Annotated in this window: 49 protein-coding genes, 1 tRNA gene and 1 riboswitch (1 of these 51 running past the window's edge); of the genes, 26 read left to right on the top strand and 24 right to left on the bottom strand. The window is 60.7% G+C overall.

Features of this window, described 5'->3' with window-relative positions; translation table 11 throughout:
• Both NW855_RS10530 and NW855_RS10525 read left to right on the top strand, forming a co-directional pair.
• On the top strand, positions 1-153 hold the end of the coding sequence (locus NW855_RS10530; RefSeq protein ID WP_228375314.1) for an alpha/beta fold hydrolase. 759 nt of this gene lie to the left of the window's left edge; 153 of the gene's 912 nt are visible here — the last part of the coding sequence; the start codon falls outside the window, past its left edge; the stop codon is at positions 151-153.
• A gap of 268 nt (positions 154-421) precedes the next feature.
• On the top strand, positions 422-1,225 hold the full coding sequence (locus tag NW855_RS10525) for an ABC transporter permease (RefSeq protein ID WP_206336834.1): 804 nt from the start codon (positions 422-424) through the stop codon (positions 1,223-1,225).
• Between the two features lie 4 nt (positions 1,226-1,229).
• On the opposite strand, the gene metH is transcribed toward NW855_RS10525, so the two are convergent.
• Positions 1,230-4,889, bottom strand: a complete 3,660-nt coding sequence (gene metH / locus NW855_RS10520; protein ID WP_099812841.1) for a methionine synthase — start codon at positions 4,887-4,889, stop codon at positions 1,230-1,232.
• 651 nt (positions 4,890-5,540) lie between these two features.
• On the opposite strand from metH, the gene rpoD reads away from it, so the two are divergent.
• The 3 genes from rpoD to cobS are packed head-to-tail and all read left to right on the top strand — an operon-like array spanning position 5,541 to position 7,972.
• On the top strand, positions 5,541-6,755 hold the full coding sequence (gene rpoD, locus NW855_RS10515; protein WP_414402858.1) for an RNA polymerase sigma factor RpoD: 1,215 nt from the start codon (positions 5,541-5,543) through the stop codon (positions 6,753-6,755).
• Positions 6,756-6,779: 24 nt separating this feature from the next.
• Positions 6,780-7,160, top strand: a complete 381-nt coding sequence (locus NW855_RS10510; protein WP_228375312.1) for a DUF4342 domain-containing protein — start codon at positions 6,780-6,782, stop codon at positions 7,158-7,160.
• A 32-nt stretch (positions 7,161-7,192) separates the two neighbouring features.
• Positions 7,193-7,972: an adenosylcobinamide-GDP ribazoletransferase gene (cobS, locus tag NW855_RS10505; protein WP_011431205.1), complete on the top strand. Its 780-nt coding sequence runs from the start codon at positions 7,193-7,195 to the stop codon at positions 7,970-7,972.
• A 47-nt stretch (positions 7,973-8,019) separates the two neighbouring features.
• On the opposite strand, the gene NW855_RS10500 is transcribed toward cobS, so the two are convergent.
• Positions 8,020-8,952: a bifunctional riboflavin kinase/FAD synthetase gene (locus NW855_RS10500; protein ID WP_011431204.1), complete on the bottom strand. Its 933-nt coding sequence runs from the start codon at positions 8,950-8,952 to the stop codon at positions 8,020-8,022.
• Positions 8,953-8,999: 47 nt separating this feature from the next.
• Entirely contained in the window at positions 9,000-9,485 is a 486-nt protein-coding gene (locus NW855_RS10495) for a CGLD27 family protein (RefSeq protein WP_414508734.1), read from the bottom strand.
• A gap of 133 nt (positions 9,486-9,618) precedes the next feature.
• Here NW855_RS10495 and NW855_RS10490 point away from each other — a divergent pair, with 133 nt between their 5' ends.
• The gene (locus tag NW855_RS10490) at positions 9,619-10,635 is read left to right on the top strand and encodes an adenylate/guanylate cyclase domain-containing protein (RefSeq protein ID WP_011431202.1); all 1,017 of its coding nucleotides are present in this window, start codon (positions 9,619-9,621) and stop codon (positions 10,633-10,635) included.
• Between the two features lie 161 nt (positions 10,636-10,796).
• Here the strand turns inward: NW855_RS10490 and NW855_RS10485 are convergent, their stop codons facing one another.
• Positions 10,797-11,909: an ATP-dependent 6-phosphofructokinase gene (locus NW855_RS10485; protein ID WP_099812844.1), complete on the bottom strand. Its 1,113-nt coding sequence runs from the start codon at positions 11,907-11,909 to the stop codon at positions 10,797-10,799.
• A 477-nt stretch (positions 11,910-12,386) separates the two neighbouring features.
• Here NW855_RS10485 and NW855_RS10480 point away from each other — a divergent pair, with 477 nt between their 5' ends.
• Positions 12,387-12,746, top strand: coding sequence for a pentapeptide repeat-containing protein (locus NW855_RS10480; RefSeq protein WP_011431201.1), 360 nt, complete (start codon positions 12,387-12,389; stop codon positions 12,744-12,746).
• A 101-nt stretch (positions 12,747-12,847) separates the two neighbouring features.
• On the opposite strand, the gene NW855_RS10475 is transcribed toward NW855_RS10480, so the two are convergent.
• Entirely contained in the window at positions 12,848-13,069 is a 222-nt protein-coding gene (locus NW855_RS10475; protein ID WP_011431200.1) for a hypothetical protein, read from the bottom strand.
• Positions 13,069-14,880, bottom strand: coding sequence for a S8 family serine peptidase (locus tag NW855_RS10470; protein WP_240527938.1), 1,812 nt, complete (start codon positions 14,878-14,880; stop codon positions 13,069-13,071). The genes NW855_RS10475 and NW855_RS10470 overlap by 1 nt, the downstream gene beginning before the upstream one ends.
• Before the next feature lie 414 nt (positions 14,881-15,294).
• Between NW855_RS10470 and NW855_RS10465 the strand changes: the two genes are divergently transcribed.
• The 3 genes from NW855_RS10465 to NW855_RS10455 all read left to right on the top strand — a co-directional run bounded on the left by NW855_RS10465 (position 15,295) and on the right by NW855_RS10455 (position 17,976).
• Positions 15,295-15,990 carry a TPM domain-containing protein gene (locus tag NW855_RS10465; RefSeq protein WP_011431197.1) on the top strand — a complete coding sequence of 232 codons (696 nt, stop codon included), beginning with the start codon at positions 15,295-15,297 and terminating at the stop codon, positions 15,988-15,990.
• A 162-nt stretch (positions 15,991-16,152) separates the two neighbouring features.
• Positions 16,153-16,225, top strand: a tRNA-Thr gene (locus tag NW855_RS10460).
• A gap of 131 nt (positions 16,226-16,356) precedes the next feature.
• The gene (locus NW855_RS10455) at positions 16,357-17,976 is read left to right on the top strand and encodes a DUF6930 domain-containing protein (protein WP_414508733.1); all 1,620 of its coding nucleotides are present in this window, start codon (positions 16,357-16,359) and stop codon (positions 17,974-17,976) included.
• 260 nt (positions 17,977-18,236) lie between these two features.
• On the opposite strand, the gene fni is transcribed toward NW855_RS10455, so the two are convergent.
• Positions 18,237-19,313, bottom strand: a complete 1,077-nt coding sequence (gene fni / locus NW855_RS10450; RefSeq protein WP_041438548.1) for a type 2 isopentenyl-diphosphate Delta-isomerase — start codon at positions 19,311-19,313, stop codon at positions 18,237-18,239.
• 67 nt (positions 19,314-19,380) lie between these two features.
• Between fni and NW855_RS10445 the strand changes: the two genes are divergently transcribed.
• A complete protein-coding gene (locus tag NW855_RS10445) occupies positions 19,381-20,190 on the top strand; it encodes a response regulator transcription factor (RefSeq protein ID WP_414508732.1) in 810 nt (269 codons plus the stop codon).
• Between the two features lie 492 nt (positions 20,191-20,682).
• Here NW855_RS10445 and NW855_RS10440 read toward each other — a convergent pair whose 3' ends face one another.
• Complete coding sequence (locus NW855_RS10440) at positions 20,683-22,833, bottom strand: NAD(P)H-quinone oxidoreductase subunit 5 (protein ID WP_099812848.1); 2,151 nt, start codon at positions 22,831-22,833, stop codon at positions 20,683-20,685.
• A gap of 372 nt (positions 22,834-23,205) precedes the next feature.
• Here NW855_RS10440 and NW855_RS10435 point away from each other — a divergent pair, with 372 nt between their 5' ends.
• The gene (locus tag NW855_RS10435; RefSeq protein WP_011431189.1) at positions 23,206-23,562 is read left to right on the top strand and encodes a single-stranded DNA-binding protein; all 357 of its coding nucleotides are present in this window, start codon (positions 23,206-23,208) and stop codon (positions 23,560-23,562) included.
• On the opposite strand, the gene NW855_RS10430 is transcribed toward NW855_RS10435, so the two are convergent.
• Positions 23,520-24,323, bottom strand: a complete 804-nt coding sequence (locus NW855_RS10430; RefSeq protein ID WP_414508731.1) for a cobalt-precorrin-6A reductase — start codon at positions 24,321-24,323, stop codon at positions 23,520-23,522. The two genes, NW855_RS10435 and NW855_RS10430, sit on opposite strands and share 43 nt — an antisense overlap.
• A 92-nt stretch (positions 24,324-24,415) precedes the next feature.
• On the opposite strand from NW855_RS10430, the gene NW855_RS10425 reads away from it, so the two are divergent.
• The 4 genes from NW855_RS10425 to NW855_RS10410 all read left to right on the top strand — a co-directional run bounded on the left by NW855_RS10425 (position 24,416) and on the right by NW855_RS10410 (position 28,596).
• The gene (locus NW855_RS10425; RefSeq protein WP_041438544.1) at positions 24,416-24,931 is read left to right on the top strand and encodes a bifunctional nuclease family protein; all 516 of its coding nucleotides are present in this window, start codon (positions 24,416-24,418) and stop codon (positions 24,929-24,931) included.
• Between the two features lie 725 nt (positions 24,932-25,656).
• The gene (ispG, locus tag NW855_RS10420; RefSeq protein WP_011431186.1) at positions 25,657-26,895 is read left to right on the top strand and encodes a (E)-4-hydroxy-3-methylbut-2-enyl-diphosphate synthase; all 1,239 of its coding nucleotides are present in this window, start codon (positions 25,657-25,659) and stop codon (positions 26,893-26,895) included.
• A gap of 78 nt (positions 26,896-26,973) precedes the next feature.
• Positions 26,974-28,284 (top strand): glutamate-1-semialdehyde 2,1-aminomutase, encoded by a 1,311-nt coding sequence (hemL, locus tag NW855_RS10415; RefSeq protein WP_011431185.1) that lies wholly within the window; start codon positions 26,974-26,976, stop codon positions 28,282-28,284.
• A 75-nt stretch (positions 28,285-28,359) separates the two neighbouring features.
• A complete protein-coding gene (locus NW855_RS10410) occupies positions 28,360-28,596 on the top strand; it encodes a hypothetical protein (RefSeq protein WP_011431184.1) in 237 nt (78 codons plus the stop codon).
• On the opposite strand, the gene NW855_RS10405 is transcribed toward NW855_RS10410, so the two are convergent.
• The 5 genes from NW855_RS10405 to NW855_RS10385 form a co-directional block, all read right to left on the bottom strand.
• Complete coding sequence (locus tag NW855_RS10405) at positions 28,593-29,993, bottom strand: ferredoxin:protochlorophyllide reductase (ATP-dependent) subunit N (RefSeq protein ID WP_011431183.1); 1,401 nt, start codon at positions 29,991-29,993, stop codon at positions 28,593-28,595. The two genes, NW855_RS10410 and NW855_RS10405, sit on opposite strands and share 4 nt — an antisense overlap.
• A gap of 29 nt (positions 29,994-30,022) precedes the next feature.
• Positions 30,023-31,000, bottom strand: a complete 978-nt coding sequence (locus NW855_RS10400; RefSeq protein WP_011431182.1) for a protochlorophyllide reductase — start codon at positions 30,998-31,000, stop codon at positions 30,023-30,025.
• A 158-nt stretch (positions 31,001-31,158) separates the two neighbouring features.
• Positions 31,159-31,995, bottom strand: a complete 837-nt coding sequence (gene bchL / locus NW855_RS10395; protein WP_041439195.1) for a ferredoxin:protochlorophyllide reductase (ATP-dependent) iron-sulfur ATP-binding protein — start codon at positions 31,993-31,995, stop codon at positions 31,159-31,161.
• A gap of 380 nt (positions 31,996-32,375) precedes the next feature.
• Positions 32,376-33,662, bottom strand: coding sequence for a recombinase family protein (locus NW855_RS10390; protein ID WP_011431180.1), 1,287 nt, complete (start codon positions 33,660-33,662; stop codon positions 32,376-32,378).
• A 126-nt stretch (positions 33,663-33,788) separates the two neighbouring features.
• Entirely contained in the window at positions 33,789-34,760 is a 972-nt protein-coding gene (locus tag NW855_RS10385; protein ID WP_011431178.1) for a 30S ribosomal protein S1, read from the bottom strand.
• 200 nt (positions 34,761-34,960) lie between these two features.
• On the opposite strand from NW855_RS10385, the gene obgE reads away from it, so the two are divergent.
• From obgE to NW855_RS10365, 4 genes are read left to right on the top strand one after another with little or no spacing between them, the layout of a single operon-like run.
• Positions 34,961-36,118, top strand: coding sequence for a GTPase ObgE (gene obgE / locus NW855_RS10380; protein ID WP_011431177.1), 1,158 nt, complete (start codon positions 34,961-34,963; stop codon positions 36,116-36,118).
• Positions 36,060-36,428, top strand: a complete 369-nt coding sequence (locus NW855_RS10375; RefSeq protein WP_228375305.1) for a hypothetical protein — start codon at positions 36,060-36,062, stop codon at positions 36,426-36,428. Before obgE ends, NW855_RS10375 begins: the two co-directional genes overlap by 59 nt.
• Before the next feature lie 21 nt (positions 36,429-36,449).
• Positions 36,450-37,157 carry an L-threonylcarbamoyladenylate synthase gene (locus NW855_RS10370; protein WP_011431175.1) on the top strand — a complete coding sequence of 236 codons (708 nt, stop codon included), beginning with the start codon at positions 36,450-36,452 and terminating at the stop codon, positions 37,155-37,157.
• A 55-nt stretch (positions 37,158-37,212) separates the two neighbouring features.
• On the top strand, positions 37,213-37,830 hold the full coding sequence (locus tag NW855_RS10365) for a PAP/fibrillin family protein (protein WP_414402788.1): 618 nt from the start codon (positions 37,213-37,215) through the stop codon (positions 37,828-37,830).
• Here the strand turns inward: NW855_RS10365 and NW855_RS10360 are convergent.
• From NW855_RS10360 to trpC, 6 genes are all read right to left on the bottom strand, one after another.
• On the bottom strand, positions 37,827-38,720 hold the full coding sequence (locus tag NW855_RS10360; protein WP_414402789.1) for a hypothetical protein: 894 nt from the start codon (positions 38,718-38,720) through the stop codon (positions 37,827-37,829). The two genes, NW855_RS10365 and NW855_RS10360, sit on opposite strands and share 4 nt — an antisense overlap.
• A gap of 111 nt (positions 38,721-38,831) precedes the next feature.
• On the bottom strand, positions 38,832-39,860 hold the full coding sequence (locus NW855_RS10355; protein WP_414508730.1) for a sirohydrochlorin chelatase: 1,029 nt from the start codon (positions 39,858-39,860) through the stop codon (positions 38,832-38,834).
• A gap of 29 nt (positions 39,861-39,889) precedes the next feature.
• Positions 39,890-40,026: riboswitch (cobalamin riboswitch) on the bottom strand.
• 128 nt (positions 40,027-40,154) lie between these two features.
• Positions 40,155-42,470 carry a heavy metal translocating P-type ATPase gene (locus tag NW855_RS10350; RefSeq protein ID WP_414508729.1) on the bottom strand — a complete coding sequence of 772 codons (2,316 nt, stop codon included), beginning with the start codon at positions 42,468-42,470 and terminating at the stop codon, positions 40,155-40,157.
• Positions 42,471-42,582: 112 nt separating this feature from the next.
• A complete protein-coding gene (locus tag NW855_RS10345; protein WP_099884728.1) occupies positions 42,583-42,777 on the bottom strand; it encodes a heavy-metal-associated domain-containing protein in 195 nt (64 codons plus the stop codon).
• 59 nt (positions 42,778-42,836) lie between these two features.
• On the bottom strand, positions 42,837-43,076 hold the full coding sequence (locus NW855_RS10340) for a DUF5340 domain-containing protein (RefSeq protein WP_041436722.1): 240 nt from the start codon (positions 43,074-43,076) through the stop codon (positions 42,837-42,839).
• Positions 43,077-43,139: 63 nt separating this feature from the next.
• Positions 43,140-44,060, bottom strand: coding sequence for an indole-3-glycerol phosphate synthase TrpC (trpC, locus tag NW855_RS10335; RefSeq protein WP_414508728.1), 921 nt, complete (start codon positions 44,058-44,060; stop codon positions 43,140-43,142).
• 263 nt (positions 44,061-44,323) lie between these two features.
• Between trpC and hmpF the strand changes: the two genes are divergently transcribed.
• From hmpF to NW855_RS10310, 5 genes are all read left to right on the top strand, one after another.
• Entirely contained in the window at positions 44,324-46,057 is a 1,734-nt protein-coding gene (gene hmpF / locus NW855_RS10330; RefSeq protein WP_414508727.1) for a pilus motility taxis protein HmpF, read from the top strand.
• A 482-nt stretch (positions 46,058-46,539) separates the two neighbouring features.
• Positions 46,540-47,631: a phosphate acyltransferase PlsX gene (plsX, locus tag NW855_RS10325; RefSeq protein WP_011431166.1), complete on the top strand. Its 1,092-nt coding sequence runs from the start codon at positions 46,540-46,542 to the stop codon at positions 47,629-47,631.
• 5 nt (positions 47,632-47,636) lie between these two features.
• On the top strand, positions 47,637-48,644 hold the full coding sequence (locus NW855_RS10320) for a beta-ketoacyl-ACP synthase III (protein WP_414402848.1): 1,008 nt from the start codon (positions 47,637-47,639) through the stop codon (positions 48,642-48,644).
• A 19-nt stretch (positions 48,645-48,663) separates the two neighbouring features.
• Complete coding sequence (fabD, locus tag NW855_RS10315; RefSeq protein WP_011431164.1) at positions 48,664-49,533, top strand: ACP S-malonyltransferase; 870 nt, start codon at positions 48,664-48,666, stop codon at positions 49,531-49,533.
• A 124-nt stretch (positions 49,534-49,657) separates the two neighbouring features.
• Positions 49,658-50,398, top strand: coding sequence for a hypothetical protein (locus NW855_RS10310; protein ID WP_011431163.1), 741 nt, complete (start codon positions 49,658-49,660; stop codon positions 50,396-50,398).
• Between the two features lie 4 nt (positions 50,399-50,402).
• On the opposite strand, the gene NW855_RS10305 is transcribed toward NW855_RS10310, so the two are convergent.
• Together NW855_RS10305 and NW855_RS10300 are read right to left on the bottom strand one after the other, a co-directional pair.
• Positions 50,403-52,559, bottom strand: a complete 2,157-nt coding sequence (locus tag NW855_RS10305) for a DEAD/DEAH box helicase (RefSeq protein WP_011431162.1) — start codon at positions 52,557-52,559, stop codon at positions 50,403-50,405.
• Positions 52,560-52,596: 37 nt separating this feature from the next.
• Positions 52,597-53,622, bottom strand: coding sequence for an ABC transporter permease (locus tag NW855_RS10300; protein ID WP_011431161.1), 1,026 nt, complete (start codon positions 53,620-53,622; stop codon positions 52,597-52,599).
• 198 nt (positions 53,623-53,820) lie between these two features.
• Here NW855_RS10300 and NW855_RS10295 point away from each other — a divergent pair, with 198 nt between their 5' ends.
• Positions 53,821-54,801, top strand: coding sequence for an NAD-dependent epimerase/dehydratase family protein (locus tag NW855_RS10295; RefSeq protein WP_414389557.1), 981 nt, complete (start codon positions 53,821-53,823; stop codon positions 54,799-54,801).
• Between the two features lie 61 nt (positions 54,802-54,862).
• On the opposite strand, the gene cobW is transcribed toward NW855_RS10295, so the two are convergent.
• Together cobW and psbC are read right to left on the bottom strand one after the other, a co-directional pair.
• Complete coding sequence (cobW, locus tag NW855_RS10290; RefSeq protein WP_011431159.1) at positions 54,863-55,921, bottom strand: cobalamin biosynthesis protein CobW; 1,059 nt, start codon at positions 55,919-55,921, stop codon at positions 54,863-54,865.
• 131 nt (positions 55,922-56,052) lie between these two features.
• Positions 56,053-57,402 (bottom strand): photosystem II reaction center protein CP43, encoded by a 1,350-nt coding sequence (gene psbC / locus NW855_RS10285; RefSeq protein WP_041438536.1) that lies wholly within the window; start codon positions 57,400-57,402, stop codon positions 56,053-56,055.
• Positions 57,403-57,671 lie beyond the last annotated feature (269 nt).

Below are 57,671 nucleotides of genomic sequence, written 5' to 3'. Positions count from 1 at the left end.
CTCTGGCATTGCCAAGCCTATGCGGAGGGGATCCCTGGAGCCCAGCTCAAGATCCTGCCCGGTGCTGGACACGCCATCCCCGCCCTGCATGCGGAGCAGGTGCTGCCCTTGATTCGAGAGTTTCTGGAGAGCTTGAGCCCAAAGCTGGACTAAGGGACGCCGACTCCTCCCTTTAGGCAAGGTGGCTTTCCCGGATTTAGACTAAGAAACCGCCCTCATGCCGAGCTTCTTAGGCCGGCAGACAGAGAACCCCCTCGGCATTTCGGCTGCCTCGGCCCCCCCGCCAAAGGGAGAGGGGAGCGGCAGGCAGCATACAGTTTTGCTACATCTTGCCATAGGCAGCGAGCTATAGACTTGGAGGGAGGTAGGCTGGCAGCGCGGCCGCTTTTTCCGGCAGATCCCTGGGAGGGCAGGAAGGGGAGTGGCGAAGATACCCATCTGGCTGCGGGGAGTGAGCTATGCCATCTATGGCTTTCTCTACCTGCCGATTTTGCTCATTGCTGTCTATTCCTTTAACCGCGCCCGCTTCGGGTTGGTGTGGACAGGCTTTACCTTCGATTGGTACTGGGCTCTCTTTCGCAATGCTGCGATCTGGCAGGCCACGCAAAATACCCTTGTCTTGGCTGGAGTCAGCACCCTGGTGAGCACGCTGCTGGGATCCCTTTTGGGCTATGGGCTGTACCGCTACCGCTTCCCCGGCCAGAAGGCTGTGCAGGGACTGCTGCTGTTGCCGGTGGTCGTCCCCGACATTGTGATGGCCATTACCCTGCTGTTGTTTTACCAGTTGGTGCGCGCCTACACCGGCTGGTTTGAGCTGGGCCTGGGGACGATGGTGATTGCCCACATCACCTTTCAGATTGCCTTTGTGGCCATCGTGGTGCGCAGCCGCCTGCAGCTTTTGGATCCGGCTTTGGAGGAAGCCGCCTACGACCTCTACGCCAACACCTGGCAGAAGCTGCGCTACGTCACACTGCCGCTGGCCATGCCAGGGATCCTGGCCGCGGCGCTGCTGGCCTTTACCCTCTCCATCGACGATTTTGTGATCTCCTTTTTCACCAGCGGGCCCGAAAGCCAGACCCTGCCCATTTTGATCTACAGCACGGCGCGGCGAGGGGTGACGCCGGAGATCAACGCCCTCTCCACCGTGATCGTCGCGATAACCTTGGTTGCCGTGATGGGCTTTCCCCTGCTCAGCCGCTCCTCTAGGGAGAGGGGCCGGGGGTGAGGGATCAAGTATTGAAATAGCGGGCCGCCGGGTGGTAGGCGACGATGGCGGTGGTGGACTGCTCAGGATCCAACTGGTCGCTTTCGTCCATCCTCAGGCCGATGCGCTCCGTCTGGAGCAGCTCCAACAAAACTCGCTGATCGGCGATGTTGGGGCAGGCGGGATAGCCGAAGCTGTAGCGGGAGCCGCGGTAGCCCTGGTGCAGGATCTGGCGGATGTCGGGGCTGTCCTCGCCGCCAAAGCCCAGCTCCCGCCGGATGCGGGCATGGCACCACTCCGCCAAGGCCTCTGCCAGGGTGACGGCCAGGCCGTGGAAATAGAGATAGTCGGTGTACTGGCCCTCGGCAAAGAGGTGCTGGGCGTAGGCCGTGGCCTCTGGCCCCACTGTAACTGCCTGCATGGGGAAGACGTCCACCAGGCCGGTGGAGCGGTCGGCGAAGAAGTCGGCAATGCAGAGGCGCTGGCCGCTCTTCTGGCGGGGGAAGGTGAAGCGGGCCAGCTCCCGCACCTGGGGAGAAAGCCGAGGGCGATCGACGGTGGGCAATTGCAAATAGGTGGTGGAGCCGGGCTCTAGAGCAAACAGCTCGGGGAAGCTGGCCGGGTCGAAGAGGATCACCGTATTCCCTTCCGCCTGCGCCGGGAAGTAGCCATAAACCACCTGCGGGCGCAGCAAGTCTTCGGTAACAATCCGCTCCTTCCAGCGCTCGATCACCGGCTCCACCTGGGTGGCGAGAAACTGGGCAAACTCCTCCGCCGACTGGTCGCGCGGCTTGCGGATCTGCCACTGGCCGGCCACCAGGGCCTGCTTGTCGATGTAGAAGAAGACCTCCGGCCAGGGGATCTGATCCGGCTCGAGAACTTGGGATCCCCAGAAGGGGGGGATGGGCCGCTCGGTATCGAGGGTAACCGCCTCGGAACGACGGGTGTCTGCCCCGCCGTCGCCAGCCGAGACAGCAGGGGCAGGAGCGGCGCCCACGGTCACCTCTGGAGCCGGCAAGGTGGGATCCCTTTCCTCCACGGCTGCCGCAGCTCTCCTCTGGCGGTTGTCAGAGCGGGATCCCAGCTCGAAGTTATCCAGAAAACCCAGCCGGTCATCCCAGCGCCCGGCCGCCTTGGCCTGCATCAGCCGATCCATAAAGTGCAGGTCGGCAAAGGCGTCGCGGCCGTAGATGACTTGGCCCTTGTAGGTCTGGCGGCAGTCTTCTTCCACAAAGCGGCGGGTGAGGGCCGCCCCTCCCAAGATCACCGGCACGGTAATGCCCCGCTCGTTAAACACCTCCAGATTCTCTTTCATAAAGGCGGTGGATTTCACCAACAGGCCGCTCATGGCAATGCAGTCGGGCTTGTACTTTTCGTAGGCCTCGATGATGTTTTCCACCGGCTGCTTGATGCCCAAATTGATGACCTTGTAGCCGTTGTTGGTGAGGATGATGTCCACCAGGTTTTTGCCGATGTCGTGGACATCCCCCTTGACGGTGGCGATCAAGAAGGTGCCTTTGCACACCTCCCCGCCTACTTTTTCCATGAAGGGCTCCAGGTATTTCACCGCCGCCTTCATGGTTTCTGCCGACTGCAGCACAAACGGCAGTTGCATTTTGCCGGCGCCAAAAAGCTCCCCCACCTCCTTCATGCCGTCTAGCAAAAAGGTGTTGATGATCTCCAGGGGGGGGTATTTCTGCAGCGCCTCTGCCAGGGTCTCCTCCAGGCCGATGCGCTCGCCGTCGATGATGTGCCGCCGCAGCCGCTCCTCCAAGGGCAGTTTGGCCAGGGATCCGGTCGCCCGCAGCTCCTGCCCGGAAACCCCCGCAAACAGCTCCGTCAGCCGCGCCAGGGGATCGTAGGTGCAGATGCCCTCAGCGTTGAACTGGCGCCGATCCCAGATCAGATCCCGGCACACCTGCTGCTGTTCTTCCGGGATCTTGCTCAGGGGCAGGATCTTGGCGGCGCTGACGATGGCGGCATCCAGGCCGGCCTGGCGGCACTCGTGCAAAAACACCGAGTTCAAGACCACGCGGGCTGCCGGCGAGAGCCCAAAGGAGATGTTGGAGATGCCCAAGAGAATGTGGGCCTCAGGAAAAGCCTGGCGGATGCGGCGGATGGCCTCCAGGGTAGCCGCCCCGTTGGCCCGGTCTTCCTCGATGCCGGTGGAGATGGGCAAAGCCAGCGGGTCAAAGAAAATCTCGTAGGGCGGGATCCCGTACTCAACGGCCTGGCGATAGGCCCGCTCGGCAATCTGGAACTTCTTCTCGGCGGTGCGGGCCATGCCCTCCTCGTCGATGGTGCCGATGACCACCCCCGCGCCGTAGGTCTTGGCCAGCTCCAGCACCTTGAAGAAGCGCTCTTCCCCATCCTCGTAGTTGGTGGAGTTGAGCAGGCACTTGCCCCCGGCCACCTTGAGGCCGGCCTCCATCTTCTGCCAGTCGGTGGAATCCAGCATCAGGGGAATGGGTATCTGGGTCACCAGCCGCGAGACCAGCTCCCGCATATCCCGCACCCCGTCCCGGCCCACATAGTCCACGTTGACATCCAAGATGTGGGATCCCTCCCGCACCTGCTCCCGCGCCAGGGCCACCAGGCCGTCCCAATCTTCGGCATTCAGCAGCTCCCGCATCTTCTTGGAGCCGCTGGCGTTGAGCCGCTCGCCGATGATCAAAAAAGAGTTCTCCTGCAGGTAGGGCTGAGGGGCATAGATGGAAGCGGCAGCCTGGATGCGCTCGACGGAGCGGCGTTTGGGCCGCAGCCCCCGCACAGCCTCCACCAAAGCGGCGATGTGATCCGGGCGGGTGCCGCAGCAGCCCCCCACCACCGCCACCCCCAGATCCCGCACAAAGTGCTCCAGGTGGAAGCGCAACTGCTCCGGCGTGAGCTTGTAGTGGGCCTTGCCGCCGATGTTTTCCGGCAGGCCGGCGTTGGGGATGCAGGAGATGGGAAAGGGAGAATGGCGGGAGAGGTAGCGGATGTGCTCAGCCATCTTGTCCGGCCCGGTGGCGCAGTTGAGGCCCAGCACATCGATGGGGTAGGGCTCCAGGATGGCCAGCGCCGCCCCGATCTCCGTGCCCACCAGCATCGTCCCCTGCACCTCAAAGGTCAGAGACACCACCAGCGGCAGGCGGATCCCGCGCCGGGCAAACTCCTGCTGCACGGCCACCAGCGCCGCCTTGGTCTGCAGGATATCTTGACAGGTCTCGATGATGAGGAGATCCACCCCCCCGTCGATCAGGCCCCGCACCTGCTCGGCGTAGCTGGCCCGCATCTCGTCAAAACCGATGTGCCCTAGGGTGGGCAGCTTGGTGGTGGGGCCGATGGAGCCGGCCACAAAGCGAGGCTTTTCCGGCGTCGAAAACTCCGCCGCCAGCCGCTTGGCCAGGCGCGCTGCCGCCACGTTCAGCTCGTAGGCTTTTTCCGCGATCCCGTACTCGGCCAAGACGATCGAGGTGGCGCCAAAAGTATCGGTCTCGATGACATCGGCCCCCACCTCCAGAAAGCCCCGGTGTACCCGCTCCACCGCCTCCGGCTTGCTCAGCACCAGGATCTCGTTGCAGCCTTCTAGCTCCGGCCCGCCAAAATCCGCTGCCGTCAGGTTCTGGGCTTGCAGAGAGGATCCCATTGCCCCGTCGAAGACGATCACACGTTCCTGGAGATGCTGCAGGAAGGGATGGGTCATAGGCGGTGCGGCGCTGGCAGGGATCCTTTCCTTTTAAGGTAGTCTGATTTAAGGTAGCATTGAGCCACTTCCCCGGACTAGGCCAACCCAGGGATCCCCTAGACCAGGATCTCAGAGCCGGGACGGGGTGGGGTGAAGTTAAGATTTTCTTCGTCTGCCCCGTTGCTGTTTCCCCAAGGGCGGGCTAATTTAGGGAAGACATTTTGGTGTGAACGGCTACAGTTGCCTGCAGGGATCTTCCTCAAGGTCGCTTGCTGGCGGCTGCAATGCGCTCTTCTCCTTATAGGTTGGGGTGATTGAGGTGCTGAATATCCTGCCCTCTCAGTAAGTGGCCTGGATTGTGCCAGGGGATAGGCAAAGCCAAAGACTTGCCTTTCGAGATCTCAGGAGGTTTTACCCATCAAAACGGGTTTTGCGCCAGTTCGGTTAAACCCTATGAGCGATATCTGCTTCGAGATTGGCCTGAGCGATCGGTTGCCTAGAAGCGGGCGAGCTTGCCCGGCGCAAGTGGGGTTTGGGTCTGCGGAACTTGACTCCCTCCATCTGGCGTCAGGGGCCGCAGCAAAGTTGGAACCTGCTTCCCTCATTTCAGGGCCTAGAACCCCTTAGTCTCCTCCAGTTGTCTGTGATTAAAGTTACGAGGAACTCAGCATGGCTCAAGCAAAGGAATTGGTGCAGTCTGGTCATACGGCTCTTCTCGAACCGGATCTGGAAAGTTCATCCTCCATCCCTCTGGATGCGGACAATGAGGTGGATCCCCTCGAGACGGAACTGGATGCCAGTGACACTGATGCTTTTGATGAGGATGATGAGGACGACGAAAAGTCCCTCGAGGAGGATGCCGATGCTGCTGCCGCCGCTGCCAAGGGCCGTTCCAAGCGCAAAGCGGCCAGCAAGAAAAAACCCTACACCGATGACTCCATCCGCGTCTATTTGCAGGAAATCGGGCGTATCCGCCTGTTGCGGGCAGATGAAGAAATTGAGCTAGCCCGCGAAATTGCCGACCTGCTGGAGCTAGAGCGGGCTCGCGAGGCCGTTTTCCAGCGTATGGGCCTCTGGTCCGACCCAGAGGAGGTACCGGAGACGCTGTGGGCAGAAGAAGTGAAGATGTCCCTGCCCGAATTCCGGCGGCGCTTGCATCGGGGGCGACGGGCCAAAGAAAAGATGGTGCAGTCCAATCTGCGGCTGGTGGTCTCCATTGCCAAGAAATACATGAACCGGGGCCTGTCGTTTCAGGATCTCATCCAAGAGGGATCCCTAGGTCTGATCCGGGCAGCGGAAAAGTTTGACCACGAGAAGGGCTACAAGTTTTCCACCTATGCCACTTGGTGGATTCGCCAGGCCATCACCCGCGCCATTGCCGACCAATCGCGCACCATTCGCCTGCCGGTTCACCTTTACGAGACCATCTCCCGCATCAAGAAGGTCACCAAGCAGCTTTCTCAGGAGCTGGGCCGCAGGCCGACCGAAGAGGAGATCGCCACCCGCATGGAGATTACCATCGAGAAGTTGCGCTTCATCGCCAAGTCGGCTCAGCTTCCCATCTCTCTGGAGACTCCCATCGGTAAAGAAGAGGATTCGCGGCTGGGCGACTTCATCGAGTCGGAAGGGGAAACCCCCGAGGAGCGGGTGGCCAAGGTTTTGCTCCGAGAGGATCTGGAAAGCGTGCTGGAAACTCTTACCCCCCGCGAGCGGGATGTGTTGAAGCTGCGCTACGGCCTAGACGATGGCCGCATGAAAACCCTGGAGGAGATCGGCCAGATCTTCAATGTGACCCGCGAGCGGATCCGGCAGATCGAGGCCAAGGCGCTGCGCAAGCTGCGCCACCCCAATCGCAACAGTGTGTTGAAAGAGTACATCCGCTAGGATCCGGTCTTAGGATGGACTCAGTTGCCGCTGCCAACCGACGTGTGGAGCCTCTTCAGCATGAACCCCAATGAGACGCCGGATCCCAACTTTCCTGAGAAGGCCGACATAGAGGCCAAGGATGTACCTCCGGCCCAGGTGGAGTACCACGTGGAGGAGTTTAAGATCAGCGGGGACGAGCTGTTGGCCAAAATTCGCGAGCTGATCGAGGAGGCCAATGTTCGCCGCATTCTGATCAAAAATGCCGAAGGGCAGACGCTGATCGAGATCCCTCTGGGCGTAGGCGTGGCGGCAGGGGTGTTGGGGGCGGCTCTGTTCCCGGTGTTGGCGGCTGTGGGAGCGATCGGGGCTCTGGTGGCCAAGCTGACCATTGTGGTGGAGCGAACCCTTCGGGATGATTCTTAGCTGATCAACGTTGTTTTGAGCGTCCTGAACAATTGCGGCGCTTCTGGGCAGCCCTGACCTTCTACACTGCCTTGCCTTTGGGGCGGGCGGGCGGGCTACAGTTTGAGGGCATTGCCGCCTGGCTGCCGGCGGTGGGCCTGCTGTTGGGCGGGATCCTCACCCTGGCGGCGCTTTTGCTGCAGATTTTCCCGCCGCCGGTGCGAGCAGCTTTGCTCGTGGCTCTGTGGGTGCTGTTAACCGGCGGGCTGCACCTGGATGGGGTGGCTGACACTGCCGATGGGTTGGCGGTCAACGTCCCCAAAAGCTTTGCCGACGCGGAACGGCCAGCCGTCAACGGGCTATCCCGCCGCCTGCAGGTGATGAGGGACAGCCACACCGGGGCCTATGGGGTGCTCGCCTTGGTGCTGGTGTTGCTGCTGAAATTTGCTGCCCTGAGCAGCCTGCAGGTCTGGCCTCTCTTGCTCTTGGTGCCGGCCTGGGGGCGCTGGGGCCAGTTGCTCGCCATTGTCCTATACCCCTATCTGCGCGACCAGGGATCCGCCCGCTTCCTCAAAGACTCCACTTCCCTGCCGGGATCCCTGTGGCCGGGCACGCTGCTGTTGCTGGCCATCAGCGGGGGGGTGGGCTGGGCCGGGCTCCTGGCTTGGCGGCCTTTGCTGCTTTGGACGCTGGGATCCGCCCTGGGAGCCCTGGCCGTGGGCTATTGGCTCTACCGCCAGTTGGGAGGGCACACAGGGGACACCTACGGAGCTACGGTGGAATGGTCGGAAGCGATAGCCTTGTTGTGGGGATCCCTGCTTGGCCCGTCCTAGCCCCCCTCTCCTTTTGGGATTGGGAGAGGGGCCGAGGGGGAGGGCCTCTAGACTAGGCCAACTTGCTCGGCCAAGCCCAATTGTTGGCGGGCCGTTTGGCAATCCTGCCGGATCTGCTGGATTAAGTCTGCCACACTGGGAAACCGCCGCTCTGGGCGGATAAAGCCTTGCAGCGCCACCTGCACCTCTTGCCCGTAGAGATCGCCTGTCCAATCCAGCAGATGCACCTCAACGGTGTGCTGCAGCCCGGCAAACGTGGGCCGATGGCCAATGTTCATCACCCCAGGCAGGGCTGCCGCCTCAGCAGGCACATTCACCCAAACGCTGTACACCCCGTCGCGGGGCAAAAACTTCTCCGGCGGCAGGCGCAGATTGGCGGTGGGAAAACCCAGCTCTCGGCCTCGCCGATCCCCTGGCACCACCTCTCCGATCAGCCGGTAGGGACGGCCCAAGAGCTCCGTTGCCGCCGCCACCTCCCCCGTAGCCAGGGCAGCGCGAATGCGAGAGCTGCTCACCCGCTCCCCCTTCAGTTGCGCCTCCGGGATCACCTCCACCGGAATGCAGCGCTCGGATCCCCAAGCCTGGAGAGTTTGGGCATTGCCCGAGCGACGGTGGCCAAAGCAGAAATCCCAGCCGACGCTGAGATGGCGAACGCGCAAGCCCTGTTCCAGTACTGTTTGGATAAACTCTTGGGGCGGCTGGCGGGCAAAGGCAGGAGTGAAGGGGAGCAACACCACCTGCTCAAAACCCATCTGCGCCAGCAAAGCCAGCTTTTCGGCAGGGGGAGTGAGCAACAGTTGCCTGCGCCCCGTCAATACTTCTTGGGGGTGAGGATGAAAGGTGAGAACCGTGCGCACCCCCTGCAGGGAGTCGCGAATGGGCTGCAGCACTTTCTGATGGCCCAGGTGCAAGCCATCGAAGTTCCCGATGGCAACGGCGGTGGGTCGCAAGGTTTGAGCCAGGTCAGAAGTTACGTGCACCGCTTGGGATCCCGAACAACAGCTGATTAACCACCGCCCGACAATCTCTACCAGAGGGGCCAAAGCAAAGCCATCAGCCCGCTCAGGCCGGCCACAGCCCACAAGCTACGTCGCAGGCGCTGCAACACAGGGTCGATTTGATAGTGGACGATCAGCCGATGCTGCGCCAGCTCCTCGTCCGATTTCGCGTAGATCGCCCCATCGTACCAGCCACTTTCTTCATAGGGGATCCGCGCCTGCACCAAGCGCCGCCGCACATAGGCCCATCCCAAGTAGAGGTGGAGCAACACCAGGCTGAGCAAGGCATTGGCCCCCAGCACAGACCCAGAGACGAAGTGGCCCCAATCCCCGGCAAAGCTGACCCAGACCAGCGGCGAAACCGCCAGCACGACCACCCCCCAAACAGCGAAGATTCGCTTGAGATAGGGGATCCACTCCAAAGCGGGCCAGGAAAAAGGAAAAGACTCCCTCAGCTCTGCATACTGCCGCAGCGGCTGTTGCTCAGCAGGAATGGGATGGGAGGGATCCACCATATGGCCTTAATGTATCTACACAAAATGATACTGGCAGGCCCAGCCCCCCGCCAAGCCCAGCCCAGCCGCAGTTCAACCGAGGAGAAGAGGAGTATCGTATTAGAGTGTGGTCGCATCTACCTCTCGTTCTACCATGAGCGTCCCAGGCGAACCTGCCGCCACCACCGCCCCCTATGTGATCCTGAGAGAGCCGGACGGCAGCCAGAGGAAGTACATTCTCGCCGGAGCGACCGCTTGGACGCTGGGCCGCGATGAAGACAACGCCATCGTCCTGACCGATCCCAGCGTTTCCCGCCAACATGCCCTGCTGCAATACCTGGACAACAACAGCATCTATCTCATCGATCTGGGCAGCCGCAACGGCTCGTTCGTCAACAATCGCCGCGTCAGCATTCCCACCCTGCTGCAAGATGGAGATCACCTCACCCTCGGACAATCCCAGCTCGAGTTCCACAGCGGATCCCTGGCCAGCCCAGAACCCAGTCCTGCGGCCAAACTGTCGGACACCCTGGTTTTGCAAACCCGCTGGCTGATCTCGGTGGCCGTGGTGGATGTGCGCGGCTACGGACAACTGACCCAGCAACTGGACGAGCGCCTCCTCTCCCAGGTGATGGGCGATTGGTTCCGGCGCGGCGGAGATATCATTCAGCAGTACGGCGGCACTGTCGATAAGTACATCGGCGACGCGATCATGGCCGTCTGGTTTCATGCGCCCCAGGCCAATGAGGATCCCTTACAAGCTGAACAAGTGGGGATCGAGCTCGACGTGAAGTCGGTTTTGCGGGCCATGGTGAAGCTGTTTCAGATGACCGAGCAACTGAACGGCGAGTTTCCGCTGCCTTCTCCCCTGCGCCTGGGGGCGGGCGTCAACACCGGCTCGGCCATTGTGCGGCAGGTGGGCAACAACACCCGCCAGGAATACACCGCCCTGGGCGATACGGTCAATTTGGCCTTTCGCATCGAGAGTGTTACCCGCACCCTCAACGCCGACTTGGCCATCAGCCACGACACCTATACCTGCTTGGCGCAACAACTGGGACAGGCAGCTACCTGCTTTGCGCAGCAGGCGGTTCAGCTCAAGGGATATACCCACCCGCACCAGGTGTACTACTGCGATGTGGGGGCTCTGCAGGCCGTTCTCGGCACCTAGACCCCGCATCCCGATAGCTGGGGACGGCTCGCCGGGCCATGGGATCCCGCTGTTCTTCCAGAACCTTCTGCCGCTCTGTCGGCCGATGGGAGGGCAAGGCCCTTTCGACCGCACAAGAGCCCGACTCCTGACTGGGGTGAATCGGTGGTGGCAGAGCTTGATCAGGGGGAAAACCTGCGCAAAAGCTGCGGATCCACCTCGCCCACATAGGTATTCAGCCCGATAGCCGTGGCGATCAAAGCCCCATCCACCTCCACCCGCCGGTACTGGGCGATGGCCTCTGCCAGGGGCACATCCACCACGCGCCGATTTTGCCAGGCCACCATGCGGTCGTATTTGCCCTGGGCGATCAAGTCCACAGCCGCCACCCCAAAAGCTGCCCCCAGCAGACGATCCAAAGGAGAAGGGGTGCCTCCCCGCTGCAGATGGCCCAAAACCATCACCCGCGTCTCGATGCCGGTGCGCAGCGCGATCTCGTTGCCGATGTAATAGCCAATACCGCCGTAGAGAGACTGCCCCAGGCTGTTGGTGTAGGTCACCGGCTCTCCCGACTCGGTGCGAACAGCCTCCGCCACCACCACAATGCTGAAATTGTTGCCCCGCTCTTTGCGGTCGAGGATTCTTTTGCAGACGTTTTCCAGCTTGTAGGGGATCTCCGGGATCAGGATCACATGCGCCCCCCCGGCGATGCCAGCGCTGAGGGCAATGTGACCGGCATCCCGCCCCATCACCTCCATGACCATGACGCGGCTGTGGCTGATGGCCGTGTAGGTGAGCTGATCCAGAGCCTGCACCGCCACGCTCAGAGCCGTATTGAATCCCACGGAATACTCGGTGGCGCCGACATCGTTGTCGATGGTCTTAGGGATCCCGACAAAGTTCCAATCCCCCTGCAAAGCTAGCTGCCGGAGAATGGCCAGGCTGCCATCTCCCCCCACCCCAATGAGCGCATCCAACCCCAGCCGGTGGTAACCCGTGATCACCTCTGCCGAGCGATCCACCAAGCTGCCATCGGGCATGGGATAGGCGAAGGGGTTGCCCCTGTTCACCGTACCCAGAATGGTGCCGCCATAGCGCAAAATGCCCGAAACCCGCTTCACGTCCAGCAGCTCCGCTTCCACCGGTCGCGCCATCAGACCTGCGGTCGCGTTTTTGATGCCGTAAACCTCCATGTCATAGTCGCGGGCCCGCCGCACCACCGCCCGGATGACGGCGTTGAGGCCGCCACAATCGCCACCGCTGGTGAGGATCCCAATTCGCTTCCGTTTCGGCATGGTGCTCTAGGATGAACAGTTTGAACAAAAAAATTAAGAACTTCTTCGCTCCGCAGTTTCGAGCCGACTAGACTCTACTCCTGCAAGTGGCTTACAGCGGGCCCTGGGCCCTAGCAAGCTGTAGCCATGGGGCGCTTGACCAACCGCAGAGAAGGGAAGGCGACGGCTGGATTGATTATGTCCAGCCCTTGGGACCAAGATGCCTAGCAGAGTTTGCAGTGGGCGAGCGGCTCCGCAGACAAGACCAATTGTTCAGCATCCTTCACAACAAAGAATTAAGAAATATTGCTTGGCAAAGCTAAGTTTGGAGCAGTTTCCGCTATCTCTGAGGATAGATCTTGTAGGCAAGACTTGGGGGGAACAACTTGCCAAAAAACCAAAATTATTTGTTAAGCAACTTTGATCAAAACCCATTCAGGCCAATAAGGGTAGAGATGATGGAGATATAAGGATCGGGTCTGAGTTGGGAGAAGCATTATGACTCAAACCATTGCCCAATGTGGGCTGCGGGGGGCCTCAGAGCTGCTCAGCCGTTACCGGCAAGGAGAGCGTCACTTTCCCCAATCTTGTCTGGAGTACGCCTTCTTGCGGGGGGTCGATCTGCGCCGGGCCGACCTGCGCGGGTCTGACTTGCATGGGGCCAACCTGCGCTATGCCAACCTGCGCGGCAGCAATCTGGCCAATGCCGACTTGCGCTGTGCCGATCTGCGCTATGCCGACCTGGAGGGAGCCTGTTTGGAGGGAGCCAATTTAAGCGGAGCCCAGTACAACCACAACACCTGCTTCCCCGCCGGTTTCGATCCGGTAACGGCAGGGATGCAACGGTTCGAGTTTTAGTCAAGCTTTCAATCAAGGCGGGTGCTGCCTTGCAGCCGCAGCAAGCTCTCTAAAAAAATCGGGATCCCCAGGCGGGGATCCCAGGCTGTTTATCGGGTTAGCTAGGGCTGCGTCCGGAAGCTCTTCACCTCCAAGACCGGCCCCACCTGAGCCACCGTCACCATATCTTCTTTGAGCTGTCCCTGGATGGTGACTTCCAACCCCTCTTGTAAGAGCTCTTTGGGGGCGCGGAAGAGGGCGTAGTGCTGGCCGGAAGGGAGCGTCAGCACCCACACCCCCCCTTCGATATCCAGGAACTCGATGGTACCGCTGTATTCTTGCATCACTTCCTCAGCGCTAAACCGGTGCTGCTGGGCTGGGAATCCAGGATGGCTTGCGCCCCCAAATAGGCCAGGCCCAGGCAGAGCAAACCATTGAGAAGCAAGAAGGAGCGCCCCAGCCAAGCAGAGGATCCAAGCCATAGTACCCCCTCATAGAACAGGGATCCAGCTAGAAGCAGATGGGAGGCCATGCCGATGGAGAGGCCGACAACCGCCCAACGCCAGCGCCGATGTCCCAGGAGCAGCACCATCAACAGCCCTGGGATCAACACGCTGGCAAACAAGGGGTTCAAGGCATTGGTCTGGGCTAAGGCCGTGCCCAGCTCCGGCAGGGAGCTCCCCGCCAATTGGAAGGGCCAGCGAGGGGCACCCACAATGGCCAGGCCCTGCAGCGGGAAGAGGCCGGCGCTGCCCAGCAGGATCCCTCCCAGGAGGGGCGCCGTTGCCAGCATGGGCTTGGGAGCCAGCCACCAGCGGATCAGCACCAGGATGATGTAGCCGCCCACCACCATCAGCAGCTTGGGCACCAGGGCAATCGGGCCGCCGTCAAACCAGAAGCGAGGGTTGAGGTAGCCGTTGTTGTTCAGGTATTGCAGGAAGTCCTTCAGCCACAGCAGCAGGGGGTTCTCCTCTTGCTGACCGGTGGCCCTGGCCAGCGCCTTGGCAGCATCCAGACGACCGGCGCCGTAGAAGTTCTGCTTGTCGCCGGGCACCGGGGTGGCCGACATCTTCAGCACCTCTTCCACCTTGTCCGGATCTTTGATGCCCTGAGCCTGGATCAGCGCTGCTACGCCGGCCACGTGGGGAGTGGCCATGCTGGTGCCTTGGAAGTAGGCAAAGACCGGCTCGTTGGGGTTGCGTCGGTTGATGGTCTGCTGCAGAATGCCGTGCTCAGGATGCTCGGGAGTCTTGGCCCCGCCGGGAGCGGCGATATCTACCCCAACCCCATAGTTGGAGTAGGGGGCTTTGCTGCCATCGGGCCCGGTGGCCGAGACGGCGATGACATGCGGGTAGCGGGCCGGGTAGCTCACCTGGCTTGAGTTTTCGTTGCCGGCGGCGGCGATGATCGTCACCCCTTTGCTGTGGGCATAGGCTACGGCCTCCTCCATCAGTCGGGCCGAAGCGCGGCTACCCAGGCTGAGGTTGATGATCGTGGCGCCGTGGTCGGCAGCATAGCGGATCCCTTCCACCACGTCTGACAGGGATCCAAAACCATTGGCATCCAGCACCCGCACCGGCATGATCTTGGCCTTGAAGGCAACCCCGGCCACGCCTAGGGTGTTGTTGGTGGATTGGGCGATGGTGCCGGCCACATGAGTGCCATGGCCGTTGAGGTCGGTGGGATCCTCATCGTCGTCCACGAAGTCGTAGCCCTGCACAAATTGCGTTTGGGCCAGATCCGGCACCCGCGTCACCCCGGTGTCCACCACGGCTACCGTCACCCCTTCTCCCTGGGAAATGTCCCAGGCTTCCGGCATGCGGATGGCTCGCAGGTTCCATTGCTGGGGATAGAGGGGATCGTCGGGCACAAAAGCCGCCTGAAATTGGTAATTGGGGTGGGCATACTCGACCAGGGCTTCCCGCGAGAGCCGTTTGATGAGCCGCCGTGTGGCTCCTGGATGTTCCGCATCCACATCGAACAGGTAGATAGCCTCCTGGCGGGCAAAAGCGCTGTTGCTGCTGGGTCGCAGCGGCAAATTGTAGGCTTTGGCAAGAGCAGCGATCTCAGTGGGAGTGGCCGTGTTGACAAAGTTGACCACGATGCTGTCGTAGGGGGTGGATCCCTTGCCGCAGGCCGTCAGCAGCAGTGCCATCAGGCCAGCGCAGCAGAGACCCAACCAGCGTCTGAAGTTCATCATGCACGCCCTCGAGATCCAAAATTGTTGCCACCAGTATGCCCTCTGGATGGGCAATTGACCAGAAAATCAGCACGCTGCGTCACGAGCCTGTTCCTGTTGCCAACTTTTTCGGGGGCCACTCAGAAAACCCAGAAAAAGGGATCCCTCTGGCCAAACGATTTGTCCCGATGCATGATGGATCTGTAAGAACTTGAAATACTTCTTAACACCAGTTCTCAGTATCTCGTCATCACAGCCAAGAGAGGAACCAGCATGAGCATCGGATGGCAACGGATACTGCGCGTCGGGGCAAGCTTTTGCCTGGGGCTGTGGATTTGGCTAGGTGGGGGATCCCCGCTCTGGGCCCAGCCTGCTTTGCCAGTGGTGGAGATGGAGTTGCCGCAGCCGCCGGTGCCGGTTTTGGATTTGGCGGATCAGTTGACCAGCAATCAAGAAGCACAACTGGCCGAGCATCTGAACCGGTTGGAGGAAGAAACGGGCTGGAAGCTGCGGGTGCTGACCCAGTTTGACCAAACCCCAGGCCGCCAAGTGAAAGAGTACTGGGGCCTGAACGAGCGCAGCGTTTTGATGGTGGCCGATCCCAGGGGAGGCAACTTGCTGGCCTTTAACGTGGGAGACGCGGTGCGGGAGATCCTGCCGCGTACCTTTTGGATTGAGCTGCAATCTCGCTTCGGCAACCAGTTCTACGTGCGAGAGCACGGCACTCAGCGCGCCATTTTGGAAACCGTTGACGTTTTGGATCGCTGTTTTCACCAAGGGGGCTGCCGTGTGGTGCCCGGACTGCCGCAGGAGCAGTGGATCCTGACGCTGCTCACCTCTATCTTGGGCGGGATCGTCTTCGGGTTTGCCGGCAAACCCCGCCACGCGGAGGAGCTGTTTAACTGGCGTTGGGCTTTGCTTATCTCTCCCTTGTGGTTCATTTTGTTTGGGGCCTTCGGCATCGGCCCGGTGATCACCCGCACCCAGGATTGGCTCCCGCTGGTGCGCAACATCCTGGGCTTTCTCGCAGGAGCCTTGGTGATCTACTTGGCCCCCATTGCCCAACCGGCAGCGGAGCAGCAGTAGCCGTCCTGCCAAGTTGAGGCTAAGCTCCCTTCCCCTCTCCCTCTGGGAGGGGGGTGGGCCTCTGGGTCAAGAAAGCATCCCCCGCCTCTTGCCCCCCGAAGCAAGCCAGCGGCTGGGGGACAACTTCCCAAGAGAGAATGCTAGAATCGGTAGAGCTAAATTGCTGATGTAGCTCAGTTGGTAGAGCACTCGACTTGTAATCGAGCGGTCGTCAGTTCGAGTCTGACCATCAGCTTGGCAGGCGGCTCAGTCACTCAGCTTTGACTCTGGCAGTTTGGTTAGATTGACTTCAGGGGGATCCTTCATCCTCACCCCCTCAGATCCCCGCGCAGGGTATCTGCCAATTTGTTCCTTTGTTTGCTCTAGATGTCTATGTCGGGTCTGCCAGCCGCTACAGTTCGTCGATTGCAAAAGCTGCCCCAGGTGTCCTCGGTATGGGAAGGGGATTGCCACCGCCTACCAGGTTCGCTAGCCCTGGGATCCCAGATCTCCGCCGGCTTGGCTGAGGGGGAGTGCATTTTATGGGTGGATGGCGTTCAGGGCGTGGTGCGGGCCATGGAGGTGGTGCCTGCTGGCTCCGGCTTGGAGCCGATGGTGCGAACCTTGATCATGGCTATGGAGCGGCCCAATGCTGCCTTGCCGGCTCGTCCGCAAAAGGTCGTCGTGCGGGATCGGGAGGTGCAGTTTTTCCTGCGCGGCATTTTGCACGAGCTGGACATCAAAGTGGAATGCCAGCCGGAATTGCCGCTAATCGACGAGATCCTGCAGAGCTTTGCAGAGGCCAGTGAGGGGATCCCGCCGCCGCTGCCGGAGAACTACGCGAAGCTGCTGGCCGGCAAAGCCCTCACCCTCTGGCAAGATGCCCCCTGGGACTATCTAGAGGATCACCAAATCTTGGCGATCGAGCTAAATCGCTGGGATATTGAAACCCTCTACGTCTCGGTCATGGGGCGGCTGGGGATGGAGTACGGGGTTCTTTTTTATCGCTCGCTGCACTCCCTCAAACGGTTTCGCCAGGACGCGGGCCAACCAGAGACTTCCGAGGAGATGGAGGAAGCCTTCCTCAGGCAAGATTGTCTCTATCTCACCTTTCAAGCTCGCAATCCCGAACTCAACGAGCTATCAGACCTGGACTTGGCCGATCTGGATCCCGAAGAAATCGAGCCGAACTTCGGCACCATCCACCCTCTCGAGGGCCTGCGCGTTGTTTTGCAGGAAGATGAGGCGGCGGCTGTGGCGGTGGCTTTGGAGGCCTTGCATCGTTTTTTGAAGCAGTACCGCCGCAAGCTGGAAGAGGATTTCCAACCCTGTCAGGGGCGGTATCGCATTCCCAACCCCCAGGCCCCAGGGGAAACCCTCTCGGTGCAAGTGCGCACCTTGCCCGACTTGGCTGTAGAACTTCTGGAGCTAGAAGGAGACGAAGAAGAGCACACCCAAACCCTGCTGCGAGATGATCTGGTGCCTGAGGGTGCGCAGCTTAGCCTGGGCGTGCTGCCCTGGGCCACCGTAGAGGCGCTGCGCCGCACAGGGCAATGGCATCCTCTCCCCCAGAGTAAGCTGGTGCCAAGGGGTGAAGGGCTGCCGGTGGTGATCGTGCGCACCTCCCGCCCCAAGGCCAAGCAATTGATCGAAAACCTGCGCGGCGAAGGGGGGCCCCAGGGTGTTTGTTTTAACACAGGGGTGGATCCCTTTGCCGGCAGCCGCTACGACTTGGAAATTGTCCAAACGGGCAACCGCGACCTGCACCTGTTTGCAGAGTTTCCCGAGGACGATCCCGTGCACGCCAAAGCTCGCAGGCGCTGGGAGCGGCGTTGCCGCGAGACGGGCGGCTATTGTGGCCTGGTGGTGGCGATGGGGGTAAATTCCAACCGGCCAGAGCTGCAGGTACGCCACATTCTGGCCCTGTTTGAGATGCAGGCGCTCAACCCGACCCGATTGGGCCTGGGGCCTATGGTGCGCATTAGCCGACAGTTGCACTTTCCCTAAAGGCTTCCTGGGGCAGCCCCCAGCTAAGGGATCCCAAGACCGCCCAGGCCTCGCAGACGGCGTTTCAAAGCCTGAGGCTGGAGATATCCTTTGCCAAGCCTTTCCAGAGGCACTTTTTTGCCAGGGAAAGAGGGGGTCTCCTTGCGGAGAACTATCGCCCCGAGGCCCGACGCCGTAGCCTGTGAGCTGCAAGCAAGTGCGGCAGGGGCGGCCGTCCTGGGGTTGGAGGTGAGCCTGTGGCAGGTGTTGGGAATTTGATTTCAACCCCTTTCCATGATAGGAGGCAGCGGATCCCAGGTATCTTGCCAGCGCAAAGCCGCTTGCCGTAGCTGCGCCAAGTTGGCCGATCCGGTGCAAAAAGCGGCGATCCTCAGCTCCTCGATCACGGCTCGGAAGCTGTCCACCACCGCCTGGGCCCGCCCTCGGGAGACGGCGTGGAGAGCGGGAGCGGCCATGCCGACCACATCGGCCCCTAAGCGGATGGCTTTGGCTGCATCGATGCCGGTGCGGATGCCGCCGCTGGCCACCAGGGGCAGGTTGGGCAGGAAGCGGCGGATTTCCAGCAGGGCCAAGGCGGTTGGGATCCCCCAGTCCCGGAAGCTGTGGGCAATGCGTTTCTGGAGGGGATCGGTCTGGCGATGGGCTTCCACCTCGCTCCAGCTCGTCCCCCCTGCCCCAGCCACATCTAGGGCGGCCACGCCACACTCGGCCAGCCGCCGGGCTACTTGGGCGCTGAGGCCATTGCCCACTTCCTTGACCAGCACCGGCACCGGCAACTGGTTCACCAACTGCTCGATGCGGCGATAGAGGTTGCGCCAGTCGGGATCCCCCTGGGGCTGAACCGCCTCCTGCAGCGGGTTGAGGTGCAAAATCAGCGCATCTGCCTCGATCATCTCCACTGCCCGTCGCGCCTGCTCCAGGCCATAGCCGTAGTTGAGCTGCACAGCGCCCAGGTTGGCCAAAAGCAGAATATCCGGAGCCACTGGGCGCACCTGGTAAGTCTGGGCCAGCTCCGGGTGTTCTAAAGCTGCCCGCTGGGATCCCACCCCCATGGCAATGCCCAGCTCTTGAGCGGCAGCCGCCAGGTACAGGTTTAGCTCCCGGGCAGTGTCTGTCCCCCCGGTCATGCTGCTAATCAGCAGAGGGGCCTGCAGGCGTTTTCCCAGAAACTGGCAACTGAGATCGATCTCGGGCAGCAGCAGCTCCGGCAGCGCCACGTGCTCGAAGAAAAACCGCTCAAATCCGGTGCGGATCCCTCTGGCGTTTACGTCCTGCCGCAAAACAATGTCCAGGTGATCCTGCTTACGTTCGGAGATAGGGGATGGAGAATCGGCCATGGTCTGGATAGAGGGCTGTCCAACCGGTAGCGGGCGAACAACATTGTCCGAAGGTGGCCCGCTGTCTATGATGAGGGCGGGATCCAACCTAGTAGCCATGCAACCTTTGCACATCTTGCTGGCAGAAGGCAACCCTCATCTGCGCAGCTTGCTGGGTTGGCATCTGCAACAGGCACGGCACCGGGTTTGGGAAGCGGAGACCATTCGCCAAGCCAAAACCCTGCTGCAACAGCAGCCTGTCCACCTCTTAATTTTGGATGCGGAGCTGTCCAGCCGTGCCGGACTCCAACTATGCCGGTGGGCGCATCGCCATTGCGATGTGTTGATCTTGCTCCTCTCCCAACAGGGAGCGGAAGCCGACATCATCGCTTGGCTGAAGGCAGGCGCAGACGACTACCTCACCAAGCCCCTTAGTCTGCCCCTTCTGGATGCTCACATTCAGGCCCTGACCCGTCGGCTGCGGCGCAGCCTTCCCCCCACCTTCCTGCAGTATGGGGATCTGAAAATCGACCTGGTGCAGCGGCGCGTCACCCTGGCCGGCCAAGGCATCGACCTCACCCCGCAGGAGTTTAGCTTGCTGATGGTGCTGATCCAGGCCGATGGGGATCCTCTCTCGCGGCAGGAGCTGCTGGAGCGGGCTTGGCCCGATTCCACCGCCAACCCCCGCACCATCGATACCCACATCCTCTCCCTGCGCAAGAAACTGGAGCGCGATCCGCACCAACCCCGCCTCATTCACACTGTGCGCCAGGTGGGCTACAGCTTCGGCATAGAGCCGCCTCCTCCCTTGCAGCAGCCGAGTCGAGCTGCTGGCGCAACTGCCCCAGGATCTGGGCCTCAACAGCGGCGCCGTAGAGCTGCTTCAAGTGTCGGGTGAGTGTGAAGAGATGCACTTGCAGTTGCGTGGCTGCCTAGATGCAGTTTTCGGCAGGCAGGGTGACAAGGTAAGCCTTCACCCCAGGGGTAACTTTTGGGGGAGCGCCAAGTGCTTTGCCGTCCGCAAGCCCATCGCAGCAACGCTGTTGCCCTCGCTTGAGGTCGTTGAGGACAGTGGCGGGGTGGCATCCGAGAAACTGTGCAATGCAGGGTGCGCTCCGGTGTTGTGCGGAGAGTCGAATGACAAGGGCGCGTGTACTTCGGTCGCTCAGCGGCTGTCTGGCAGGGAGAGACGCTCTCAGGCTTGGGTGAATCACTGCCTCTCCAAAGCGATTGTTTGTAGGGCGCAGGCAACCAACAGTCCTATTGCCTTGGAAGACTTGCCCCCCGGCCCCCCTGCCCCCCGTATACGAGGGGATTGAGGGGGGCGGTCGGAGCCGGTTAGTTTACTGCTGATGGCAAAACCTTGATCAGCAGCAACCGAGCTCCTGGGCTAGACCCCAACCCCAGAAAGCACCACCATCACCACCACCGCCGCAAAGATGATCAAAGCGTAAAACTGCGCCTTGCCGTTCTCCAGATATTTCATCACTTCGCCGCCGACCATGGTCGCCAGGCCCGTCAAGTTGACCACCCCATCCACAATGCGGCTGTCCACCTCCAAGGCCTCCCGCGCCACAAAGCGGGTGCCCCGCACAAAGACCCGCTCGTAGAGGTCGTCAATGTACCACTTGTTGAGGGAGAAGTAGTACAGGGGTTGCAGACTTTGGGGGAAGGTGCTGGGATCAATACGTTTTTGCCAGTAGATAAGACCCGCCAGGGCAATGCCGATCAGCCCAATGCCCACCGAGCTGCCCGCCATGATCAGAAACTCTGCCCAATCGAAGTGGCCGGCCAGCACCGCTTGCCACTCGGCGGCCACCTGGGCCCAACCAGTTTCTGCTGCAGACTCACCAGGCGCATGGATGAAAGCCTCGAAGAAGTTGGCAAAGGGAGTGCCCACCAAGCCGATCAGCACGGAAGGAACGGCCAGCGCCACCAGCGGAATCGTCATCGATGCCGGAGATTCATGCGGCTCGGCAGCGTGGCCATGCCCTTCGTGTCCCTCTCCCCCAGCTTCGGGATGGCTGCTGGGCTGGGGCTTTTCGTAAATGTTCATGGCTCCGGGACCATAGGCCGCCTCTTTCCCGGCAAACGCGTAGGCAAAAGCCGGCACCGGTCGGCCTTGGCTGACGGCCACCTCCTGCCGCAGCTTCAGGTTGGTGCCGCGAAACTCCCCTTCAAAGGTGAGGAAGTAGATGCGGAACATGTAGAAGGCGGTGATCCCCGCCGTGAGGAAGCCCACCCCCCAGAGGGCCGGGTTGCGCTCAAAAACCGCGGCCAAAATCTCATCTTTAGACCAAAAGCCGGCAAAGGGCGGGATCCCACAGATGGCCAGCGTGCCGATCAAAAACGTGAAGGCCGTAACGGGCATGAACTTGCGCAGCCCTCCCATCAGGCGCATGTCCTGGGCCAAGACCGGGTCGTGGCCCACCACCGCCTCCATGCCATGAATTACAGAGCCAGAGCCCAAGAAGAGCAGCGCCTTGAAGTAGGCGTGGGTCATCAGGTGGAACAAGCTTGCCCCATAGGCACCGGATCCCATGGCCATGACCATGTAGCCCAGCTGGGAAATGGTGGAGTAGGCCAGGCCCTTTTTGATGTCGTTTTGGGTGATGGCAATGCTGGCCCCCAAAAAGGCCGTGCCCGCCCCTGTCCAGGCGATGAGGTCCATGACTGGTGGGATCCCTTCCAGCAGCGGGAACATGCGCGCCAACAGGAACACCCCGGCGGCCACCATCGTGGCTGCGTGGATGAGGGCCGAAATGGGCGTGGGGCCTTCCATGGCATCCGGCAGCCACACGTGCAGCGGGAACTGGGCCGACTTGGCCACCGGGCCCAAGAACACCAACACCGCAAACAGGGCAACCAAGCTGCTGCTCACCGCGCCGTTGGCCACCATCTGCTCCACATTGCGAGCCAGCTCCTCGAACCCAAACGTGCCGGAAATCCAGTAGAAGCCCAAAATGCCCAGCAACAGCCCAAAGTCCCCCACCCGGTTGACGACAAACGCCTTCTGGGCTGCCTCCGCCGCTGCCTGCCGCTCGTACCAAAAGCCAATCAGCAGGTAGGAGCACATCCCCACCAGCTCCCAGAAGACATAGATTTGCACCAGGTTGGGGCTGACCACCAGGCCCAGCATCGAGGAGGCAAACAGGCTCAGGTAGGCGTAGAAACGCACATAGCCAGGGTCGTGGGCCATGTAGCCGTCGGAGTAGATCTGCACCAGAAAGGCCACCGTGGTTACCACCACCAGCATCATGGCGCTCAAGTGATCCACCACAAAGCCCATGTCCAGGGAGAAGGAGCCCGCCTGAGCCCAGGTGAGGGTTTTGAGAACGGTCTCATGGCCCTGCACTTGGCCGGCCAAGAGGGCAAAGGCGTGAACCATCGCCGTTCCCGTCGCGAACACGCTCAAGAAGGCGGCCAGAGAGCGGTTGGCCCTTGTCCAGGCATTGAACAGCAAAATGCCCAAGCCGAGTAAAAAAGCCGCCACCAACGGATAAACGGGGATCAACCAGGCGTATGCGTAGATGAATTCCATAGGAACTGGTGCTGAATGCGTCCTCTTGCAGTGATGAGCCCTTCTTGCTGGCCGGTGGCAATCTGTCTGTCGGGATCAGGGGCCTAGGCCGGCAGGTGCTCTGGAGCTTCTGATATTGTAAATCTTTGCAACACGATCAGCGCCCCCCCTGCAACCACCCAGTCCATGAGAGCAAAGATTCTTCTTCCCGATCAACCGAGATCCCCGCAGGAGAATCGGGAGATATCCTGAAGACTCTCCCCCAGCTCAGATCCGCAAGGCCTACGGCCCGCTGACGGGATCGGCTGAGACTGTCGTTGCCAAGATGACAGGGATCCCTTGCAAGCGCTACAACTAAAGGCTGAAAGCTGCAGACTGTCTGGAGAAAAGCCCATGAGCCTGAACTTGGTGACCTTGGTGGGGCGAGCCGGCATGGATCCGGAGGTGCGCTACTTTGAGTCGGGCAGGGTGGTGTGTACCTTTAGCTTGGCGGTGAACCGCTTCCGCAAAGGCGAAGACAAGCCCGATTGGTTCAACCTAGAGCTGTGGGGGCGCACCGCCGAGGTGGCCGGAGAATATGTGCGCAAGGGCAGCCTCATTGGGGTAACCGGTAGCCTCAAGTTCGATCGCTGGAAAGACAAATCCACCGGTGAGGATCGCCAAAGACCCGTCATTGCCGTAGATCGCCTCGAACTCCTGGGATCCCGTCAAGACCGGGAGGCTGACCTGCCCGCCGAGGAGCCGTTTTGATTTGTTTGAGCGTGAGCTCCGGCCAGTCGGCGCTTGCACTCCTGCACCACCGCTGTCAAATCCTGGCTGCACCAGGGATAGCGCAAGGGTGGCCGCCGGATGACCCACAGCGGGATCCCCAGGTTTTTGGCCACTGCCTGCTTGACGGCCAGCCCACCCGCTTCTCCAGACTCCTTGCTGATGACTACCTGAGGATCTAGACTCTGCCAAAGCCGCAGTTCCTGCTCAAAGCTGAGGGGCAGGCGCATTCCGATCACCCGCTCGGCAGGGATCCCGGCTTGCACCGCTTGGGGAACCGACTCCGGCAGCACCCGCGCCCACAGTTGGCAGCGATCCTGCCAGGGCCCAAACAGGGGCAATGCCTTCACCCCCACCGTCAGCAGCACCCGCCGCCCCGCCAGTACGCCATCCGTGAGCACCGCCTGCCAGTCCGGCGCCACCTGTACCCAGGGATCCAACGCCACCGGGGGGCGCTCGTAGCGCAGGTAGGGGATCCCCAGTTGGGCGGTCACCTGCATGGCCAGTTGCGAGATCTCCTGGGCGAAGGGATGGGAAGCATCTACCAGCACGCGGATCCCGTGTTCCTGTAGGAATTGTGCCAAAGATGGCGGCGAAAATCGCGTCACCACCACCTGGCCGGGCAGATCCCGATACAGCCTTCTTCCGCCCTCGGTGGTGACGGTGGCTATCCAAGGGATCCCCTCATGGCTGAGGACGTGGGCCAAGCTGCGGCTTTCGCTGGTGCCACCGATGAGGGCCACTTCAAGTGATGTACGAACCGAGCCCATGCTGTGTTGCCAAAGTTTGCTACCAGTGGATACGATCGAGGTCTGAAGGCTGGAGGCGAGTGCTCATGATCGAGATGCATGTGGCTGGGATCGCGGTCGACGCTGTCAACCAGGCTCCCATTGTCATCTTGCGCGATACCCATGAGCGGCGTGCCCTACCCATCTGGGTAGGAAGAGCGGAGGCCAACGCCATTCTGCAGGCGCTGGACGACCAAAAGCCCCTCCGCCCCATGACCCACGACCTTATTCTGAACTCCTGGAAAGCTTGGGGGATCAAGCTGGAGCGGGTTATCATCCACGCGCTGCTGGACAACACCTTCTATGCAGTGCTTGTTACAGTCTGCGGCGATAAAAAGCAGGAGATCGACTGCCGCCCCAGCGATGCCATTGCCCTTGCCTTGCGGGCCCATGCCCCCATCTGGACCGTAGAAGAGGTGATTGCGGAAGCTTCGATCCCGATGAACCAAGATGCCGACGAGGCAGAGCGGGAGGCCTTCCATAAGTTTGTGGAAAGCGTGACGCCCAAAGACTTTATTCGCAGCCACCTCCTCAGGGATCAGCCCACGGAATCGGATGGCTGAAGCCCTGTCTTCTCCGCTAGGACAGATGCTGAGCGGCTCCAAGAGCACCCTCAGCGCCGGCAGTTGCCTCTTTCCCTGTAGACAGTTCCCCTAGGCCCTTGAGTGCCGTTTTCAGGGGCGGCTTGCCTCCACCTCAGACTTGGCCGCAAAGGACGCCCTCGCGCCAGCCCAAGGGGAGCATTTTAATTCCTGCTTATCGGCCCTAGCCAAAACGCTGCCTGCTCGTGCGGAGGGATTTCTCTAGAAACCTTTGAGACCGAGGTTATACCGCTAACCGGGGATTGCTCTCTCTCCCTCTAGAGCTCCCAGGTGCATACGGCTCATCTTGGAACTCAGGGTGTTTTGCTTTGACACCCTGTTGCCGTCCAAGGCAGGCGGGCTTGCTTCAAAGCCACCGTCCCCCTGGCAAGAATGGCAGGGGAGTTTGCCCAGCTTGACAAAGGGAGTACCGACACCCTAGTTTCTAGCAAATTGTGCGGCTTGTGCGGCTAGGACGGCTTCATCGAGAGTGATCCTGCTCCCCTGGGGCAGTTGATTGGCTTGACTTTTCTTTATTGCGCCATTTGTCCGAGAAGTCAGCTCGTTTGCGCCTTCTACCCCTAGACCTGTGCCGCGCTTTTTAGCCAAAGCCGGGGGGTCGGAGCTGTGGGCCAAGCGGGGAGATCCTCGGTCTTGCTGGCATTTCGGCCTACAATCAAGCTAGAGCAGCCCTTTTTTAGCAAGCCATGCAGACTCTAGATCGGCCCAACGCGCCCTCTCAGCAGCCCTACCCAGAACCGGTCTACCCCCGTCGTCCTACCCGCACCGTAGCCGTAGGCAACGTGTTGATCGGCAGCCAGCACCCGGTGGTGGTGCAGTCCATGATCAACGAAGACACTCTCGACATCGATGCGGCGGTGGCGGCCATCCGTCGTCTGCACGAGGCGGGCTCGGAGATCGTGCGGGTTACCGTTCCCAGCATGGCCCATGCCAAGGCGATGGAGGCGATTCGGAGCAAGCTGATCCAAACCTACAAGCCGGTGCCGCTGGTGGCCGATGTCCACCACAACGGCATCAAGATCGCCCTGGAGGTCGCCCAATACGTGGACAAGGTGCGCATCAACCCGGGTCTGTTCGTCCTGGAAAAGCCGCAGCCCGGTCGCACCGAGTACACCCAAGCCGAACTGGAGGCCATCCGCAATAAGATCCGCGAAACCTTCACCCCCCTGGTGCAGACCCTCAAAGCTCAGAACAAAGCCCTGCGCATCGGCGTCAACCACGGATCCCTGGCCGAGCGCATGCTCTTCATGTATGGAGACACTCCAGAGGGCATGGTGGAGTCGGCCCTAGAATATGCCGAGATTTGCGCCGAGCAAGACTTCCACAACGTAGTTCTTTCCTTCAAAGCTTCCCGTCCGCAGGTGATGTTGGCGGCCTACCGGCTGGCGGCCCGCCGCTTCGATGCCTTGGGCCTGAACTACCCCTTCCACTTGGGGGTGACCGAGGCCGGCGATGGAGAATATGGCCGCATCAAATCGGCAGTGGGGATCGGGACGCTTCTGGCCGAGGGGATCGGTGACACCATTCGGGTTTCCCTAACCGAAGCCCCGGAAAAAGAGATCCCGGTGGCCTACGGCATCTTGCAGGCCCTCAACCTGCGCAAAACCATGGTGGAATATGTGGCCTGCCCCTCCTGTGGCCGCACCCTCTTCAACTTGGAGGAAGTACTGCAGAAGGTGCGGGCCGCAACCCAGCACCTGGTGGGCCTCGACATTGCCGTCATGGGCTGCATCGTCAACGGGCCGGGGGAAATGGCCGACGCCGACTACGGCTATGTGGGGAAAACCCCCGGCTACATCTCCCTCTACCGCGGAAAGGAGGAGGTGAAGAAGGTGCCCGAGTCGGAGGGCGTCCAGGCGCTGATCGAGCTCATCAAAGCCGATGGGCGGTGGGTGGATCCCCCAGAAGGAAGCCCAAGTAACTAAAACCAAAAGAGAGGGCAGCAGTCCACCAGCAGGTCTCCTTGCCTGCTAGCCTAGAAGATGCGTTGAACAGCTCCCAGTATGACCAGCACTCTCCCCACTCGCTCGTTTAACACCAGCCGCTCCAGGCAGATCTTTGCACGGGCGCAGCAGCTTATGCCGGGGGGCGTCAGCTCTCCGGTGCGTGCCTTTAAGTCGGTGGGCGGGGATCCCGTCGTCTTCGACCGCGTTGCCGGCGCCTACGCCTGGGATGTGGATGGCAACCAGTACATCGACTACATCGGCAGTTGGGGGCCGGCGATTGTCGGCCACGCCCACCCCGAGGTGATCGAGGCGTTGCGGCGGGCCCTGGAGAAAGGCACCAGCTTTGGCGCCCCTTGCGTTTTGGAAAACGAGCTGGCCGAGCGGGTGATCGAGGCGGTGCCCAGCGTGGAGATGGTGCGCTTTGTCAACTCCGGCACCGAAGCCTGCATGGCGGCGCTGCGCCTGATGCGGGCCTACACCGGGCGGGAAAAGGTGATCAAGTTCGAGGGCTGCTACCACGGCCATGCGGACATGTTTTTGGTCAAGGCCGGCTCGGGGGTAGCCACGCTGGGCCTGCCAGATTCGCCGGGGGTGCCCAAGGCTGCCACCAGTGCCACGCTGACCGCCCCCTACAACGACCTAGAGGCAGTCAAGGCTCTGTTTGAGCAGTATCCCGACTCCATTGCCGGCGTGATCCTGGAGCCGGTGGTGGGCAATGCCGGCTTCATTCCGCCGCAGCCGGGCTTTTTGGAGGGTTTGCGGGAGCTGACGCAAAAGTATGGCGCCCTGCTGGTGTTTGACGAGGTGATGACCGGCTTTCGCATCAGCTACGGCGGCGTGCAGGCCAAGTTTGGCGTCATCCCCGATTTGACCACCCTGGGCAAGGTGATCGGCGGCGGCCTGCCGGTGGGGGCCTACGGCGGTCGGCGGGAGATTATGGAGATGGTGGCGCCGGCGGGGCCCATGTACCAGGCGGGCACCCTCTCCGGCAACCCCCTGGCCATGACGGCCGGGATCCACACTCTGGACATCTTGCGCCGACCCGGTACCTATGAGTATCTGGAGCGGATTACCGAGCAGTTGGCGACGGGGCTGCTGCAGATTGCACAAGAGACCGGTCATGAGATGTGCGGGGGCTATTTGCCCGGCATGTTCGGCTTTTTCTTCACCGCCGGCCCGGTGCGCAACTACGAGGAGGCCAAGCGCTCGGATTTGCAGAAGTTTGCCCGCTTCCACCGCGGCATGCTGGAGCGGGGGGTGTATCTGGCGCCCTCGCAATTTGAGGCCGGCTTCACTTCCCTGGCCCACACCGAGGCCGATGTGGAGAGAACCCTAGAGGCAGCGCGAGAGGTGCTGCGCACGCTCTAGGGTTTTTCTCCCCTCTCCCCTTGAGAGAGGGGTTGGGGGTGAGGGAGCTCCCTTGCTGCATTGGGATCCCCGACCATGGCCGAGCACATCCACCGCAACTGGCGCATCACCACCCAAACTACCGACAAGGGGTTTATCTTTTGCTGCCAGCGGCTACGTCAGGATGGCTCAGTGGAGCCTGCTGCCAAAGCCTACGGCTACTTCCAAAATGAGGCCGAGGCGATTTTGGCGGGCATGGTCTGGATCGACCGGCAGCAACTTCCGGATCACCTGGACGGCTTGCTCTTCGACAACGAGGAGCCAGAGGGCTAGACAGAAGCTTCTTCGCGTACCAACTGTTCCCAGCCCAAGCCTTTGAGGGCGGCGTTGCGCCGCAGCGGGCGGGTGACCAACTCCAGCAGCGCCTGGGTGTTGCCGAAGCCGTGGATCGGGGCAAAGGTAAACTCCACCGACCATTTGGTGGTGATGCCGCGGGCCTCGAGGGGGTTGGCGTGGGCCATGCCCGTGATCACCAGATCCGGCTGCAGGGCTTTGATGCGCTGCAGTTGGTGGTAGTTATCCGGCTTCTCCACCAGGGTGGGCTTGGGCACCCCCATCTCCTCGCAGGTGCGCTCCAAGAGGGCCAGCTCGGCGGCTTGGTAGCGCTTGTCGAGGTAAGGGATCCCGATTTCCTGCACCGTCATGCCGCAGCGCACCAGGAAGCGGGCCAGGGAGACCTCCAGCAGGTTATCCCCCATGAAGAAGACGCTCTTGCCCCGCAGCAGGCCCAGGTACTCTTGAACTTGGGGGTGGCGCCACACTTCCGCTTCCCGCTCTGCCAGGCCTGGAGTCGGGATCCCCAGCTCGCGGGCAATGGCTTCGATCCAGGCGCGGGTGCCATCTGGCCCGATGGGAAAAGGAGCAGGGATGAGCTTGGCCTTTTTGCGGCGCACCAGCGTGGTGGCGGTGCGGCTGAGGAAAGGATTCACCCCCACCACATGGGTGCCCGGCTCGATGGCCGGCAGCTCCCCGTAGCGCTTGGCCGGCAGCCAGCCGGAGACGCGGATCCCGTATTTTTTCAGCTCCAGAGTGAGTTGGGTAACCACCGGATCCGGCACGGAGCCGAAGATGACCAGCGGCGGGTGGGGGTGGAAGCCCTCTTCCTCTTTCTTTTTGCCGGAGCGCAGCCCGTAGAAAAGGGCCTGCAGGCCGCCCCGCGTCTCCCGCTCCTCTTCCTGCACCTGCTCCGGGCAGCGCTGGGCCATGGAAGCCAACACCGTGTCTTCCCCCTGGGTAAAGGCGTAGTCGAGGCCGTTGGCCCGCGCCACCACAATCGGGATCCCGATCTCGGCCTCTAGCTTCTGTGCCAGGCCCTCCAGATCCATTTTGATGATCTCGGTGGTGCAGGTGCCGATCCAGACGATGACGCTGGGGTTGCGATCCCGCTGGATTTGCAGGCACAGCCGCTTCAGCTCCTCGTAGTCGTTGAGCTTGGCGCTGATATCTCCCTCTTCCAGCTCGGCCATGGCATAGCGCGGCTCGGCGAAGATCATCACCCCCATGGCATTTTGCAAAAAGTAGCCACAGGTTTTGGTGCCGATCACCAAAAAGAAGCTGTCTTCGATTTTGGGGTAGAGCCAGGCCACGCAACTAATCGGGCAGAAGGTGTGGTAGTTGCCGGTCTCGCATTGAAAGTGGAGGGTATTGGAAGTATCCACAGCAGCAGTCATCGTCGGCTCCTAGAAAAGGGTTTGTCAAGCTAGAGGGCGACCAACTGGGGCACGCCCACCAATTTTTCGCTCAGATCCCAGAGCAGCTTGGCCTTGGCCTCGTCCCCTGCTTCGTCCGAGACTTCTTGGTTAAAGGGCTTGGCATTCTTGCGTTGCCGGTTGCCCCAGCTCCAGTAGAACCCTGACTGGCGAAACTCGGGATCCGCCACCACCTGGGCCACCCGCTCGCCGGCCAGCTCCTGGGAGACATAGCCACCGGTGATGTTTTTTTGAAACCAGGGGAAGAGCTTTTGGAACAGGGGATAGTGATGGCGGAAGAGGCCTGTTTCCGCCACGCAGCCGGGGTAGAGGGAGAGGAAGGTGATGCCGGTGCTCTCGTGGAAGCGGCGGTGCAGCTCCCGCATGGTGAGGATGTTGCAGACTTTGCTGTCTTTGTAGGCCTTGACGGGATCGAACTTGCCGCCATCGGCCATGCTGATCGGCTCCTTGAAACCCTGGGCAAAACCCCGCAGATCCCCCAGGTGGGGTTGGGGCGGGATCTTGCCCCCCAGCTCCTTGGGGTTGTGGGTGACGGTGCCCAAGATCACCAGCCGCCGATCCGGGTAAGTGGAGCGCTTCAGATCCTCCAGCATCAAATGGCAGAGCAAGAAGTGCCCCAGGTGGTTGGTGGCCATGGTCAGCTCATAGCCCTCCGGGCTGCGCAGGGGCTGCTTGAGCAAGGGCATGTAGATGGCGGCGTTGCACACCAGGGCATCCAGAGAGCGGCCCGACTGGCGAAATTGCTCGACAAATTGCCGCACACTGGCCAGGCTGGCCAGATCGATCGGCATCAAGGTGTAGCTGCCCTGGGGGATCCCCACCTGCTGGGCCATCCGCCGGCCTTTGTCCAGATCCCGACAGGCCATCACCACGTGCCAGCCCCGCTTGGCCAAAGCCAAAGCCGCATACAGGCCGACGCCGGAAGAAGCTCCGGTAATCACCACGGTGGGTTGCGCTTGTGCTTGCATATCCAACTCCTCTGCCATGTCCTCAAGAGGGATTTCCTGCACAATCCATCTTGGAGTGGAAAGCGGGCCAGACAACGAATTGATAAGGTTTGCGACGGTTTTTCGAAACAATTGCTTCACTTTTAGACACACCGGCAAGCTGGCAGGCTTGGGATCCCTTACACCAGCGCCGGCTCCCGCACGGGGGTTTTGTAAAAGTCCGAAAGCAGGGCAAACAGCTCCCGATCCTCGGCAGGCCGGGGCACGATCCCCTCCGGGCGGGCCAGCAGCTCGTCGGCGATGTTCAGGTAGTACTGACAGACGGGCTCCAGGCTGGGATCCGTCTCTGCCATCTCGAAGAGGGTTTTGCCCTTCACCCGCGAGATGCGAATGTCCTCGACCAGTGGCAACACCTCGAGCACGGGCATGGGCACTGCCGAGACGTATTGGTCGATGAGATCCCGCTTGCTGGTGCGATTGCCGATCAACCCGGCCAGCCGCAGCTTGCGGGTTTTGGCCTTCTCCCGCACCGAGGCGGCAATGCGATTGGCGGCAAAGAGGGCGTCAAAGCCGTTGTCGGTCACGATCACGCAGTAGTCGGCGTAGTTGAGGGGGGCAGCAAAGCCGCCGCACACCACGTCCCCCAGCACGTCGAAGAGAATGACGTCGTATTCATCGAAAGCATTTAGCTCCTTCAGGAGTTTGACGGTCTCCCCCACCACATAGCCGCCACAGCCGGCCCCCGCCGGTGGACCGCCCGCCTCGACGCAATCTACGCCGCCATAGCCGCGGTAGATCACGTCCTCCGGGTAGATGTCTTCGTAGTGGTAGCCCTTGGCCTCCAGAGTGTCGATGATGGTGGGGATCAAAAAGCCGGTCAGGGTGAAGGTGCTGTCGTGCTTGGGATCACAGCCGATCTGCAGAACCTTTTTGCCCCGCTTGGCCAAAGCCACCGAGAGGTTGCAACTGGTGGTGGACTTGCCGATCCCACCCTTTCCGTAAACTGCCAACTTCACAGCACGTTCCTCCACAAGCCTGGCAAAGGCCATTATCGGCAGCCCATCCACCTCCTGAGAAGTGTTAAGAAGAGTTAAGGGAAGTCTAAAACAGGTTAAAGGAGTTTCCTAAATCGCTGGACAGACAAAATTCCGTCCAAAAGATTTTTAGAGCTAGATTTTAGCTGTTTATCAGCTTTTGTTTTTTGTTTTTGTATAAAAGTAGATCAAAAGCAAATGATGCCTCTCTCCTCGCCTCTGACGAGCGCTGACGACAAACGTCCTCCCGTCAACCCGATGGAGACGGCTGGCGGGATCCCTGTTCCCGGTGTGAGGGCGGGTCTCAAGAATTGTCTCAATGTCCAGAGGAGCGGCGGAATCGGCAATTCAAAAGGGATCCCTTAGGGATCGAAGGCAAAGGTCATCTGCACGGCCCCTGTAGAATCCACCTCAACCCTGCGCAGGAATTCCCGCAGGTAGGCGCGGCGCTCACTCTCGCTGAGGTCTTGCCAGAAGGGCGGGATGGAGAGAGTTTGGGCAATCTGGAGGAAGTTGGCGGGGGGGAGCTGTTCCAGCTTTTGGGCCAAGCGGGCCGTTTCCGCCCGCAACTGGTAGCAGCGCTGGGCCAGGGCAGGTTCGTCCATTAGTCCAGATTGCTGCAGCTCCTCCAGTTGTCGCAGCCGCTCGCTGTTGGCTTGGATCTGGGCTTGGAGCTGTTGGCGGGTTTGATCCAGGGCCTGCCGATCCAGGTTTTGGGCCCGCTGGGGGAGCTGTTGGCAGACTTGGCGGATCACCTCCTGCAGAACGGCGGCGTAGTGGAGGCTGTAGCGACAGGTTTGGCAACGCAGGTAGAGGTAGGAGGAGCCGTTCTTCTTGGCCTTGCGAGGGGTGGTTTGCACAATGCGCAGAAGGCTGCCGCAGACGCGGCAATGGACTAGGCCGGCCAAGGCGCGGGGGGCGCTGGCGCTGCGGCGCGGGATCTTTTGGTTGCGTTTGAGCCAGCGATCGATCTGGGCGGCCTCGGCGCGGCTGAGGAGAGCCGGGTGGGTATCGCGCAGAACGGTGCCGTCGGCGTAGGCCAGATCTCCACGATAGACCGGGTTGAGCAGCCAGTTGCGCCCGGTGGCCACCGAAATGCGCTTGTGGTGTTTTTCAGCGATGAAGCGCACCGCCTGGCGCAAGGATCCGTAGAGAAGAAAGTGCTGGAAAAAATCCTGAACAATGGGGGCTTGGCGGCGATCCAGCGCGTAGCGATCCCCTTCGCGGCGGTAGCCAAAGGGGGCAGGCCCAGGGGGAGGCTTGCCCGCTAGACGGTTTTGGGCTTGGCTGCAGCAGAGGCGGCGGCTCTGCAATTGATGGGGGAGCTCGGCCAGCAGCGGGATCCAATCGGCAGCAGCGCTGGGGGTGTGCAGGCCGGACTCGTTGACCAAGCTGAGGCGGAGCCCCGCTTGTTGGATCTGCAATAGCCGTTGGTGGACTTCCTCCACTCGATCCCCCAGATCCGCCAGGCGCACCAGCAGCACCTGCTGCACCGATCCGGCGGCAATGCCCTGCAACAGCTCTTCCAGATGGATGCGGGATCCCCAGTCGTGCCAGATGGGATCGGCCCCGTGTGCTTTCAACCAGGCCAGCTCCTGGTCTGGCCAAGAGGCATGGGCGGGCGTGTAGAGGTAGCCGCAAACGCTCATGGACAAGCAAACTCTCACCGCTGCTGTACCCGCACCCGACACCCCTCTTGGCCAGGGATCCCAGCTAGGCTAAGGGAGAGACAAACCGGCAAGCCTTGGCCGCCGAAGGCTCTCCGCAAGATGGCTTTACTCCACCGCCGCAGCCGCGTATTCCAGCTCCTCTTCCGAAACCTCCAGCGGCGCCTCCTCGACTTGTCCTTGCTTGGCAGCCCGCAGTTGCTCGCGGTACTTGGCCGCCATTTCTTCTGCTTTTTCGTAAACCAGCTTGGGATCTCGCAGCATGTCGCCGGGATTGGGCTCCAGTTGCTTGGTAGACAGCGAGATGCGACCCCGTTCTGCGTCTAGGTCGATGATCATCACCTTCACTTCGTCGTTGACGTTGAAGACGCTGTGAGGCGTGTCGACATGCTCGTGGGAGATCTCGGAAATGTGCAGCAAGCCAGAGACGCCGCCAATGTCGATGAAGGCACCGTAAGGCTTGATGCCGCGCACCGTGCCGACCACTACCTCGCCCACCTCCAGCTTGTTCATCTTCCGCTCCACCAGGGCGCGGCGATGGCTCAACACCAGTCGGTTGCGGTCTTCGTCCACCTCCAAAAACTTCAGGGGCAGCTCTTCGCCCACCAGCTCTTCCTTGGGCTTGCGGCTGCTGATGTGGGAGCCGGGGATAAAGCCGCGCAGTCCCTCAATACGCACCAGGGCGCCTCCGCGGTTGGTGGCAAAAATGGTGGCCCGCACCGTGGCGTCTTCTTTTTGTAGCTGCCGCACCCGCTCCCAAGCCCGCATGTACTCGATGCGGCGGATGGAGAGGGTCAGTTGCCCCTCTTCATTTTCTTCGGTGAGGATAAAAAACTCGCGCGTCTCTCCCGGCTGCAGCACCTCGTGCGGATCCTCTATCCGGCTGATGGACATCTCCTGCAAAGGCAGGAAGGCAGCCGTCTTGGCCCCAATATCGATCAACGCACCGCCCGGCTCCACCGAAAATACCGTGCCAGCTACAATTTCGCCAGGGCTGAAGTGATAGTCGTACTTATCCAAGAGGGCGGCAAAGTCCTCGGTGGTGAAACCTACATCGGCAGCAGCGGTGAATCGACTCATAGGGGTGTAACAGCAGAGCAGTTGATGCGAATTAGCAGTTGAACTTGTAAGGAACAGCTCCCATACTCGCTCACCCTCCCAGGCGGGACAGGCAATGGCTTGGGAAATACTATAGTAGCTTAAGAGGGCAGCTTTTGTGGCAAACTTCCTCGCGATCCTGCCAAGCTAGAGAGAGAGGGCCACAGGTGGGAGAGGGGCGATTGCACTTTATCGACCAGGCGGAAATTGAAGTGCAGGCGGGGAACGGCGGAGATGGCATTGTTGCCTTTCGCCGGGAAAAGTATGTGCCCGCCGGAGGGCCCTCAGGGGGCAATGGAGGACGGGGCGGCTCGGTGATCCTGGTGGCAGATCCCGGCCTGCAGACCTTGTTGGATTTTCGCTTTCAGCCGGTGATCAAGGCAGAACATGGGGCCAAAGGGGGGCCCAACCATCGCAGTGGCGCCAGTGGTGCGGATCGGCTGGTGCGGGTGCCCTGCGGCACAATGGTGTTCGACACAGAGACCGGCGAGCTGCTGGGGGATCTGGTGCAGCCCGGGGATCGGCTGCTGGTGGCTCGGGGCGGGAAAGGCGGCCTGGGCAATGCCCATTTTCTCAGCAACCACAATCGGGCTCCCCGCCAATTTACCAGGGGCCAACCGGGAGAGCGGCGACGCCTGCGCCTGGAGCTAAAGCTCATTGCCGAGGTGGGGATCGTCGGTATGCCCAATGCGGGCAAATCCACCCTGATCTCGGTGGTCTCGTCCGCCCGGCCCAAGATCGCCGATTACCCCTTCACCACCCTGCAGCCCAATTTGGGAGTGGTGCCCCATCCTGCCGGGGATGGGGTGGTGTTTGCCGACATTCCCGGACTGATCGAGGGGGCACACCGAGGGGTGGGGTTGGGCCACGACTTTTTGCGCCATGTGGAGCGCACGCGGGTGTTGATCCACCTGGTGGACGGCACAGCAGCAGATCCCGTCAGGGATTACCAAATCATTCAGCAGGAGCTGCGCGCCTACGGCCACGGGCTAAGCGACAAGCCGCAGATTGTGGTTTTGAACAAGATCGATGCCCTTGAGCCCCAGGAGGTGAGCGAGCGCACCCAGCGGCTGTCAATGGCTGCCGGTGCCCCGGTATCGGCCATCTCGGCGGTTGCCAGGCAGGGGCTGGAGCCCTTGTTGCAGCGGGTGTGGCAGTGCCTGGGCCGGGATCCGGATCTCCATCGACCCGCGGCGGCTAGCAAAATCCAGCCAGTTCGGGGGCAGGAGAATCTTAGAATAGGAGTGCCCCTGCCTTCCCAAAACTCAGAGATGAGCGGCTATGTATATCTCGGCGGAGGATCTGCCCCCCGATTTGCGCCAGATCAAGTTGGCCATTGAGCAGGCGGCCCAGGCGAGGGCGGGAGCTTGTGTGGAGCTGTTGATGCTCCTGCGGTTGTTGGAGGATCTGCACCGCACGATTTTGGAGGGGGCCTTCCGAGAGTCTTTGCCCAACACCCGGCAAGAGCTCTATCGGGTGCTTCAGGATTTGGAGGAAGCAGGCGACTGGCCCTATTTGCCTCGTCTGCATATTCAAGCGCTGATGCAACGGCTAAAAGATTGGCCGCAGGGATCCCTGTCGGTGCCGCCTACCCCTCGTTCTGGGGGAGTTGCGGAAGTGGTGGAAAGCCCTAGCCGCTCCGAGTCTTGAGGTTTTGCTTTTTTCTCCCGAATGGCCGAGTATTTTAAGCTCCATCCACAGCATCCCCAGGCCCGTTCCATCCAACGGATTGCAGCCGCTCTGCGGGAAGGGGCGGTCATGCTTTACCCCACCGATACGGTCTATGCCATTGGCTGCGATGTCACCCACAAGCAGGCGGTGGAGCGGGTAAGGCGTCTCAAGCGGCTTTCCAACGACAAGCCCCTCACCTTTTTGTGCCCTTCGCTTTCCCAAATTGCCCAGTATGCCCAAGTGAGCGATCCCGCCTATCGGCTGATGCGGCGGCTGATCCCGGGCCCGTTTACGTTTTTGCTGCCGGCCACCAAGCTGGTGCCCAAGTTGGTCATGGATCCCAAGCGGAAAACCACCGGCATCCGCGTGCCCGATTCGGCCATCTGTCAGGCGCTGTTGGCCGAGCTGGGCAATCCCATCGTCTCCACCTCGGCCAAGCTGGGCGGGGATCCCGTCGGCTCTTTGGAGGTGGGTTTTGACTCTGCTGGGGATTGGGAAGAGGGGGGAATCTTTACCGCCGAGGAAATGCGACAGTTGGAGAAACAGGTGGATTTGGTGCTGGATGACGAGGCTCCCTATCGGGCCCAGGTCTCGACGGTGATCGATCTCACGGGGCCGGAGCCGCTGCTGGTGCGGGCCGGCTTGGGGTACGAGCAGGTGGCGGATCTAATAAATCTAAATCTGAAGCCGGTGGAAGCGGAGGGTTGAGGGCAGAGGGATCCCGTGTTCTCTAGAATAGGGCCGGTGCCTGTGGAGTGTGCCCATGCCTGAGTCTTTGGCTGAGCAAAAGCTGGCCCTGTTGCGCCTGCTGGAGGGGGCTGACCGAGGCCGGAAGGTTTCCCCTGACCAGAAAGCCCAGATCTTGTCTCACATTGCTGCTTTGGAGGCGCTCAACCCCACCCCCAGGCCAACCTCTGTTCCTGAACAGTTGGAGGGGAACTGGCTTACCCTATTTACCACCAGCACAGACCTGCTGCGGCTGGCCCAGTTGCCCCTTCTGACCACCGGCGAGATCTACCAGTGCATTCGGGCCAAAGCTGGGCGGGTCTTTAACGTGGCGGAGATCCAGGGATCCGGCTGGCTGCAGGCTTGGCTGCCCCGGGGAGTTGTGGCGGTGGCGGCCCGCTTCTACCCAGAGTCGGAATGCCGGGTCAGGGTCATTTTCGAGCGCTTGGTGCTCGGATCCCAGGCCTTGATGAGCTACGAGATCGAGAGTTTTCTCGATTTGCTCGAGCGGGCTCCGGAGCGGATCCCGGCTATTCAAATCGATATCCGCCGCCGCGAGCCAACGGGTTGGCTGGATATCACCTATTTGGATGAAGACTTGCGGCTGGGTCGGGGCAGCGAGGGGAGTGTATTTGTTCTAAAGCGGGTCGGCTAGTCGGAGGATCCAGAGGACTCCGTTTCCGCCCTTTCGTGAGATGGGTTTTGGGTTAGGGTGGAGCTTATTTCCTGGAGAACTTGCAAGGCGCGGTAGGACTCTCGCAAAGTTTGCAGCTCCTGTTGAGTTTGCTCCAGTTGCCGGGCTTTTTGCTCCTGTAAGAAGCGCAGCCTTTGATTTTCGGACGCCGTGCGACGCAGAACGTGCTTGAGTTTCTGCTTCTGCTGCTGAAGCCGAGTCCGCCTCACCTCCAACTGCTGCAGTTGGATTTCTTGGAGTTCCAGTTCTATTTTCAGAGTGGCGACCTGCATCTGGAGTTGGCGAAGTTTTTGGTTGAGCTCTGGCTCTGGTGTGGGTTTTGCCGACTCAGGGCTTGGGGAAGAAGGTGATGACAATTCTTGTAGGGGCTGCAACTGTTGGGCCTTGGCCTGCGAAGCTTGATCCTGGTGCTGCTCGCCCTGCAGTCTTACTTGAGTGTGTTCGCTTACTTCGGTTTCAGTTTCCGTCTGCTGCTCAGCTTGATCAAGAATTTGTCGATCGCGGATCTGGGTTCGAGGATCCTCGTCAACCGACTGCAAAGGGAGAGAATCCTCCTCGGGTTGCCGAGGGTTGCCGCCATAATCGGCGGGATCAAAGGGAGACAGAGCCGCTACCAGCGAGGCCCGAAAATCAGTCCAGGAGCCCGACTGCAGACCCATCTGAACCACCCGCCAGGCCCCATAGGAGGCCCCAATTGCAGCCAGGAGCCCAGGGATCCCGGCCAAGGACAGGGAAACCTTGGGCAGGGTCGGCAGGATCTGATCCAGCAGGCCCACCACCAACGCGAAGACAAAGATCCCGCTCCCCGCGGCAGCGGCACCTGAGACCCAAGAGGAGCGGGAGAACATCATCGTTTCTGTTTTTTCGCTAGCAGAACCACCGGAGCAGGAGAACCAGAGGTCAGGTTCACAGATCGCCTGCCTGCATCTCAGTTTATCCCGCCGGCAGCCTCTGTTTCTCGCTTAGGGCACTTGCCAAGCCCGCTGGTGGTAGCTCTGCAATTCGGCCCAGGGATCCGCTGCTGCTGCGGGGGTATGGCCGTGGTTGTGGTGATGGTGAGAGTGATGGTGATGGGATCCGTGCCCATGGGAGTCATGGTCATGGTGATGAGTATGCCCCGCTCCCAGCTCTGCGCTCACCGCCAGGCGAAACTTGCAGAGGTGGCAGTTCATCAGGGTTTGGCCCTGGAGAGCTTCCTGCTCCAGTTGCTGCAGGCTGTGCAGCACCGCGTCCACAAGGCCCAATTCCGGCAGCATCAGCCAGTCGATCTCGGGGTATTGGCGTCGCCGTTCTTGCACCGCCGCCTCGATTTTTTTCACCAGCACCCCTGTAAAGAGAAAATAGGGCAGCACAACCACCCGGCGCGGCTGCCAAGAGAGGGCCCGCTCCAATCCCACGGGCAGGCGGGGATGGGTAATGCCGATAAAGCAAGTTTCCACAGCGGCAAACCCAGATCCTTCCCAAAGCAGCCGAGCCAGTTTACAGGCTTCGGCATTGGCCTCGGGATCGCTGGAGCCGCGACCCACAAACAGGAGCACGGTTTCTGCTTCTGGGATCCGCTGCGGTTGGGCGGCCATCAAAGCGGCCAATCGGTCTCGCAGCAGTTGCAGGATCTCGATGCGGATCCCCAACGGCCCACCGTAATGAATGCGCAACTGGGGATAGAGGGCCTGCAGGCGATCCAGTTCCATCGTCACATCGAACTTGTTGTGGCGCGCCCCAAAAAGCAGCAGCGGCAGGGCCACGATCTCCTGCCACCCTTGGGCCAAGCATTGTTCCACCCCCTGGGCAATACTGGGCTGGGCTAGCTCCAAAAAGCAGGAGATCACCGGCCGATGGGGGGTGAGGGATTGATAAACTTGGGCCAGCTCCAGAAAGGCTTGCTGCCCTTCAGGGTCACGGGATCCATGGCCGATGAGCAACAGGGGCAAGGCAGGAGAAGAAAACTGCCCAACCGCACGGGGAGGGGAAAAACTGAGGACATCCAACACAAAAAACTCCGTTCCTTGTGAATCGCAAGGGGTACAGGACAACGGCAGGTGGGTGTTCTGGCTGAGGGAGGGATCCCATCACAGTTGCGTCACAGTGGCGGACTTGCACCGCACTTTCCCCAGTCTGCCTGAGCCTTTTAGGTTAGCTTGCCGCTTGTCGTTCACCAAGCCCCCTGGGGGGGATGTCCTTGTCTGCCAGAAGATAGCCCTGAGGCATGAGCGGTACGGCAGACTCATGCTCAAAGGGCAGCAAAACTGTTGCCGCGCTAATCCCCCTTGCCCCTGGGAGAGGGCCTAACGCCGGCCTGCCGGTCTGTGGGCTCGAAAGTGTCGCAGGCGCAGGGCATTGGCGACCACCGAAACGGAACTCAGGGCCATGGCTGCCCCCGCCAGCATGGGGTTGAGCAGCCAACCGGTGAAGGGGTAGAGCGCCCCGGCGGCAATCGGGATCCCGAGCGTGTTGTAGATAAAGGCGAAGAAGAGGTTCTGGCGGATGTTGTTGAGGGTGGCCCGGCTGAGTTGAATGGCTGTGGCGACTCCCCGCAGATCCCCCGACATGAGGGTAATATCGCTGGCGGCCATCGCCACATCCGTACCTGTACCAATGGCGATCCCCACATCAGCTTCTGCCAGAGCCGGAGCATCGTTAATGCCATCTCCCACCATCGCCACCCGCCGTCGCGGTTGTCTTAGGCTGCGTATGTAAGCTGCCTTCTGATCCGGACGGACTTGGGCAATTACCCGCTGAATGCCTGCTTGCCGAGCAACCGCTTGGGCCGTAGTGGGGTTATCCCCGGTTAGCAGGATCACCTCTAGACCCATCTGTTGCAGCTGTTGCACTGCCTCAGGAGAGGTGGGTTTGAGCGGATCGGCAATGGCCAACAGCCCCACCAGACTCTGGGATTGCGCTACGCCGATCACCGTTTTGCCCTGGCTTTCCCAATTCTGAACCCGCTCTGACCAAGAGGGATCCCAGGGGATCCCCATCTCCTGTAGCCAGCTCAGCCGACCGATGCGAATCCACTGATCTTCCACCCAAGCTTCTGCCCCACTGCCTACCCTTGCCTGAAAGTGCCAGGCAGGAGGGATCACAATTTTTTCGGCTTCGGCTTTCTGCACCACCGCCTGGGCCAAAGGATGTTCCGAGTGCCGCTCCACTGCCGCTGCCAGGCGCAACACCGTCAGGGGAGAGGAGCCATTAGCCCAAATATCGGTGACAGTGGGACGACCTTCGGTCAGGGTGCCGGTTTTGTCCAAGACCACCGTGCGCAAGTCGTGGGCCAATTCCAGGCTGTCGGCACTTTTCACCAGGATCCCCAATTCCGCCCCTCGTCCCACGGCCACCAGGATCGAGGTGGGGGTCGCCAACCCCAGCGCGCAAGGGCAGGCGATGATCAGCACCCCAATTGTGTTCACCAAGGCCAGTGTCGGGTTATCGGCCAGCACCCACCAGAGCACAAAAGTTAGAACTGCCACCCCAATCACCGCCGGCACAAACCAGGAGGTGACCCGATCCGCCAACTGTTGAATCGGAGCTTTGGATCCCTGAGCTTCCTGCACCAAGCGCACGATCTGGGCCAGAACTGTGTCTTTGCCCACCCGCCGCGCTTCCATCACAAAGCTGCCCGTCTGATTCAGCGTTGCCCCAATCACCTCATCCCCCGCCGATTTGACAACAGGCAGGCTCTCGCCGGTCACCATCGACTCGTCGAGGGTGGAGGATCCCTCTAGGATTACCCCATCCACCGGCACCTTCTCGCCGGGGCGCACCCGGATCCGATCCCCCACCTGCACTTCCCGAATCGGAATATCCTGCTCCACCCCATGGCGAATTACCCTTGCCGTTTTCGGTTGCAGCCCGATCAGCTTGCGAATGGCCTCAGAGGTTTGCCTTTTGGCCCGTTGCTCCATCCACTTGCCCACCAGAATCAGGGTGGTGACCACCGCCGACACTTCGTAATACACATCGGGATGCAGTCCCTGCCGATGGAAAGAGTCGGGGAAAACCGTTGGGAAAATGGAATAGAAGAAAGCCGCGCTCGTCCCCAAGGCCACCAGCGTGTTCATATCCGCTGAACGCCGTTGCCAAGCGGCCCAAGCGCCTCGATAAAAATGCTTGCCCACCCAAAACTGCACCGGAGCCGTCAGCAGCAACTGCAACCCAGGATTGTGCAGCCACATGGGAAAGCCCGGGATGTCCATCCCCAGCATCATCGGCAGGGATCCGATCACCAGCACCGTGCTGATGCCCACCCCTATCGCCACCTTGAGCTTCAGTTCCCGTTCTGCGGCCCGTTGGGCGATCCGCTCTGGATCCGACAGATCGTCCAGCTGCCAATCCTCCTGGATAAGGCGCGCCCGATACCCCGCCCGCTCCACCGCCCGAATCAGCGCCTGCGGATCCACCAGCCTGGGATCCCCTTTGACGGTGGCCTGCTCGCTGGCAAAATTCACTGATCCGTGGGACACCCCCTGCACCTGAGTGAGGGCCTGTTCGATGCTGCGGGCGCAGGAGGCACAGCTCATCCCTTGCAGGGCCAACTGCCAAGTGCCCTCAGGAGAAGGCGCAGAGGCCGATAGTGCACCCGATGACCCTTTATGGGCAGACATGGCAACACCTTGTTGATGAAACGACAGCTACTCTCCACCCTGGGCAGGGCGAAGGCAGCCATCTGTACAGAAATTCAAAACAGACGCCCGACCGTTCCCGGCCCAAAATTGACTAGGCCGGGGGATATCCCACCTGGGTGAGGGCCTGCCGCAAATCGCTCACAGACCGCTCAGAAGTGATCCGCACCTGTTTGGTTTTGGGATCCCCTTCCACCTGCGCCTGGGGATCCAGTTGCCGCACCGCTTGCGCAATGGTGTCTATACAGGCCCCACAGGCCAGCTTGGGCACCGTCAAAACAACCTGCATCTTGGAAAACCCCCCCAATGCCACTGAAAGGATGCTAAACCTTACAGTGGGCTGGAAGGTCAAGAGGGAGGCTGAGGCTCGTCCATATTCCAGCGGTAGTCCACCTGATAGCCCCGCTGTCGCCACTCTTCCTCCAGTTGCACCTGTTGGGTGAGGGCTTTGCGCAGGGAGTTGATCAGCTCTTGCGTGCGGCCTCGGTTGCCAAAATCCTGTTCCTCTACTGCCGGAAAGGTTTGCCGCTCCAACACCCGCAGCAGAAATTCGTAGTGGATATGAGCCGGCACAGGAATACGTTTCATCGATCCAAGCAATCCTTAGAGATCAATTGTTCTCGCAGAGATCCATTGATAAATGGTTTTCATTCACTGAGATGACAACAGGTGGCGCACAGCTTGGCCGGGATCCGGCTGGGTCACCAGCGCTTCCCCCACCAGCACAGAGCGCACCCCCCAGGCCCGCAACTGCTGCAGATCGGCGGGGGTATGGATGCCGGACTCGCTGACCACAGGCAGATCGCCAAGGAGCTCCGAGTGGGCGGCCAACAGGTCGCGCGTTGTGTTCAAGTCCACCGCAAAGGTTCTCAGATCGCGATTGTTGATGCCAATGAGCACCCGTCCTTTGGCCTGTTGCAGGTGCGGCAAGGCCAAAACCCGCTGCAACTCTTGGCAAGTGTGCACCTCCAACAGAGCCGCCATGCCCAGTTGCTGAATGAGCTTGAGAAAATAGCCCAAATCCGCATCCGAGAGAATGGCGGCAATCAAGAGCACCGCATCTGCCCCCAGGCTGCGGGCCCAGAGGATTTGGTAAGGGTAGAGGATGAACTCCTTGCAGAGGATGGGGATCCCTACTGCCTGACGGATCCGGCGCAGATACTCGCCGCTGCCCTGAAAGAACCGCTCATCTGTGAGCACCGAGAGGCAACTGGCCCCACCGGCTTCATAGCTCTGGGCAATGGCTACCGGGTCAAAGGGATCCCGGAGGATGCCGCGGCTGGGAGAGGCTTTTTTGACCTCGGCAATCACAGAGATAGGGTGAGGCGACTGGGTGAGGGCCGCCACAAAATCCCGCACCGGCGGAGCCTGATCCAGTTGCCGTTGCAATTCCTTGAGGGGAAGCTGCTCCCGTTGCCGCTCCACCTCCTGCTCTTTATGCCAGACGATCGCTTCCAAAATGTGGCGCGGTTTGGCTTCCGGCGCTGTTGTCTGGTACACCTGAGAGGCTACGACCACCGGCGGGGCAGGAGAACGCCGACGAACAGAAAGCGGCTCACCTTGCAGCTCCATACAAACCCTGAGCAGAACCCTACACCACACCCTAGACTACCTTAGTGCTCCGCCACCGGTTTGAATAGCTACCCCAGGCATCCCCAAAACTCATCTGGCGAAGGCGTTTTTTTTACCCTATGGTTGAGTCTAGAAAGGTGGTGTAGTCTTTATGCGCCTCGGCGAGCCATGTTCTGGCGGCCGTTCATTTTTCCCCGGCCAGGGGCAGTGGCTCGGTGAGGTCAAGGCTGGTGCTGTCCATGCTGTTTTAGAGGAGTTCAGGCGTGCTGTACCTAGCAGAGCTATCCAAGCCGATTGGATTTGCCAAGTCGTCTCTGCAATTGCTGGCCAAGCAGCAGCAGGACAATACCTGGGTGGCCGTGAACGAAGAATCCATTACCTTGGAAGGCCGCATCGCCCAGGAGGCTGGGCGCTTCAAGGATGGGTCATTGGTGCTGGCGGAAATCTCCGGCAACCGTCAGGTCGCCCGCATCAGCGAAGCCGCTCGCCAACTGGTGACCTATCTGCAAAACTTCAGCCAACTTCAGCTCAGAGCCCGCAGCCAGGAGGAGGAGATCGAGGTTTGGAAACAGTCCCTCACCTTTCAGGCGCATGAGCTTACCCGCCGCGAGATGGAGCTAGCAGCTCAAGAAGAAGAGGTGCAGCGGCTGTATGAGCAATACAAGAGTGTGGAGGAAGATCGCAAACTTCTGGACAGCCTCAAAGAGGAACTGGCAGCCCAGCAAGCTTACTTGGCTGAACAACAGCGCCTGATCGGAGAGCAGCGGGAAGCTCTGAATCGGCAGCGGCAAGAGTTGGAAGCCCAGTTGCAAGAAGCTCGCTCCAGCCGCTTGGGGGAGGCAGAAGCAGCGCAGCTACAGGCTTTGATGCAACAGCTCCAGGAGAGTCTGCATCCGGCTGGAGATCCCTTGGCGCTTCTGCAAAGCTTGAAAAGCCACATTCAGCAGCAGCAGGAGCACTTGAATCAACAGATTGCCCAACTGGAAGCAGAACGTCAGCAGGCCCAGGCCCGGCAAGACGAGCTGGATCGAGACTACCGCGCTTGGCAAGAACGCCACACCGCTTGGTGGGGATCCCAACGATCCCTGGAGCAGAGCCAAGCCGAATGGCATGCCCGCCAGGGATCCCTGCGAGCCCATCAAGAGCACCTGCAGAGGATTCTCCAGCAGCTGCAATCTCAAGAGAGCCTATACCAGAAAGCCTCTCGTCTGGTGCAGGAGTACGACTTCATCGTCGATGGCAGCAGCAACGGCGGGTCAGGTGCCTCAGGGTCTGCGATCTCGGTCGAGGAGCTGGCGGCCTTGGTGAGCCAACTGCGCCGAGATTACGAGCAGCGGGCAGCCCAAGTCAGCCAACAGCGGGCCGAGCTGGAGCAAAACCGGCAAACCCTGCGGGAGCTGCAAGAGCGGCTGGCCACCGCCTCTCCGGAGGAGCGGTTCGACATCGAACTGGATATCGACTACGCCCAGTCTGCCTGCAGCGCCCTAGAGGAAGCCCTGCTGCCTCAGGAGAAAAACCTGCAACGGGAATACGAGGAGCTGGCCCGCCAGGAAGCCCGCCTTAGGCAGCTTCAAAATCAGGCTGCCGCCCCAGTTCAGGTCGATATCGGGCCGATCCTGGAGCAGATCGGCAGCCAGAAGCAGGAGCTTCTCCAAGAAAAAAGCCGCCTGCAAACCCTCGTCCACCAACTGGAATCCTCTCTGCCCTTTCAACAAGAGCAACTGGCCCGCCAGCAGCAGGAATTGCAGCAGCAGTGGCAACAGTTGCAGCAAGAGGAGGGATCCCTGCGGGCCCGCACCCAGGCGATGGCAGAAACCTGGGGCCGCCTCAACCATCTGCAGGCCACCCTCTACCCCGAGCGAGATCGCTGGGCGGAGTTAGCGGAACAACTGGCTCAGTTGGAGGCAGAGCTGGCTCAATATCAAGAAAGGGGCTCCACGGCCAGCGCCCATGTCCAGCAGGTGCAATCGCTCCTGGCCGCCCTCACCCAGCGGTAAGGAGCTGTGTCCTGTCGTCTTCCCAAGCAGGCAGGCAGTGCCCACACATTCCTTTTGACACAAAAGGATAGCTTGGTAGCCCCGTACTTGAGGACGGGGCGGAAAAGCCCTTGAGCCACTTTAGTTGCTTCTTTAGAGCTTCTCCAGGAAAACAACCTACTGCGGTGCCAAACCCGCGCGGCAATGACTAACCTGGAGGAACTGAAGTCCTCCGAAGTAAGCAGAACTTTGAGGTTATGCCTCAAAAGACTATCTAGGGGCGTCTTGACAGCGCCTTCGCCAGTCCATTTTGGGCTGCGTAAGAATCCCCTGCCTTCAGGCGCTGGGAGTGTCAAGGGCTTGACGGCCTCAACCAAAGACAGCAAATCTGGTAAAATTCGGTAGCGCCTTGTAGATAGCGGGATCCCAACTTCTCGAGGCAGAGGAGCAGCGGAGATCTCCGCATTTTATCTGTCAGGAGTGTTCCAGTGTGAGGTCAGCTCGTGCGAATTGCAGTTGATGCGATGGGAGGTGACTACGCTCCCGAAGAGATCATCAAGGGCGCCCTGCTGGCCCATCGCTATCTTCAGGTGGGGATTGCGCTGGTCGGCCGTCCAGACGCGCTTGAGCCTTTCTTGCCCCGGCCCCTGCCTCCTGGGATCACCGTCGTGCCCGCTGAGGAGGTAGTGGGCATGGCGGAAGAGCCCCTGGCGGTGCGCAGGAAGCCGCAAGCCTCTATCAACGTCTCCATGCAACAGGTGCGCGCCAAGCAGGCAGATGCAGTGGTGGCTGCCGGCAACACTGGGGCTACGATGGCCGCTGCCTACCTCAACTTGGGCCGATTGGCGGGGATCGACCGCCCGGCCATCGGTGCTCTTTTGCCCACTTTGAAGGGCAAGCCGGTCTTGCTTTTGGATGTGGGAGCCAACGTGGACTGCCGGCCCCGCTTCTTGGAACAATTTGCCCGCATGGGATCCCTCTACTGCCAGTGCGTGCTGGGGATTGAGAAGCCGCGGGTGGGCCTGCTCAACATTGGCGAGGAGCCCAACAAGGGCAACGACCTGGCCCTGGCCACCCATCAGCGCCTGACCCAGTTGCCGGGGATTCACTTTGCCGGCAACGCCGAGGGGCGAGACGTGCTGACGGGGGACTTTGATGTGGTGGTGTGCGACGGCTTTGTGGGCAACGCCCTGCTCAAGTTTGCCGAGAGCGTCGGCCAGGTGATCACCCAGGTGCTGCGGGAGGAGTTGCCCCGCGGCTGGCGTGGCAAGCTGGGCTGCTGGCTGCTGCAGCCCAATCTGAAGCAGGTGAAGCGGCGCATGGACTATGTGGAATACGGCGGCGCTTTGTTGCTGGGGGTGAACGGCATCTGCGTCATTACCCACGGCAGCTCCAAGGCGGCGATGGTCTACCATGCCATTCGCCTGGCCAAAGAGGCGGCGGAGCAGAAGATCCTACAGCGGCTGCAAGCGGAAATGGCCGACTCTCACCCATCCAAAGTCAATGCCGGAGAGAATGCTCCTCCTCTGGCCTCAGCCTCTAACCCCAGTCCAGAAGCCCTGCCGGTAGGATCCCTGGATCGGGTGGAAGGATAGCGTTCATGCCCAGCAATGGCCTCCCGAGCGTGCGGCTGGTGGGGGTGGGGGCTGCCCTGCCGACTCCCTGCCTGAGCAACGACGACCTCAGCCAGATCGTGGAGACTTCCGACGAGTGGATCTGGCCCCGCACCGGCATTCGCCAACGGCGCATCCTGCCCCCCGACCTCAGCCTGGTGGATTTGGCGGCGCAAGCGGCAAAGGCTGCCCTGGCGCAGGCCGGCATCCCGCCCCAGGAGCTGGATCTAATCCTCCTGGCCACCTCCACCGGCGTCGATCGCTTCGGCTCCGCTCCGCGGGTGCAAGCAGCGCTGGGGGCGACACGGGCGGTGGCTTTTGACCTGACGGCAGCCTGTACAGGGTTTGTGTTTGCTGTGGCCACGGCGGCCCAGTTTCTGCAAACCGGGCTGTACCGGCGGGCGCTGGTGGTGGCGGCGGACGTACTCTCTCGCACAGTGGACTGGACAGATCGCACCACCTGTGTCCTATTTGGGGACGGGGCAGGGGCGGTGGTGCTGGAAGCCGCAAGAGAGGGGGACGGCGGCATCCTCAGCATCGAGCTGCGCAGCGATGGCAGTGGCAGCGAGCTGCTCAGCCTGGCCATGGCCACCGAGGCCAGGCCCCTGGTGGGATCCCTGCAGGTGGGTCAATACCACTGCTGCCCCATCGCCATGAACGGCCGTGAGGTGTACAAGTTCGCCGTCCAAGCGGTGCCGGAGATTATCGAGAAGGCTCTCTTTCGAGCTGGGATTGCCGCAGCAGCCGTGCAAGGCTACTTCATCCACCAGGCCAACCAGCGCATCCTCGATGCTGTGGCCAAGCGGCTGCAGTTGGATCCCCAGCGGGTGGCCAGCGTTCTGGAGCGCTACGGCAACACCTCCGGCGCCTCGGTGCCGATTGCGCTGGCCGACTGGATTGGCCAAAGGCGGTTTGGCCCTGGGGATTTGGGGGTGATGGCTGGCTTCGGCGCCGGCCTCACCTGGGGAGCAATTGTCTTTCGTTGGGGCAGATGAGTTGGAGAGTATTGAACTGATGAGCGTTGCCTGGATCTATCCCGGTCAGGGATCCCAAGTCGTGGGCATGGGAAGGGATTTACAAGATTGGCCAGGGGCGGCCCGCAAGTTGGCTGTGGCCCGCGAGGTGCTGGGATGGGATCCCCTGGCGCTCTCGGAAGAGCAGATCCATCAGACCGGCTACACGCAGCCGGCTTTATTCACTGTATCGGCCCTGCTGACGGACTATCTCTACGCTCAGGGTCAGGCTCCCGCCTGTACAGCCGGCCACAGCTTGGGAGAATATAGCGCCCTCTACGCCGCGGGGGTATTTGATTTTGAGACTGGCCTGCGGCTGGTGGCGCTGCGGGGCCAGTTGATGGAAGCTGCAGGGGATCCCCCCGGCAGCATGGCGGCGCTGATTGGGTTTGATCGCGACAAGCTGGAGCACCTGTGCCAGATGACTCCCGATGTGGTCATTGCCAACGACAACAGCCCGGATCAGGTCGTGATCAGCGGCTCGGTCGAGGGGGTGCAGGCCATCTGTGAGCAGTTGCAGGCCAAGCGCACCGTTCCCCTCAAAGTCAGCGGCGCCTTCCACTCGCCCTTGATGCAGGCGGCGGCGGAAACCTTTGCCCACACCTTGCGCGAGGTTGACTTTCAGGCTCCGCGAGTGCCGGTCTACAGCAATTGCACGGCTGCCGCTAGCCGAGATCCCCAGGTCCTCAAGCAGGCACTGCTGTCTCAGATGACTGCCCCAGTCCGCTGGCGAGAAACGGTGCTGCAGATGGCCGCCGACGGCATCCGAGAGGTGTGGGAAATCGGCCCTGGCAATGTGCTGACGGGCTTGGTGAGGCGAACGGCACCTGCCCTGGGACGGTGCAACATCAGCAGCCTCAGCATCGGCTAAGGGATCCCGGCAGCCCTGTTGCTGCAAGTTGCGTTGCTAGCTCCTCAAGGGAGAAGGGCTGCGGGTGAGGAAACCTCCCCAAACAGCAGTTAGGATCAATGAAAACCTGTTTCTGGGGCCGACGATGCCGTCTTCTCCCCCTCGCCAGCTTTGGGTCAATGCTTTTCCCGCTTTGGCTGGCCTTGCCGTGGCCCTCGGCAGCCTGGGATCCGGCGGATCCCTGTGGCAGTCGGGGGCAGCCGCTTTGGCTACGGGCATGACCGGCTACCTCGCCTCCGCCCTGGCTGGGAGTGAGTCCAAAGCCAAAATCCACCTGCTGGAGCAATCTCTGGAGCACCTCAAAAGCCGGCAAGAGCTAGGTTTACAGCACCTGCAAAACGAGCTGGCCGATCTGCGGGCTGCTCTTGCCAATTGGACACCCCTTCGGCAGGAAGAGAAAGCCGGCGATGGAACTGATGCTCAAACCTATTTTGAGTTGGGATCCCAGATCCAAGCTCAGCAAGAATTGCTTTCACAATTGCGTACAGAAGAGCAGAATCTAAAAGCCTCAATAGAAGACTTGCAAGCCAAAAAACAAGAGCTTGTACAACTTTTGAAAGAGTACGTTGCGAAAATTGACCAACTCCGCTGCAAACGGGATCTTTTGGCCCAAGAGATCGCCCGCCTTAATCAAGCTCGCCAAGCAACAGGCTGCAGCAACTTTGCCGCCCACCCCTCTGGGTTTGGAAAGGGATCCCTGGGCTTCAGCTCCGTTTCTGCCACCGCCTACGACGAAATTCTTGCAGCTATTGAGGAGCGAGTAAACGACTTGGACGACATGGCAAAAGCGATGGCAGAGCTGAGCTCGCTCGAGGGCAGATGGTAGCCTATCAGACGCCTTCCGAGTCCGGATCTATTTCATGAATTCGCCGCAGGGATCCCTTATTAAAGGCCGGGAAGCGTAGATAGGGGTACTGTTCCTTGGCCTGCTGCAGCTCTTGAAAGGCGGGGGCCAGGTGGTCTTGGGGGGAGATCCCTGTCACGACACACCAGATCTTGGTGCGTGTCAAGGCCACAAAAGCTTGGTTGCGCCGGCGCAGTTGCTCTTCCACACTGAGCCCCGGTTCGGTGGCGTTTTGAAACTGGCAAACGTAGACTTTCCAAGCTTCATTGCCTTTGGCCCGGAAGATCCCCGCTAGGGTGACATGCCCCGGCAAGCGGAAAATATCCTGACCGGCATCTTCGCCGGCTATGAGAGCTCTAATTCCTCTTTGTTTGAGCTTGGCCTTCAGGCTTTCCCAATAAGGTCTGCTCTTCTTGAAGCTGCCTACACCGGTAACCAGGAGATCCTCCGGCTGAAAACTCCACTGCTTCAGGTCGCGCTCGATTTGTTGGGCAATCCAATTCTGCTCCTCTTCCTCAGAAGGGAAGGTGCGCCAGATTAGCAGCGATTGCGGATCCACCTTGGGCTCAAAGTCTTCTTGATCGATGGGATGGCAAGCCTTGCGGGTGAGGGTAATTGTGGATCCAGGCTTACGAAAATCGCCTTCTACCACTTCGTAACCTAAATTTTCCCACTGCCCTTTTTGAGTAACTCCCTGCAAAGGCTGGTCTCCACGCAAAAGACCCATGTTGATGGCATGGGCAGCCATGAGAATAATCTTCGGAGTGCGGTAGCAATGGGGCAACACAGTGGCCCGCCCTCCCAACTGCACTTTGGGCTTGCCTGTCTCGTCGCGCCCGAATAGCTCGGCTATTCCTGGCACCGTCAGCGAGCCAATGCCCTGGGCTTCGTCATAGGCCCAATAGAGCCGTTTGGGATCCCGTAAAGCCCGATAGGCTAAACGGTAAAAGGCAGGGGGCAAATCTTGACCTTCATCGATCAAAATAACATCGAAGAGCTGAGGGATTTCCTTGGCTTCTTTTTCTAACTTTTCGCAGACGTAGTCGAAGGGCTCAGTTGTATAGTCATTTTTATCCCTTAGCTCTGCCTTTGCCCGCTCCAAGCTTTTGGGCGTTAAGCCACATTCGTTAGCGAGCAATCGATAGAACCCAGTTTGATTTTGGGATCCCCAGGCGTGCATCACCTGGATCTTTTTCCAGTCCGGCTCAAGGTCAAACTTGCTCTGACAGACCTTTGAGATTTGCTCGCGAATTTGGTGATAGAGAGAGCGGGTGTAAAAAACTACCGCAATGTCCCAATCGGGGTGGTCGGCGTGGATCTTGGCCGCTCTGCGAGTCAAGACTACCGTTTTGCCTGTCCCCGCCAGGCCCCGCAACCGCTGTGGCCCCTCAGGATATTGGGTGGCAATTTTGCGTTGGTCTTCATCAAGCTTAAAGATCTGCTCTTGGACGCGACGGATCACCGCCTGGGGATCGTAGCTGTAAGATATTGGGTCATCGCCGGGATCCCCCAACTTTATTCCCAACGTTTTGAGGATCACTTCCCATTCTGTGGCGTTGAGAGGAGCGCCATTGGCCTTTTTGGCCGCATACAGAGTCTGCCGCAACTGCTCTGGATGCTCCAAATCATCTGCAAAAAGCAGCGCCCCGAGAAACGGGGGATCCCCGAAGCGCTCCTGCCATTCTTGTCGCCGAATGCGAGGCAAAGCCAGCCGATATTGCCAGGCAACGCGAGCTTGGAGAGGCCGGGTTTCCGGATTTTGCTGCAGCCAATTCTTGATCTGAAACATTTGGTTATCGGCCTGCCCCAAGGGGGTCTCGGTTTCCCTGTGCCACTCCCGCATGCGCCACTGGCTGCCGTCGATGGCTTCGATATTGTAAAGGTTGCAGCCCTTACACTCGAAAACCCAAAAGCCCAGTTCAAAATGAATCAATAGGATGTCGGGCTTGGCCGTGACGTGGCCCTGATGGTTATAGATACTGAACTGATGGAGGAGGTAGCCGGGATCGGATCCCAGGGCCTGCCGCAGCGCATTCCAAACCACTGCTTCCGCAGCTACCCCAGGTAAGCTGTCGTCCAGAGCGCCGTCGGGTTGAAAGTGCATGGGGGATCCCTCGTTTTCCAACTTGAACCCAATGTACAACAGGAAACCTGAGCTCTTGGGGAAGGATCCAAAGCCCCTAAAGCAAAGACTCAGGTCGGATCCGGGGATCCACCCACATCAAGAGCAGATCGGCCAACAAATTGCCCAGAATGAGCATCACGGCCCCCAGCAAAAGCCCGGCCATCACCACGTTGATGTCGAAGCTCTGGACCGCTTCCAAGAGCAGCTTGCCCAGCCCCGGCCAGTTGAAGAAAAACTCGGCAATAAAAGAGCCGCTGAGCAAATTGGCAAACTCAAAGCCCAAGATCGTGATCAAGGGGTTGACGGCGTTGCGCAATGCATGCAGCCAGATCACCCGCCATTCCGGGATCCCACGCGCCCGCGCCGCCTGGATGTATTCCTGCCGCAGCACGTCCAAGAAGTTGCCGCGGGTAATCCGCTGCAGCCCGGCAAAGCTGGTGATGCTCAGGGCCAGCGTGGGCAAGAGCAGGTGACGGCCCAGATCCAGCAGCTTTCCCCCCCAACCCAGCTCGGCAAAATAAACACTGGTCATCCCGCCCACCGGCAGCCAGCCCACGTTTTGGGCCACGATCAGCAGCAAAATGGCTAGCACAAAGCTGGGCATGGCCTGCCCCAGGTAGCTGAGCAACTGCAACGCCCGATCCAGAGGAGTGTTCTGCTGCAGCGCCCCCAGGATCCCCAGCGGAATGGCGATCATCCAAGTCAGCAAAACGGAGCACACTGCCAACAGCAGGGTGGCGCCGGCGCGGGAGAGGATGAGCTGCGCTACTGGCACGCGATAGGTGTAGCTGACGCCAAAATCCCCCTGCAGCAGATTGCCCAGCCAGGTCAAATACTGCCAAAGCAAGGGTTTATCCAAGCCCAGCCGCGCCTCTTCCTGGGCGATAAACTCCTGGCTGATACTGGGATCCGCCCGCAAGGGATCCAAAAAATCGCCGGGGGCCAGTTGCAGGAGCAAAAAGCTGAGCACCGTGATCAGCAGCAGCACCGGCACCGCTTGGACCAGCCGCTGCAAAACAAGGGCTAGGGGAGGCCAAAGGCTGAACACCCGTCCAGCAGGGGGAGAAGAGGTTGCGGCCACAGGCAGAAGTCGAGTTGAGCGAGGTCCAAATCTCCCTGGGAGTGGGATCCCTGTCGAACTATGCTGCCATTCTCGCGGCCAAATTTCCAGGTTGCTGCCTGGCTTGGAACAGGGCGCAGTTGCCCGTTAGGGGAATTGGGGGTTAAGCCAATCCGGCAGGCGCAAGCTAAGGCGGTAGACTAGTTAGAAGCTTTTTCGATGAGTTGCCGTTGGGAAGATCTCTTGCGAAACCTGTTTCTTACCGGCGCTAGCGGCTGTCTGGGGCATTATGTGTTGGAGCGCCTGGCCCAACAAAGGGATCCCGAGTTTCCGGAGCAGCCCGCCTACCACCTGTACATTCTTATCCGCAACCCCAGCCGCCTGCGGTTGCCCCCGGAGCGTTTGCCTGCCCCCATCACCCTGGTGGCCGGCGATCTCCTGCGCATTCGGGAACACGCCGCCCTGCTGCGGCAGATGGATGGGTTGATCCACATGGCGGCGGCTTGGGGGGATCCCACCCTGACCTGGGCGGTGAACGTCACCCACACCTTGGAGTTGCTCAGCTTGTTGGATCCGGAGCGCTGTCAGCAGGTGATCTACTTTTCCACTGCCAGCCTTTTGAATCAAGCGTTAGAACCTTTGGCCATCGCCGGCCAGGCCGGCACCGACTACATCCGCAGCAAGTACGCGATGCTGCTGCGACGGCAGGAAAGCAGCTTCTGGCCAGATCGCCTGCTCACCCTCTACCCCACCCTGCTGTTTGGCGGCAGCCCCCACCACCCCTACTCCCACATCACCGCCGGCCTCAAGGAGGTGCTCCGCTGGCTGGATTTGATCCGCTTTTTGCGGGTGGATGCCAGCTTCCACTTCATCCACGCTGCCGATGTGGCCGAGATGGTGGCCCATTGGGTGGCCCATCCGCCGGGGGGAGGGGATTGGGTGTTGGGCAACCCCCCCTTGTCGGTGGATGAATGCGTAGAGCAGGTGTGCGCCTATTTTAAAAAACGGATTTATTTCCGCCTGCCCCTGCCCATCGGCCTATTTCGCGCCCTAGCCTTCCTACTTCGGGTGCGACTTTCGGCCTGGGATGAGTACTGCCTGCGCCACCGCCACTTTGTCTATCCGGCCCTCTCCCCAGCAGCGCTGGGCTTGCCCTGCCGCTTCCCTACCGTAGCCTCTCTTCTCGACGCCTACCTCTAGGCCACCTTTGATAGAGTCACGCAACTCCCCTCTCCCCAGGGGTAAGGGATCCCGACAGGGATCAGCCGGCAGAGGCCACTGCTTCTCTGTGAGCCAAGCCTTGAAGCTGAGCAGCAATGCGCTCCCGGTCGAGCCTCTGGCCGATGAACACCAGGCGGGTCAACCGCGGCTCTTGCGGGCGCCAGGGGCGGTCGTAGTAGGTCTCAAATCGGGATCCCACCCCCTGCAGCACCAGGCGCATCGGCTTGTGGGGCACGGCCACAAACCCCTTTACCCGGTAGAGGCATTCCTCTTGAGCCAGTTGACGCAGTTGGGCAACTAGGGATCCCGGCTCATAGCTGCCCTCCAGGCTGAGGCAGAAAGACTCAAAAGCTTCGTGCTCGTGCTCCTCCTCGAAGTCGTGGTGGCTGGGGCGGCGCTCCAACTGATCCTCCACCGCCGCCTGGAAGCCCAAGAGCACTTCTGGGGCAACCTGGCCCCGCTCACAGGGGAGAACTCGAACCTCAGGGCGCAATTGTTGCCGCAGCCAGCTCTCCACCTGGGTTCGCTCCTTCGGCGTGATCTGATCCACCTTGCTCAGCAGCACCAAATCAGCGCAGCTCAACTGATCCTCAAACAGCTCCTCAATGGGAGTCTCGTGATCCAGGCTCTCATCGGCCTGACGCTGCGCCTCCAGCGCCGCCAGATCCCCCACCAGTTGCCCAGAAGCCAGGGCCTGGCCATCCACCACTGCAATCACCGCATCCACCGTGGCGCCGGTGCGAATGGTGGGCCAGCGGAAAGCCTGCACCAGCGGCTTGGGCAAGGCCAATCCTGAAGTCTCAATCAGGATGCAGTCCAGCTCTGCCCGCCGCCGCAGCAGAGCCTCCATGGTCGGCAAGAACTCCTCCTGCACCGTGCAGCAGAGGCAGCCGTTGGCCAGCTCCAGAATGGGGATGGAGCCCCCTCCCTCGCAGAGTTGGCAATCCCGCAGCAGTTCGCCGTCGATGCCCACTTCGCCAAACTCATTGACCACTACGGCGATGCGGCGGCCCTGGTTGTTGAGCAAAAGGTGACGGATCAAAGTGGTCTTGCCGGATCCCAAAAATCCGGTGATGACCGTAACCGGAACTTTGTGCATCTTGATTTGCGCATTCGGCCTTCCCAGTCTCTACCCGTGCTTCCCTCTCTGTCCATCCCGGCAGGGGGGATCCCCAAAAAAAGGCCCCCTGCCGGGGGCCAAAGGTTGTGATCTCCGAGAGACTTCCGGGCTTATCGGATCGGCTTCATCCGGTAAACCGGCTCGTTCTCGCGGCTGATCCCCTTCTCAAAGCCGGCAGCAGCGGCGCGCGCGCGACCAGCATGCCACAGGTGACCGACGAAGAACAGGAAGCCGAAGATGAAGTTGTGGGCTGCCAGCCAGGTGCGCGGGCTGGTGAAGTTCACCGTGTTGATCTCGGTAGCCACACCCCCCACCGAGTTCAGGGATCCCAGCGGCGCGTGGGTCATGTACTCTACCGCACGGCGGGCCTGCCAGGGTTGGATGTCGTTCTTCAGCTTGTCCAGATCCAAGCCATTGGGGCCCAGCAGCGGCTCTTTCCAAGGGGCCCGCACATCCCAGAAGCGCATCGTCTCACCGCCGAAGATGATCTCGCCCGTGGGAGAGCGCATCAGGTACTTACCCAGACCGGTGGGGCCTTGGGCCTGGCCGATGTTCGCCCCCAGGCGCTGGTCGCGCACGATAAAGGTGAGGGCTTGGGCTTGCGAGGCTTCCGGGCCGGTGGGGCCGTAGAACTCGCTGGGGTAAACGGTGTTGTTGAACCAGATGTAGCAGGTGGCAATAAAGCTCATCAGCGAGACCGCCGCCAAGCTGTAGGAGAGATAGGCCTCTCCCGACCAGATAAGAGCACGGCGGGCCCAGCCAAAAGGCTTGGTGAGGATGTGCCAGATCCCACCGGCAATGCAGATGATGCCGATGTAGATGTGGCCGCCGATCACATCCTCCATGTTGTCCACGCTGATGATCCAGCCGTCGCCGCCAAAGGGAGACTTGAACAGGTAGCCGAAGATGACCGCCGGGTTGAGCGTGGGGTTGGTGATCACCCGCACGTCGCCACCCCCCGGAGCCCAGGTGTCATAGACGCCACCAAACCACATGGCCTTGGCCACCAACAGGAAAGCCCCCAACCCCAACAGGATGAGGTGGATCCCCAAGATGGTGGTCATCTTGTTCTTGTCTTTCCAGTCGTAGCCGAAGAAGGGGAAAGACTGCTCCAGGGTTTCCGGGCCGCGCACGGCGTGATAAATGCCTCCCAGACCCAGCACCGCGCTGGAGACCAGGTGCAGCACACCGATCACAAAGTAGGGGTAGGTATCGATCACCTCGCCGCCTGGGCCAACTCCCCAGCCCAAAGTGGCCACGTGGGGCATCAGGATCAGCCCCTGCTCGTACATGGGCCGATCCGGCGTGAAGTGAGCCACCTCAAACAGCAGCATCGCTCCCGCCCAGAAGACGATCAGGCCGGCGTGGGCTACGTGAGCGCCCAAAAGCCGACCGGAAAGATTGATCAAGCGAGCATTCCCGGCCCACCAGGCGAACCCGCCCTGGGTGCGATCCTGCATCGCTGCGGAACCAAACGTCGTTGAAGTCACTGAGGCCAGCCTCCGAAAACAGTAAAGGTCACAGTACAGCAAAAGATATGAGGTGAAAAGCAAAGGAGCTTAGGAATGGCCGAGCGCCTACCCATCCAATCCAAGACTTGAATAGGCGAACGCTCGGCCTCGGCTCTCACGTAAAGGATCGAGAGAACTCAAGCGTTCGACAGCCAGCGCCAGTTTAGAGCGCGTTGCCGCGGGGCAGGACTTCCTCGGGGAACTCAAAGCGCTCGTGC

The organism is Synechococcus sp. RC10B2, assembly GCF_047502635.1.
The sequence above is the reverse complement of the archived record's forward strand: the minus strand, read 5'-3'. Positions and strand labels throughout refer to the sequence as shown.

Bases quoted from the DNA above. Each gene is read 5' to 3' on its own strand.
- NW855_RS10440 (WP_099812848.1), bottom strand. From the start codon at position 22,833: ATGGAATTCATCTACGCATACGCCTGGTTGATCCCCGTTTATCCGTTG.
- ispG (WP_011431186.1), top strand. From the start codon at position 25,657: ATGCAGACTCTAGATCGGCCCAACGCGCCCTCTCAGCAGCCCTACCCA.
- NW855_RS10445 (WP_414508732.1), top strand. From the start codon at position 19,381: ATGATGAGGGCGGGATCCAACCTAGTAGCCATGCAACCTTTGCACATC.
- psbC (WP_041438536.1), bottom strand. From the start codon at position 57,402: ATGCAGGATCGCACCCAGGGCGGGTTCGCCTGGTGGGCCGGGAATGCT.
- NW855_RS10405 (WP_011431183.1), bottom strand. From the start codon at position 29,993: ATGACTGCTGCTGTGGATACTTCCAATACCCTCCACTTTCAATGCGAG.
- fabD (WP_011431164.1), top strand. From the start codon at position 48,664: ATGAGCGTTGCCTGGATCTATCCCGGTCAGGGATCCCAAGTCGTGGGC.
- NW855_RS10390 (WP_011431180.1), bottom strand. From the start codon at position 33,662: ATGAGCGTTTGCGGCTACCTCTACACGCCCGCCCATGCCTCTTGGCCA.
- NW855_RS10385 (WP_011431178.1), bottom strand. From the start codon at position 34,760: ATGAGTCGATTCACCGCTGCTGCCGATGTAGGTTTCACCACCGAGGAC.
- fni (WP_041438548.1), bottom strand. From the start codon at position 19,313: ATGGCCGATTCTCCATCCCCTATCTCCGAACGTAAGCAGGATCACCTG.
- NW855_RS10410 (WP_011431184.1), top strand. From the start codon at position 28,360: ATGGCCGAGCACATCCACCGCAACTGGCGCATCACCACCCAAACTACC.
- NW855_RS10340 (WP_041436722.1), bottom strand. From the start codon at position 43,076: ATGAAACGTATTCCTGTGCCGGCTCATATCCACTACGAATTTCTGCTG.
- NW855_RS10490 (WP_011431202.1), top strand. From the start codon at position 9,619: ATGAGCGTCCCAGGCGAACCTGCCGCCACCACCGCCCCCTATGTGATC.
- NW855_RS10455 (WP_414508733.1), top strand. From the start codon at position 16,357: ATGTCTATGTCGGGTCTGCCAGCCGCTACAGTTCGTCGATTGCAAAAG.
- NW855_RS10365 (WP_414402788.1), top strand. From the start codon at position 37,213: ATGCCTGAGTCTTTGGCTGAGCAAAAGCTGGCCCTGTTGCGCCTGCTG.
- metH (WP_099812841.1), bottom strand. From the start codon at position 4,889: ATGACCCATCCCTTCCTGCAGCATCTCCAGGAACGTGTGATCGTCTTC.
- NW855_RS10465 (WP_011431197.1), top strand. From the start codon at position 15,295: ATGGAGTTGCCGCAGCCGCCGGTGCCGGTTTTGGATTTGGCGGATCAG.
- trpC (WP_414508728.1), bottom strand. From the start codon at position 44,060: ATGGAGCTGCAAGGTGAGCCGCTTTCTGTTCGTCGGCGTTCTCCTGCC.
- NW855_RS10320 (WP_414402848.1), top strand. From the start codon at position 47,637: ATGCCCAGCAATGGCCTCCCGAGCGTGCGGCTGGTGGGGGTGGGGGCT.
- rpoD (WP_414402858.1), top strand. From the start codon at position 5,541: ATGGCTCAAGCAAAGGAATTGGTGCAGTCTGGTCATACGGCTCTTCTC.
- NW855_RS10375 (WP_228375305.1), top strand. From the start codon at position 36,060: ATGTATATCTCGGCGGAGGATCTGCCCCCCGATTTGCGCCAGATCAAG.
- NW855_RS10470 (WP_240527938.1), bottom strand. From the start codon at position 14,880: ATGGCACTGCTGCTGACGGCCTGCGGCAAGGGATCCACCCCCTACGAC.
- NW855_RS10495 (WP_414508734.1), bottom strand. From the start codon at position 9,485: ATGGTGGATCCCTCCCATCCCATTCCTGCTGAGCAACAGCCGCTGCGG.
- NW855_RS10360 (WP_414402789.1), bottom strand. From the start codon at position 38,720: ATGATGTTCTCCCGCTCCTCTTGGGTCTCAGGTGCCGCTGCCGCGGGG.
- NW855_RS10425 (WP_041438544.1), top strand. From the start codon at position 24,416: ATGATCGAGATGCATGTGGCTGGGATCGCGGTCGACGCTGTCAACCAG.
- hemL (WP_011431185.1), top strand. From the start codon at position 26,974: ATGACCAGCACTCTCCCCACTCGCTCGTTTAACACCAGCCGCTCCAGG.
- NW855_RS10350 (WP_414508729.1), bottom strand. From the start codon at position 42,470: ATGTCTGCCCATAAAGGGTCATCGGGTGCACTATCGGCCTCTGCGCCT.
- NW855_RS10475 (WP_011431200.1), bottom strand. From the start codon at position 13,069: ATGCAAGAATACAGCGGTACCATCGAGTTCCTGGATATCGAAGGGGGG.
- NW855_RS10310 (WP_011431163.1), top strand. From the start codon at position 49,658: ATGCCGTCTTCTCCCCCTCGCCAGCTTTGGGTCAATGCTTTTCCCGCT.
- NW855_RS10480 (WP_011431201.1), top strand. From the start codon at position 12,387: ATGACTCAAACCATTGCCCAATGTGGGCTGCGGGGGGCCTCAGAGCTG.
- NW855_RS10485 (WP_099812844.1), bottom strand. From the start codon at position 11,909: ATGCCGAAACGGAAGCGAATTGGGATCCTCACCAGCGGTGGCGATTGT.
- NW855_RS10435 (WP_011431189.1), top strand. From the start codon at position 23,206: ATGAGCCTGAACTTGGTGACCTTGGTGGGGCGAGCCGGCATGGATCCG.
- NW855_RS10370 (WP_011431175.1), top strand. From the start codon at position 36,450: ATGGCCGAGTATTTTAAGCTCCATCCACAGCATCCCCAGGCCCGTTCC.
- cobW (WP_011431159.1), bottom strand. From the start codon at position 55,921: ATGCACAAAGTTCCGGTTACGGTCATCACCGGATTTTTGGGATCCGGC.
- NW855_RS10400 (WP_011431182.1), bottom strand. From the start codon at position 31,000: ATGCAAGCACAAGCGCAACCCACCGTGGTGATTACCGGAGCTTCTTCC.
- NW855_RS10295 (WP_414389557.1), top strand. From the start codon at position 53,821: ATGAGTTGCCGTTGGGAAGATCTCTTGCGAAACCTGTTTCTTACCGGC.
- NW855_RS10345 (WP_099884728.1), bottom strand. From the start codon at position 42,777: ATGCAGGTTGTTTTGACGGTGCCCAAGCTGGCCTGTGGGGCCTGTATA.